Origin of the sequence: Leptolyngbya sp. FACHB-60 (assembly GCF_014695775.1) — a bacterium.
Lineage (GTDB): Bacteria > Cyanobacteriota > Cyanobacteriia > Phormidesmidales > Phormidesmidaceae > Nodosilinea.
Map to the genome: position 1 here is coordinate 1 of NZ_JACJOX010000006.1, position 57,671 is coordinate 57,671.

Here is a 57,671-nt window from a genome sequence, read left to right on the forward strand (position 1 = left end):
TTGTGGCTATGGCCCTGCTGGTAACCTTGCTTCGGGGCAACCTCCCCATTGCCGCGATACTGGTTGTGCCATTCCGTAAGGGTGCTACGGGCAATGCCCAGCAGTTGACTGACAACGACTTTGGATTGGCCTGATTCAATCGCGGCAATCGCTTTCTGGCGCAGGTCAAGGCTGTAGGGAGCTGGCATCACAATACTCCTCTCGATATCCTGTCATTTTGCCTGACCGAACCCTTATACGGATCGCTATACAATTTTACGGGCATCAGAGATTTGAGCTTCTAGCTCGGGCGATCGCTTAATAACCAGATTTAAGGCTTCACCAACGGTGATGAACTGGCGCTCTACAGCAGAGATAATTAGCAAGTTAGTTCGATAGCTATCAAAAGTTTGTCGGTGACAAAGTTTTGAATAAGCTGTTAAGCCTATTGGATGTCGTATAGGTATGTTTGAAGGTCAACGTCCATAGATAGTTAAACGACTTGGGGCAATGGCTTGCAATGAAAATCCTAACCAAATTCCGCTCTACCTTTGCGCTAAGCTACCGTTCTCTTGTTATAGAGGTAGAACGCTGAAAACCACCTCTGAGTGTCTACAAAGAGGTGGTTATAACTTGGCATAGCTGATGACTGTGCTTAAGCAGACGCTGCTGTCTCAGACTCGCGCTCTAGGATTTCGCGGGTTTTGAGAGATAGTCCGATGCGAGAAATGCCGGTAAAGAGAATGCTGGCACCGACTAAAGTGCCCAGCAGCCAGGGAGCATTGAAGGGAAACTGAAACCAGATCATGGCCCCTAAAATTAGGGTGATGATGCCATTGCCTAAAGCCCAGGTCCAGTTTTGCTGAGGCCGCAGTCGAAAGGCCAGAATAAGCTCAAACACGCCCTCGGTGAGCAAAAAGCTACCGAGCAAAAGGGTTAACGTGAGCACCCCAGTGCGCGGATTAACAAACAGCATGACACCTGTGGCAATGTAAAGAATGCCGAGCAGCGCTTTCCAAAGGGTGCCACCTTTATCGCGGGTTTGATAGGCATAAACCAGTTTAGCTGCCCCGGCGGAAGCCAAAATTAGAGCTACCCAGGTCTCAACAAAAAGGGTTGAAACAATGGGTAATGCGATCGCAACCACACCCAAAATTGTTAGAACAACGCCGGTCCACAAAGAGCGATCGCGAACCTGTTTAACACCTACTGAAGTATCACTGACCATAAAATATTCCTCCTGATTTAGCTATGGGCCTCTTCAAGTTAAGAAATCTTTCAGCGATCGAATAGAACCAAAGGGTAGAACGTGTCTGGAAACGCGGCGATTTTGGGTTGAGATGCAACGCAGAAGTGCAAAATCTTTCCCATCTGATTTTGGAGGACTGCTCAGCCCTCTGCTAGGTCACGCAACGCGGGCGATACAGACGATCGCGGCAGCGGCAGACGGTCGAAAGCACCATGATTGACCTTTACCCATCCACTGGCATAGCTTCGTCTATCGCTCTAGCAAGAGGAAGCGGGTTAAATCCTCCGTTAAGTTGCAGGTGGTGGCTTAGAGTACAGGCTTTATCGCTGAATCGTGCTTTCTGGGGCCACCTCTATAAGCTGCAACAAAAGGATTTTTTATGACTGCTTACACAACCGCTAACGACCCTAACCAAGCTCTGAACGTCTTTAAAAGCTTAGATACAGATGCACAACTGGCACTGCTGTGGTTTGTCTATGAGCAGATGGGGGATAGCATCACGACTGCTGCCCCTGGCGCTGCATCCTCAGAGATTGCTGGTGGTCTTTATAACCAGGTCAAAGAGGTAGATCAGCAAGAGCAGCTTGACATCATGCGGGCGATCGCAAAATGTGACGCCTCTAGTCAAATTGGCCGAGAGTATGGTTCTTTGAGCGCCAATACAAAACTCGCTTTTTGGTATTACTTGGCTCAGGGGATGGATAGTGGTGATATTATCCCGATGCCTGAGGGCTATGAGCTTTCTGACCAAGGGCAAGATCTGTTGGCTGCCCTAGAGACGATGGGCTTTGAGGAGCAAATTACCTTTTTGCGCGACGCTGCCCTCGGCATGGGCGCAGAACCCGCAAGCGGCTCTGACATCTAGGTTTAGCGCAGGGGTTTCCTCCCAGCGAATTGTGTAGCGCTGGGAGGAAACAATTTGAAACTGCAGAGCTACTGAGGCAGGCCCACAAGACAGCCCGATGCCTCAAAAGCAGCCGCAGTCTCAGGATAATATTGCCTTAGTTCTTCTGATGAATCGGGCAGCGGTCGAGGATGAGCATATTCATAAAGACTGGGCTGATTTTCATAGACGGATACGTTGCCCAAAAAGTTGTTGTCTAAAAAGAAGACCTGGCTTTGGTCAGTGTATAGTTTGCCGTCTCTCACCTGGCCAGTGTAAAGCTTGCTCTTATCTTGGTATATGTCAACGACGCAGACCCCTCCTCTGGCAGTAGCTGGGTAGATGTAGAGGGATTCTTCGATGGCAATCCATTCGCCCAAAAATGGGGCGATTGCAGGGTCAACGTCAGCCCAAGCTGCTGCGTAAGCCGCTCTTTCCTGCCACTCTTCAAAGGTGCGGCGATCGCTGTAAAAACCGCTGGCTTGGAGGCTTGGAATCTTTCGCCTCAGTTCCTGGGCTAGCTGCTGAAGCTCTGTTGCGGTTGGATATCGCTCAGACTGGGCGATCGCCGGTTGAGTTAGGCTCACCAGCACCAAAACCCAAACACTACCAAGTTGGAGTTGTCTCATCAGACTGCTTGCCCTTGTTGATCACTGCTCTGGAAGACCGTCTCGCAAGGCGGTCCTTACCGTCCTAATCATCAACCCCTAGTAGAATTCCGGGCTGTTGATTGTTTCTTTATCTAAGACGCGACGGATGCGATCGGGGTTGTGTACCTTTTCTTAGCCTGCACCAGCTAAGCCCCTCTCGGTGGCTAGTGTCCGTCGACCTCTGCTGTTTGTTCTATAGAGCTGTTTCACCGATACGGGGCGGCTCTATTCGGCTGGCCAGCCTGAAATTGTGATCTGCATCATCTTGGAGGGAGGCGTTGCTCACGTTCTAGGGCTAGAACTATCACCGATCGACTAATACCGCTATCACTCCTCGAATTGGGAATTCAGGAGACTATGAATTCATTGAGACAAATCAGGCATCACTCAGGAGTCCCCTACCTATGCAACTCACCTATCGCGGTGTTTCCTACGCCCGGTAGACCACCCAACGACTTTCCTCCTAAGCAACAACGACCTACCTACCCCGCTGATGACAGTGGGGTTTTTTGTAGCTAGTAATGCCCTACACAGTTTTCGAGTTATTTAAACATTCTCCCTCGTTGTCGACTCTTTGGGAATGTCCATTTGAGATGGTTATTTCTACCCATCGCAGAGCTTAGAGACTGAGGAAGTACTATAGAAAGTTGAACTTTTCTGTCCTTTTCCTGTGATCCCCAAGGGTTTAGCAATGCGCTTAATCCATGGCCTGAGCGTTTACGCCTGGCTGGAGTGCCTACTAACCCAATCCTTCACAAAAGTTATTTGCGATAGATTTCAATTATGGGTGGGGCAAAAATCGGAAAGCTATAATTAATGAAACAACGAATGTCTTCAAAGGAGCTGATGGGCTTTTTTGTGACAACCTCCAATAAAATCTGGCTCCCTTGAGCCAGCGGTTAAGCAGTTGAAGGCAATCAGAAAATGGAAGCCGCTGCACCAGTTTCAATCAAATGCTGTCAGCAATCGACTAAAACCAAGACTGAAATGATTGATAAGGTGTACGGCACCTAAGTTTTGATTGTCATCTTTAGATCATCAGGTAATAGGCTAAGGGATTAATGCCCTAACACATCAGGCCTGAGCCTTTAGTCATTGCCTCCGCTTCAAGGCCAATAAACCGGTGGTTAACTTACTTGAGGTAGGTTGCCGTCAATTTGTCCATTTTTCTAATTCCTCCGTCGTTTGCTGGCGAAGGAAAACGTTTGGCAGTTGCTCTATCCCCGGTTCAACTACCTAGATCATACAAACGCGAACGGGTCACCGCTTTAGGTCTTATCCCCTCACTTCCCAGCCGCTATGACTACCCCAACTCTCTTCAATCTCGCGCTTCGCGAAGCGTATAGCTTGTGGCATTCCAAAAACGGGAGCCAACTCGAAACAAGTATTCCTACAGGAAGTGCGTGTCCCAGTCCCACTATCCTCCACCGCACCCTGCCGTCTTTGCTCGATGGTGCGGATGGCTTAGCCATTGCAAACGATCGCGCCCTCAACCAATGGCGTAAGGGAAGCTGGCAATCCTTGTCTACTGAAACCTTTCGTCGGGCAGTGGAAGAATTTGCTTTGGGGTTGGAGACCTTTGGGTTGCATCGGGGCGATCGCGTCGCCCTGATGATGCATAGCGATGTGGGGTTTGCGATCGCCGACCTCGGCACCCTGCTAGCCGGGTTTGTTAACGTCCCCATTGACCTCACCCAGACAATCGAAAACATTCTGCTAATTTTGCAAGAGGTCGAAGCGCCGCTGCTAGTGGTCTCTAACCCCGCCCTGCTCGACCAAATTCGCCCCTACCTGTGGGAAGTGCTCACCCTAAAAACCGTGATTGTGGCTGAGGTGCCCGACGGTTGGCAGGCTGAGCAACCCGGAGGCAGTGAGTCAGTCTCGGACGCAGCGCTGCCGACACCAGCCCCTGAAACCTGTTTACAACTTCCCCACCTACTCTGTGAAACCCCTACGCAGCAGCCGTGTCCGTCGGTGCCCCAGGCGCTGCGGGTGTGTGCGTTAGCCGAGGTGCGTGAGTGGGGACGACAGCGGTGGTCAGCTGAGGCCGTTCAGACTTTAGGAGAGGCGATCGCGTCCGCCGATCTGGCCACCATCATTTACATCGCCAGTGAAACCAAGCGCCCCAAAGGGGTGATGCTCAGCCATGAGGCGATCGCGGCCAACGTGCTGGCTTCGTTTTCTAGCTATCCCAACCTCCAGACCGGCCCCAACGAAGTGGCCCTGCTGTTTTTGCCCCTCAACCACATCTTTGCCCGCGTGTTTTTGTATGGCCACTTGGCCTGGGGCCACAGCATTTATTTCTCTGACCCCAACCACCTGATCAAGCACCTGCGTCGAGTCAAGCCCACCTTTTTAATTACCGTGCCTCGGTTATTAGAGAAAGTGCATGAACGCATTCTCGACCAGGTTAACCACCTCAGCCATTTCGACCGGCGGGTGCTGCAATGGGCTATCAAGCTCACGGCTCGGTTCGACCCGGCTCAACCACCCCAAAAGCTCTACCGTCTGCAAATGCAGCTGGCCGAACGGCTCGTGTTTGTCAAATGGCGCGAGGTGTTTGGTGGCCGGCTCAAAGCCTGTATTTGTGGCGGTGCCGCCCTGTCTGGCAATCTCGTTAAATTTTTCTCGGCGGCGGGGGTGCCCGTCTATCAAGGCTACGGCCTCACCGAAACCAGCGGCGTGCTCACCTACACTCGCGCCGGCCATAACCGCGCCGGCACCGTCGGCCTCCCCATTCCCGGCGTTGAAATTGCCCTTGCCGCCGACCAAGAAGTTCTGGTGCGTGCGCCCTTTCTCATGCAGGGCTACTACCACGACTCTGCTGCCACTGCCGCCGCCCTCACCTCTGATGGCTGGCTACACACCGGCGACTTCGGCACCCTCGATGCCGACGGCTTTCTCACCATTACCGGGGTGAAAAAAGCCTTATTCAAACTCTGCACCGGCAAATATGTCTCCCCCCGGCCTCTAGAGCAAGAATTAATGGCCTCCCCCCTGGTGGCTAAGGCCATCACCGTCGGTGCCAACCACAAGTTCTGCGCCATGGTGATCGTTCCTGACCTAGACGCCCTGCGTCACCAAGTCGAGCCTTGGGACCTTGACCTCACCCAACCCGACTGGTGGCACCATCCCCGCATCACCGCCCTCTACCAAAGCCTGATCGACACCGCTAACTGCCATTTCCCCTACTGGTCCACCGTGCGCAAATTTGCCCTAGTGGATCAAAGCGAGGGGCTAGACGAGGTGGTGGAGCGGCTGTATGGGGAGGGAGGTGTTAGGGGGGATGGGGGAGATGAGGGGGATGCGGAAGGCGGGGAGGCTTGTCCGGTGTATGCGCGATCGCTAATGCGCTACTAGGCGGCGATCGAGAGATCAAGTAATGGGCTAACAAGCCATCACTCCCCCACCTTCCTCACCTCCCTCACCTTCCCTAGCCCATCACTCCCCTACTCCACTCCAACTACGCCAAATCAAGGAGCCAGCCATGCAAACACCCTTCCAAACCGCCGCTGTCCTCGGAGCCGGGGTCATGGGTACCCAGATTGCGGCTCACCTGGCCAATACCGGGCTCACAGTTCACCTGTTAGAACTGCCCTCTCAAAAAGGCAGCAAAAACGACCTGGTAGAAGGAGCCTTCAAAAAAGCCTGTAAACAGTCGCCGCCGATTTTCTACAGTCAGCAAGCGGTGAAGCGCGTCATTCTAGGCAACTATGAAGAACATTTCGATCGCCTGTCTACGGTGGACTGGGTGATTGAAGCGGTGGTCGAAAATCTCACCGTCAAGCAGGAGTTGTTTGCACGGGTTGAGCGCACCGTTGGCCCAGACGCGGTGATTTCTACCAACACCAGCGGGCTGCTGATTCACCAGGTGGCCGAGGGGCGATCGAAATCCTTCAGAAAGCGGTTTTTGGGCACCCACTTCTTTAACCCGCCCCGCTATCTGAAACTGCTAGAACTCATCCCCACCACTGACACCGACCCCGCCGTGGTTGAGCGGGTGGCCGCGTTTGGCCGAGACAGGCTAGGCAAAGGCATCGTCGTCGCCAAAGACACCCCCAACTTCATCGCCAACCGCATTGGCGTCTTTGTGTCGATGCTGGGTCTGCGATCGTTCATTCGGGGTGACTACACCATCGAAGAGATCGACACCCTCACCGGCACCCTGGTGGGACGGCCCAAATCGGCCACCTTCCGCACTGCAGATCTGGTGGGGCTCGACACGCTGCTCTACGTCGCCGACAACCTTTATCCCGCCATTCCCCAAGACGAGCGGCGCGAGCTGTTTCAGCCCCCCGAGCTGATGCGCAAGCTGGTGGCCACTGGCACCCTGGGGGCCAAGTCAGGCCAGGGCTTTTACAAGAAAGTAGGGGGCGAGATTCGCTCGCTGAACCCTAAAACCTTTGGCTACGATTCGCCCCGCCCCGTCAACCTGGGGAATTTAGACGGGCTGAAGAAACACGATTTACCCGAACGGCTGCGGCATTTATATAGAGATCATGGGCGGGCCGGAGATTTTTTTCGCCAGACCATGCTCGAAACCCTGGCCTACAGCGCCAACCGCATTCCCGAAATTGCCGACAGCCCGGCAGACATCGATCGCGCCATGGCCTGGGGCTTTGGCTGGGAAATTGGCCCCTTCGCCATCTGGGATGCCCTGGGTTTCGACCGGGTCATTCAAGACATGACCGAGGCTAAGCTGACCCTACCCCCGTGGCTCAAACAAATGCAAGCAGGTGGCGCAACGGGCTTTTACAGTGCCGACCCTGCAATGACCGCCCCCACTGTATATGTGCCCGGCGAGCGCTACGTATCCCTAGAAGTTCCTACCAGTGAACTCCATATAGCTGACCTCAAGGATCGCCTACTTCTTTGGCACAACAGCGAAGCCGCCCTGCTCGATGCCGGAGACGGGGTTGCGCTGTTCGAGTTTCGCTCTAAGGCCAACACCCTCAGCACCAAAGTGGTCGAGGGTCTCGGTGCCGCCCTCGACTGGCTGGCCGCCCACGACAACTACCACGGCATGGTGATTGGCAACGAAGGCCCCAACTTCTGCGTCGGCATTAACTTGGCCGAGGTGGGCAAAATCGCCCAGTGGGAAAACCTCAACCCCCTCAACCGCAACCATCGCACCATTGCCAAGCTGCTCCACGATGTCCAAACGCTGGTGCAGCGCATCTACTACTTCCCCAAACCCGTGGTTGCGGCCATTCAAGGGCGGGCGCTGGGGGGCGGCTGCGAACTCGCCATGGCCTGCCCCTACGTGGTCGCCGACGCCGAAACCTACATCGGCCTGGTGGAACTCGGCGTCGGGCTGATTCCCGCTGGGGGCGGCCTCATGCGTCTTGCCCGCTGGGCCGGTCAGCGCGCCATCTCCGATGAACCCGCCGACATTCTGCCCTGGCTGAAGCAGGTGTTTCGCACCGTCGGCATGGCCCAGGTTTCCAACAGCGCCCACGAAGGCATCGAGCTAGGCTTCTTGCCCGCCACCACGCAGATTGTGATGAACAGCGATCGCCGCCTCTACGCCGCCAAACAAGAAGTGCTCTGCCTGCACCGCATGGGCTATGCGCCCCCACCCCGCCAGCCCATCCCCGTCCTCGGCCAACCCGCCCGCGCCATGCTCGAACACATGGCCTACGTTATGCATGCCGGTAGCTACATCAGCGACTACGATCGCAGCCTCGCCAACCGCCTCGCCTACGTCCTCACCGGCGGGGACCTCACCGTCCCCGCCGCCGTGGATGAGACCTATCTGCTGAACCTTGAACGCGACAATTTCCTGCCGCTAATCGACGAACCCAAGACCAAAGAACGCCTGCTGCACATGTTGAAGACGAAGAAACCCCTGAGAAACTAATAAAAGTTTTGAGTTTTAAGTTTTGAGTTTTGAATTTCCCCCAATTTACAACTCAAAACTCCTCAATCTTCTTCGTTACACTCCCTTGTCCATGGGCTCTAGTGAGCTGTTATCAACCTCATTCCCTGCCCGTCTAACCCTCGCTACATCTTCAATTCGAAACTCAACATTCAAAACTAAAAACTCTCCCCTAACTTCCGCCATGAACACCAACGCCTATATCGTCAGCACCGTCCGCACCGCCGTGGGCAAAGCGCCCCGAGGCACCCTCCGCCACACCCGCCCCGACGATTTGGGGGCTGCGGCTTTAAGGGGTGCGATCGCCCACATCCCCGCCCTTGTCTCTGACCACATCGACGATGTGATCATGGGCTGCGCCATGCCCGAGGCCGAGCAAGGGTATAACCTGGGTCGGCTCATTGCTTTGCGAGCGGGTTTGCCCGACTCGGTTTCCGGTAGCACCGTCAATCGTCTGTGCGCCTCGGGGTTGCAATCTATTGCCATGGCCACCCAAGCTATTGCTTGGGGCCAAGCCAATGTGATTGTGGCGGGCGGGGTCGAGTCCATGAGCATCATCCCCATGGGCGGGCACCAGTTTTCCCCCAGTACTGAGCTGTTTGCCGACATGCCCGCCGCCTACATTCCCATGGGCCTGACGGCTGAGAACGTGGCCGATCGCTTCCAGGTTTCCCGCACCGACCAAGATGCCTTTGGGCTGCGATCGCACCAAAAAGCCCTCGCCGCCCAGGCATCCGGTCGGTTCAAAGCCGAGATCGTCCCCATCACCGTGCGCACCACTGACTACCTCGACGGTCAGCCCCACGCCCAACAGCTAACCTTCGACACCGACGAAGGCCCCCGCGCCGACACCAGCCTAGAGGCTCTCGCCCAGCTCAAACCTGTCTTTAAAGCCAACGGCACCGTCACCGCCGGGACATCCTCCCAAATGTCTGACGGAGCTGCCGCCACCGTCGTTATGGGCGAAAACACTCTCCACGAACTCGGTCTGCAACCCCTGGGCCGCCTGCTCGGCTTCGCCGTCGCCGGGGTGCCCCCCGAGATCATGGGCATTGGCCCCATAGCCGCCATCCCCAAAGTGCTGAAGCAGGTCGGCCTCACCCTCGACGACATCGGCCTGATCGAGCTTAACGAAGCCTTCGCTGCCCAATCCCTCGCCGTCATTCGCGAACTGGGCCTCAACGAAGAGATCGTCAACGTCAACGGTGGCGCGATCGCCCTCGGTCACCCCCTCGGCTGCTCTGGGGCTAAACTCACCGCCACCCTCCTCCACGAAATGCAGCGACGCGGCACTCGCTATGGGCTGGTGACTATGTGCGTCGGGGGGGGAATGGGTGCAGCGGGGGTGTTTGAGAATTTGATGCGTTGAGGAGTGATGGAGATAGGGAAGGTGGGGAGGGTAGGGGAGATGGGGGAGGTTAGAGGAGCCAGGTTTTGAGGTTTTTGATCAGGTGGACTAGGCCGCTGAGGACTTAGTTGTAGGTTGAGTAGAGGTCTTTGGCTTGGTCTCGTTCCAGGTAGTTACATTTGACGGCAAATTTTAGCCAAACCTGGGTTTCAGCGGCCTCTGCTTCACAATCGCTCAGTTTTGCAATAAAGGCAGCTTGATACCGCCGCTTTCGCCAAGCTTCCGCCATGTTGGCACATACCGATCGCGACGACCGCCGCACCTGATCCGTTAGCGAATACCGTTCCTCCACCGGAAAAGCTTCAGTCAGCTGAAAAATCTCCATCGCCGCCCCAAACGCCATCTGATAAATCACCAAATCCTCATGACTTCTGACTAACTTTCTACCTTTCTCCAACTCCCCCAAATCCTTCATCTCCCCACCATCTCATTTCTCCCATTAATAATTCCCCTTCCCAATCTCTCCGCTACCCAAAGGCCCACCATGCTCCACTACCTCTCCACCCTCTCCATCTCCCTTATCTTCCCCATCTCCCTCATTCTCCTCACCTTCCTCATCCCCCCCCTCCGCCGTCGCCTAATTTCCGCTCCCTTTGGCAAAGTCGCTCGCAAACAGCTGCCCAAAATCTCCGACACCGAGCGGGTTGCGATCGAGGCAGGCCAGGTCTGGGTTGAGGGAGAATTCTTCTCCGGGCAACCCGACTGGCAGCGGCTGCTCAACGAGCCCTATCCCCAGGTGCCGCCCGACGTGCAAGCCTTTCTCGATGGGCCGGTGGAACGGGTTTGTCAGCTGGCCACCGACTGGGAAATCTATCAGCGCAAAGACCTGCCCCCGGCGGTGTGGAAGTTTCTCAAGCACGAAAAGTTCTTTGGCATGATGATTCCCCAGGAGTTTGGCGGCCTGGGCTTCTCGAATCTGGCCTACAGCGCTGTGATGGTGAAGCTGGCCTCCCGCTCCTTTACCCATGTGGCCACGGTGGGGGTAACCAACTCCCTCGGCCCGGCCAAACTGCTGCTGCGCTATGGCACCCCCGAGCAAAAAGCCCGCTACCTGCCGCGCCTGGCCATTGGCGAAGAAATTCCCTGCTTTGCTCTAACCGAGCCCCTGGCCGGGTCTGACGCCGCCAGCCTTACCTCTTGTGGTGAAGTATTTAAAGCAGAAGACGGCCAGCTGTATCTGCGGCTGAATTGGAAGAAGCGGTATATCACGCTGGGGGCGATCGCCACGCTGATCGGCCTTGCCTTCCGCCTCTACGACCCTGACAACCTGCTGGGCCTAGGGCATGACGTTGGCATCACCTGCGCCCTGGTGCCAAGGGAAACCCCTGGCGTGGTCATTGACCATCGCCACGACCCCATGGGCGTACCCTTCTTTAATTCTCCAATTGAGGGTCACGATGTGGTGCTGCCCATTGACCAGATCATTGGCGGCGTTGCCCAGGCCGGCCAGGGCTGGAAGATGCTGATGCAGACGCTGGCGGCGGGGCGAGGCATTAGCTTTCCCGCCACTTGCACGGGGGTGGCCAAGCTGGTGGCGCGCGTGGCCAGTGCCCACAGTGTAGTGCGCCAGCAGTTTGGCCTGCCCATTGGTCGATTTGAGGGGGTCGAAGAACCCCTCGCCCGCATTGCTGGATTGACCTATGTGGTCGATGCCGCTCGCCTCTACACCTGTGGCGCGGTGGATAGTGGGGCGCAGCCGGCAGTAGTGAGCGCGATCGCAAAATACCAAAGCACCGAGCTAGCCCGCGCCATCGTCAACGACGGCATGGATATCCTCGGCGGTTCCGGCATCTGTCGGGGGCCGCGCAACCTGCTTGCTAACGTCTACACCGCCATCCCTATTGCCGTCACTGTCGAGGGGGCCAACATTCTCACGCGCACGCTGATGATCTTTGGTCAGGGCGTCATCCGCTGCCACCCCTACCTCTACGACGAAATTCAGGCTCTCTACGACAGCGACTGGGTGGCTTTTGACCGACTGTTGTGGAGTCATGTAGGAGCGTTTATTCGCAACGTGGGTCGATCCAAAATGCTAGGCCTTACTCAAGGACGCCTGGCAACGGCCCCCGTCAACGGCCCCACCGCCCCCTATTACCGCAAACTTTCTTGGGCTTCGGCCACCTTCGCCGTTCTCACCGATATCGCCCTCATCCGCTATGGCGGCAGCCTTAAGCGCCACGAAAATATCACCGGACGCTACGCCGACGCTCTCTCTTGGCTATACCTGACCAGCGCCGTACTGCGCCGGTTTGAAGCTGAGGGCCGACCCGACGCCGACCTGGCGACCGTAGAATGGGCGGCTCAGTATGGCCTGGTTCAAATTCAATCTGCCTTTGAGGGCATTGTTGGCAACCTATCTCTCCCTGTCGTGGGTTCTCTGGTCAAACCGTTGATGGGTTTGGGCTTGCGGCTAAATCCCCTGGCGACACTGCCCAGCGATGCTCTGGGACATCAGGTGGCGAAGGATTTGCAAGCGACTGGGGGCATGCGCGATCGCCTCACCGCTGGCATCTATCTGCCCACTGACCCCACCGAAGCCCTGGGTCGCCTAGAGCAAGCCCATACCCTCAGCCAGCAGGCCGACACGATTCACCGTCGCCTCAAAGATGCCGTCCGCACCGGGCAGCTAGCTACTGATGGCCTAAAACATCCAACAGAATCCCTAGAAACCCTGGCCCACCGGGCGGGTCTGCTTACTCAACCCGAATGGGATTTGCTGATGACAGCAGACGAAGCTCGCAAAGATGCCATCCAGGTAGACGTCTTCACTTTTGAGGAATACGAGGCCGGGAGCAAAGTGGATCTCATTGGTGCACCACAGCCGTTGTTCTCTGATCGAGGATAGAGGTTATTCCTATAGCTGTGGTCATCTAGGTTAGGACGCAGCTTGCTTGAGCACGACTTCAATAGCGGCACGTAAGCCGTCGGCATGGGGGAGGTGTTTGCGAATCCGGCTCTTCAACCAACCCCAGCATTTTTCAATCCGGTTGAGGTCTGGGGAATAGGGTGGAAGGTAAACGACCTGACAGTCTGCGGCCTCAATCAACTGAACAATCCGACCGCCGTGGTGAAAGGTGGCATTATCGAGAATCACACTATCACCAGGACGCAGGGCAGGAATCAAGCAGGTCTCGAGCCAGAGTTCAAAGACTGTCCGGTTACAGGCCCCTTCGACGGTAAACGGGGCAATCAGTTGATGTCCTCGGTAGCCAGCAATCATGTTCACCCGCCCTTGCCGCCGTCCCGATTTCAGGGCGTAGCACCGCTGGCCTGCTGGTGAGTAGCCAAAGCCATAATCGTCACGCTCATCCATCCCAGACTCATCGACGTAAACCCAATGCGGCGCTTGGGGGTCAGCGACTTGGGCTAGAAACGCGCTCCGTTTTCTTTCATCGCGCTGGACGTAACCGTAGGTCTTTTTTTTCGCGTCAAGCCAATCCTCTTCAGCGCGCGTGAGATCGTCCGTCGGCTGACATCGCTGGTCCAAAGCTCGGCCATCTTGGCCTGGGTTTTTGAGCGATGCTGCTCAGCAAAGGCTCGAAATGCCTCCCAGTTCTGGATCTTTCCCTGAGCTGGAGACGCCGCCCTGGCAGTTGGCTCAAGGCAACCCGTCGCCGCTTTACGCTTCAGCCACAAGTCGATGGTGTTGCGGCTGATCTGAAACAGCGCACTGGCTTCACTCTTCTTCAACCCATCGAATTCTATGGCGTGGATGACCTTCTGACGCAAATCAAGGCTGTAGGGTTTGGCCATTGCACTCCTCACCATGAGACTCCCTTACTTAGTCTATGTCCTAACCACCTTGACCATAGCTATAATTCAAGACTCATCAAAATCGAACTGGGACTCCTTTAAATTAAAAAGAGTCCCAGTATAAGACGAGGGGTGGGCCGATGTCTTTGAACTCATTAGCCACCTATTCTCTATATCCCTGACAGCCGCACCTTATAGGGAATTTCTTCAATCGGCACGTCTTCAACATCCCAGTTGTCGTAACGCAGCTGGAGCCGCTTTTCTCCGGCATACCCTACTAGCTTGCCCCCGTAGTGTTTGGCTTCGGTGCCCAGGCTTTGAATGCGCACCATGCCGTTGAAGACCGTAGCGCGGGCTAGATAGATCACCAGGTCATCCCGAGAAGGTCGATTTACTGTCGTGCTGGCGGTCAAGTGGCCCAAGCCGCGCTCATCCATTTCTTGCCCCAGGGCCAGGGCCGTGTTGCGAATGCCGCGAATTGCTACGATCGCCGACGCCACCGCCATGGTGATATCGACCCCTTCATCGGTCAAAATTTCCTGGGTAGATAGAAACTGAAAATTGCGCTCCCCTAAATCGTTGCGAATGCGGCGGTGAATCAAATTCTCTGACTGATAGTTGGTCAATGCCCCCACGATCGCCCCGCAGGCTGCCCGAGGTTCTCGCCAGGGCGATTCGCGGGTTTTGCCGTAGACCTGCTTGCCATCTTCTTGAATGCGCCCCACGTGGGTTTTGAGGTCGATCGCCACCAGCGAAATTGACTCGGCATTGCCCTCATAGACCCGCCGCTTCAGCTTCTCATCCAGCTCGTGGGCCACGGTGACGTGGGCCAAGGTAGCGCCATTGTCGGTGCCGCCCCCAGCGGGGAAAAACGCCTCCAGCTTGAGTTCGCCAATCTCCGACAGGGTCGCAAACCGGGAGGCCACCACGTCGCGGTAGCGCTTCGTCGCCTCGCCCTGGTGAATGCGATCGCCGCAGTTGGTGTAGGCCAGCGTCGTCACCGCGCTGGGCAGGTTCATATCGGCCCCGCAGGCTTGAATATCGGTGGGGCTAGCCCCAGCAAATTGCAGCTCGTCGCGCAGCAGTTGCAAACCCTTGATCAACGCATAGCGATCGCTGACGATCTCGTTTAAGTAGTTGTGGTACGCATTGCGCTCCATGCCAAAGCTGGCGGGAAGCTGCCAAAATCGCTCAATTCGCACCTGACTTGGGGCAGCGTCAAAGGGCAAAGCCATGGCAAGTAGACCCCTTTGGATGAAATAACTGGTTTGAACTCATGCCATGGTAAGCGGTCTAGCTCAAAAATTATCCTCTTGAATAAAGTCGGCCGAGAGGGAACTTTTCCAAGGTGCAATGGTCTCACACCAAGTCTATTGAGAATCTAATTGATACCAGTCAAGAGACGAATGGGTCTCATTGCGAGATCATGTTTTTGAAATGGCTGCTGAAAGGTGCGATCGCACTTCCAGTATTTCGCAATGCCTTACGCAAAGTCTACTCAATATCATCAGAAGACCAACTTAGATTAATTTGGTCTCACAATAAGATCATCTCTTTTGGGATTGTGGCTAGTGAATACTCAATCCCAGCTCACCAAAATTTTTCGCTGACTAAAAGTTTCGGTAGTTAACAACAGCGTGCGCAAAGCTAATACCGGCTTATATTCTGAGTATTTCGTTCTGAATACATTAATCAACCCTTGCCAAGATAAAAACATGTTTAAAACCTCTGGGCTTTATGCCCTAACCGTCAGTGCATTGTTGATCACCTTGGCCGCCTGTCAGCCTACGGCCACCACTCCAGACACCGATGGAGAAACCACCATCGAAGCCCCCGTCATCGAGGCACCGGAGGGTGATGCCGTGGGCGATCGCACCGACTACACCGAAGTGCCCCTACCTGGAGGGGCGGTTGGGGAAGAACCTACCGAAATCGCCCTTGCCGCCTTTGGCAGCACCGAACCCGGCGAAGGCAATTTTGAGGAAGAGGTTGAACTGGTCGATCAAACCGACGACCAGGCCTTGGTTGTGCTCACCCAAACTGGCCTCGCTGATGACTCCGTCAACGGCACGCGCTATCGCCTAGAGTTTGTGCCCGAGGGCGACCAATGGCGACTTGACTGGGCCGGCCAGCAGGTGCGCTGCCAACTCGACCGTGGCTCTCAAGAGTGGTCTACCGACCGGTGTATGTAGAAAACTATTCTGCGTTAAGACTGTTGAAGAGCGGCATTTCCAGAGACTCGATTGGCCTGAGGATTGATGAGATTAGCCTTTCGGATACCGTTCTATGACATCCATTCAGCGCATTGGCATTCTCACCAGCGGCGGCGACTGCCCCGGCCTCAACGCCGTCATTCGAGCGGTGGTCAAGTGCGCCAACCGGCGCGGGTGGGATGTCATTGGCATACCCTACAGCACCGACGGCTTTATGCAGGTGGCCGACGGTCAGTACGACCCTGAGCACCTGCTGCTCACCGACCACGGCTACGACATCCCCGGCATTTTGCAGGGGCTTGACGTGCTGCAATTTCTCAGCGGCACCATCCTGGGCTCGCTCAGCAAGAGCCGCTTCGACGGGCCTGACCAGATCAGCAAAATTTTGGCGGGCTACGAAAAACTCAACCTCGACGCTCTGATTGCCATCGGCGGCGACGGCAGCCTCGATATCATCTATGACCTGGCCCAGCGCGGCGGCTGGAATCTGATCGGCATTCCCAAAACCATCGACAACGACGTGCCCTTTACCGAAAAATCTATCGGCTTTAACACGGCGGTGCAGACGGTGAACAGCGCCCTCTACGACCTCACTTTTACCGCCGCCAGCCACGATCGCGTCATGGTGGTCGAGGTCATGGGTCGCGATGCGGGGCATTTGGCTCTCCACGGCGGCATTGCGGGTGGGGCCGACGTCATTCTCATTCCCGAACTGGTGCCTGACCTCAGCCCCCTCGTGGTCACCCAGATCTGTCAGCACATTGCCGATCTGCGCCAGCGGGGCCGCAAGTTTGCCCTGGTGGTGGTGGCCGAGGGCGTCCACGGCGAAGACGGCAAACCCAAGCACCTAATTGGCGAATCTCTGGCCACGGCGATCGCCGATCGCAGTCGCACCCTTTGCCAAACCGGCGACACCGCCTACTGCGATATGGATCGCGTCGAAACCCGCGCCATGGTGCTAGGCCACATCCAGCGCAGCGGCATCCCCACCGCCAGCGATCGCCTGCTGGCCTCAGCCTTTGGCCGCAAAGCCGTGGATCTGATCGCTGAAGGCCGCTACAACCGTTTAGTGGTCTGGGAAGCGGGCCGCGTTCGCTCTAAAGACCTGAGCGATGTGATTGCCACCGTGCGCAAGTGTCACCTGCGCGGCATCTGCCCCAGCCCGGTCGAAACCGACAGCACCATGGTCAAAGTGGCCCGATCGCTGGGCATCTACGTAGGCGATCCAGATACGCTGCCCGACCCGAAAGCGGTGATGCAGGAGATTCAGGAAGTCTCGGCGTTAGCCTGACACACCCGTAGGGGCAAATGGCATTTGCCCAGCCGTAACCTGTGCCCAGACCTCGATCTCTGGTTACAGTCACAAACGCTGCATGGGGCGCAAGCCTTGCGCCCCATGCAATTGCCATTAGCCAGCCGATCAGTACACCAGGGTCGGATACTCCGCCACATCAAACTCAAAGCAGTGCCGCCCTTCAGGGTGCTGCCATCGCTCGGCATCGGGGTTTGACTCCTGAGCGGTGAGGCGGTGAGTGCTGCTGTCGGTATCGAAGGTGGCACAGAGGTTAAATTCGCGATCGCTCAGCCGCTCATATTCGTAGGGCTGGTTGGTCAATGGGTCGTTGCGCAGTTCGCTCGCCTCTAGGGTGGCGGGCAGCTCAAAGCTGTCGTTGTCGGTGAGGTAGCGCTCGTGGAGCCGCTGGGCAATGGTGCCCACGTCTTGCAAGCGCTGGCGATCGGCGGCGATTTCACGCTGCCGCCCTGGGGTGCCTAGCACCCAAAAGCCCGCTGCGATCGCTAACCCCACCGCCACGGTTGCCACCACCGCAAACGCTCGATCAAAAGTCTGATTGTCAAACGTCTTATTCATGGGCCAAATTTGGAACCTTAGGGGCAGGCTTGCGCCGAATCCAGTCGAAGTAGTACCACAGCACGCCGCCGTCGAGCACCAGCACTACCAGCACCTTGAGCAAAAAGCGCGGCGTCAGCTCACCCCGCAAAAACGAGGTCAAAAACGCAATCACCGCACTAATGGCAATGATGGTCGCGATCAGCAGAGTCAGGTAGGTGAGCACCTTGCGCACCTCTGAGAAATGCTTTTCGCGGTGGGCCGCCAGGTCGCGGTTGATCTGCCGCATCAACCCCAGATATACGGGGTAGGCCACCAGCAACCGCGCCAGGGCAAAGGCCACCCGCCAGGAGGGGTCGCCGTAGTAGTTGTTCAAACTGTCAGGAATCAGGTGGTTGATGAAGATAAAGGCCATCTCACCGAGCGCCTGAATCCAGATGCCCAAGGTGACAAAGGCTAATAAATAAAAGAAGGCATCGCGCGCCAGCTCGCCCGAGCCGCCGCGCGGCGTGGGCAATGGGCGGCCCACAAGCCCTTCGTAAACCTCAAAGAAGGCGCGCTCTACTTCGCGGGTAGGCCAGCCGTAGTCGCGCAGCAGCTTGCTAATGAACTCGTCGGATGAGCCGCGATCGCGCGCCAGCAGAATGAACTGCACTAGCTCGCTGCGACTGTCGGGGGTAGGGGGAAGATCTGTACTCATGGGCCTACGGTAATCCGCCATAGATATTCTAAAAAGAATGAGTGATCCACCTGTTTAACTGTCCTTTAAAGCCGGAACCGGAGGGAGGCTCAGTGGCGTATCCATTTGGTGAGAATGCGCATGGGTTGGCCGGTGGCGGGGTCGAGCTGGGGTTTGTGACCGGCGCAGGGTTCGGCAAAGCCGATGCTGTGGAATACCATTGCGAACCTATGTGCAATGCGAGATGGGAAAGGCTGCGCCAAGGTCGACAACTTCGTAGGCGAAGATGCTATGTCGGAGATTAGGAATTTCAATCGAAGGATTCTCTAATGAATTCGACCCTAAAACGTAGTCGCTGCCAACAATTTTATTCTCTTTCAATCAATATTTCTATAATAAATAAATCTCTATTTTGACTTTATGCGTTTACAGTCGTCTTCCCCACGGCTTTAACCCAAAAAGCGCAAAGATCTTTTCTTTCGTGATTTTACCAGTAGGACAATGCTGTTCATCTGATTCTTCATTATTTAACTCTCTGTAAAAATCCTTCCCGGTTGCAAAATCATATATAGTATATTCAATCATACTGCTCATGAATTTTCTCTCCTTTTCAATCCCTGAATCAAACCTTCTCTTTGCTATGTCAGATGCGCTGCTCATGACAATTTCCTGGATGATATGAAAATCCATAAGCGCCTTCCACATTTTCTCTTCACTAATATAAGACGGACATTGTTCTAATTTTAGATAAATCGCTACTTCATCAAATTCATGCCTTAAAATCCATCTGCATCTATAAATAAACCTACCAGAAAAGCCTAGATTAGAAGCCCCATATCTAAGAGTCCATCGTATTCTGAGTTTAGGGTATTCAAAACCATTCTGATCTTCTAATTCGTCCTCATCTATGTTTTTATAATTATTCATATATGGGTCTGATCCATTTTGATAATTTCGGCAATTACTTTATACTTGATTTTCCTAAATTGAAAAGCAGTCGGAAGCGATCCAAAGCTTTATTCCCGCATCATCTATTATCTTTTTAAGGCTAACTGAGGAGATATAGGCAGTTAGTATAACCAGCCCTTTTTCTCTCTTGATGCAATTTTTAAATGATTTAATTGCCCTATTGCTTCATATGTATTCTTTCTGTTAAGCGACAGCTTTCACTTGATTATGTGTTTGTCTGTTAGGATATCTATCCTTTCTTCTTAGCTGCCAACAGAGAATTCTGTTTGACACTTTATTCCTTTCCTTTCTAGTTTGTTGGCAGCATAGGTCTGAAGCTCTTTTTCGGTTGAGAATTTCATTCTTTAAACTTGTGCGGTCAAGCTAATCAAAGCAAAGAAATCTTTTGAAAAGGAGTTTTATTGAGAAATATTTTTCGAAGGTGTTCTTTAAGTACGCTGAATTATATAAGTGGGTGATTGTAGTTTTCCCATGAATCGCTTTTGCATCACAACATTCCGGACAATTTTTGACGGCAATGGTAGAATGCGTGTTCCAGACTACTTCAGCAGCGGCTTGGTCAACCGGAAGTCAAGGGTTTCAGCGCTTGCTCGGAAAAGTATTCGGACTATTGACATAACGTATGACCATGCAATGAGTAGCGATGTTGCATGGTCTACGGCAGTAATTAGTAGAGTGCATCTGCGCAGCAGTGCACCATTATAAACATCTTTACCACAAACTCTCACTTGTGCATTTGTTAGAGTGCAGGCTGAGTGAAACGAAGTGTAACTCAACACCAAAGCGGAGAACATTGGATTCTGCGATCGCGCTATCCAACATACAACAGCCCTGCGCTTAGCCCGCTGGGTAGTCGCCCCGGTTTTGGCTGGGCTTGCAGATGGACTAGGACCTAGATGTCGCCGAAGATGAGATGGGCGATCGCCTCAAGCAGGAGGTTGTTGCGCTCGCCAACCAATCCTAATCACAGACTGTATCCCCAACCTCTCTCGCTATGATGGTCAATAGCACGTTGCTAAACCTATGACCCTTGCCAGCAGCCCTTCCCCCATTCGCGTTGAAACCGGCCACGGCGACATTCGCACCATTCAGCCGGGGCGCACCTGGGAGCAGTTTAAGCACCTGCAAAAAGGCTTTGAAAACACCCGTGGGCTCAGACTCTTCTATTACAACGGCACCATCGAAATCCTTATGCCTGGCGAAGCGCACGAACTCTTCAAAAGCGTGATTGGCTTTTTGATCGAGACTTTTCTGTTCAGTCGCGGCATTGAGTTTAAGCCCACCGGCTCCATGACCCAAGAGAAAGAAGGCATCGCCGCCGCCGAGGCCGACGAGTCGTATCAAATAGATGGCTACAGGCTCTCGGTCGAAGTTAATTTCACCAGCGGTGATGCCGCCAAGCTAGAGCGCTATCAAGCCCTAGGGGTCAATGAAGTCTGGATGTGGGAAGACGGCTCCCTAGTGGTTTACCACCGTCAGATTAGCCCCAGTGCCAGGGGTCACTACGAAGCTGTTGATCGAAGCGGCATCCCAGCCCTAGCCGAAATCGATCTCAACCTGCTATCAGCCTGCATTCTAATCGGAGAAACCTCCAGAATCCAGGTCGCTCAACGGTTGTTAGCGGCCCACCCGGCTAGGCAGTAGAGGAGGTACCAGGTATTGGGTGTCAGGTGTCAGGTACCCGACACCTGACACCCAATACCCGACACCCCTACCCCATCCCCAAATTCGCCGCCAAAAACGCCCACTTATCCGACACCTCTTCGATCACCTTCGCCGTCGGCTTGCCCGCCCCGTGGCCCGCCTTCGTCTCAATGCGAATCAGCACCGGAGCCTCCCCTCCGTGGGCTGCTTGCAGCGCCGCCGCAAACTTAAAGCTGTGGGCCGGCACCACGCGATCGTCGTGGTCGGCAGTAGAAATCAGCGTCGCCGGGTAGGCTGTCCCCGACTCCAAATTGTGCAGCGGCGAATAAGCATAGAGCACCCTAAACTCCTCCTCATTCTGAGGCGAGCCATAGTCCGACTCCCAGGCCCAGCCAATGGTGAACTGGTTAAACCGCAACATATCCATCACCCCCACCGCCGGTAGCGCCGCCGCAAAGAGATCTGGGCGCTGGGTCATGCAGGCCCCTACCAGCAGACCGCCGTTGCTGCCCCCCGCGATCGCCAGCTTTTCCGCCGACGTATAACCCTCAGCAATCAACCACTCCGCCGCCGCAATAAAGTCGTCGAACACATTCTGCTTATTCAGCTTCGTGCCGGCCAAGTGCCACTCTTCGCCGTACTCGCCGCCGCCGCGCAGGTTTGGCATCGCATAGACGCCGCCCATCTCCATCCACACCAGGTTGCTCACCGAAAACGACGGCGTCAGCGAAATGCTAAAGCCCCCGTAGCCATAGAGCAGCGTCGGGTTTTGCCCGTTCAGCTCAATCCCGGTTTTGTGGGTGATGAACATCGGCACGCGGGTGCCGTCTTTGCTGGTGTAAAACGCCTGGGTCGTGGTGTAAGCACTGGGGTCAAAATCGACCTTGGGCTGTCGGTAGAGGGTGCTTTCCCCCGTTACCATGTCGTAGCGATAGATCGTGGGTGGCACCGTAAAGCTGGTGAAGCTGTAGAAGGTTTCGCTATCTTCCCGCTTGCCGTCAAAGCCTCCCGCCGAGCCAATTCCCGGCAGCTCTACCTGCCGCACCAGCTCCCCAGAGAGCGAGAAAATACGAATCGTGGTGTAGGCATCCTTTAAATAATCCGCCACGAACTGGTGGTTGAGAATGCCGGCCCCCTCCAATGTGTTGTCGCTTTCGGGAATGATCTCTTGCCAGTGCGCCTTCTCTGGCTGGGCAATGTCGATCGCAATCAGCCGCCCCTTGGGTGCCTCCAGATCGGTCGTAAACCAGAACAGTGACCCCTCGTTATCCACAAAGCTGTAGTTGGCCTCAAACTCAGAGATTAGTTCTACTACAGGGCTTTCTGGATTGCTCAGGTCTTTGTAAAACAACAGGTTGTTGGGGTCAGACCCCTTCCACACCGAGATGATCAAATAGCGCCCGTCTTCGGTGACGCCGCCGCCAAAGCCCCACTCTTTTTGATCAGGGCGATCGTAGACCAACACATCCTCATTTTGGGGTGTGCCGATGCGATGGTAGTAAAGCTTTTGGTAGTAGTTGACAGCCTCTAGCTTGTTCGCCTCATCTGGCTCGTCGTAGCGGCTGTAAAAAAAGCCCTGGTGGTCGTGGCTCCACGATGCGCCGGAGAATTTCACCCACTTCAGCAGGTCGTCGGTGTCTTCGCCAGTCTCAATGTCGCGCACGCGCCACTCGACCCAGTCTGACCCCGCGCTCGACAGGCCGTAGGCCATGTATGCCCCGTTTTCACTCACCTCCATGCCGCTGAGCGAAACCGTGCCATCCTCCGACAGGGTGTTGGGGTCGAGCAGCATGCGGGGCTCGGCCTCCAGGCTGGGCAGGGTGTAGAGCACGCTCTGGTTTTGCAGGCCGTCATTCTTGAAGTAAAAATATCGCCCGCCCCGTTTGAAAGGGGTGCTGTAGCGCTCGTAGTTCCAGATCTGGGTGAGGCGATCGTTAATTTCCCCTCGGTTCGATAGCGTTTGCAGATAGCCATCGGTAACCGCATTTTGAGCCTCAATCCACTCCTGGCTGGCGGGCGATTGCGGGTCTTCGAGCCAGCGGTAGGGGTCGGGCACCGCCACGCCGTGGTAAGTATCGACCTGGTCGTGCTGGGGGCTGGGGGGGTAAGTGAGGGAGTTGGCAATCATAGGAGCTTGAGATAGACCAAGGGCTAGTAGTAACCCTAACAAGAAGCGTAGAAAATCGCGCACGCAATCATGCCTTCGTTAATTCAGGAATCCATTCTCTAGTCTTGGCTATCGACCCAATTTTCTAGAGCAATATTTGGATAGCTGCGAAAATCTTCTAGGTTATTGGTAACTAGGGTGAGATTGAGCCCAATAGCATGGCTGGCAATCAGCTTATCGAGGGCATCACTGCGGCGATCGCGGGTGGCAGCACGTACATCGGCATAGGCCGCCGCCGCCGCAGTGTCAAAGGCCACCACTGGAATCAACTCAACTAGAGCATTGAGTGCCTGCCGATTCTGCGATCGCGTCGCTTCTTGGCTAACGTGAACCCCGTATTCCAGTTCAGCCAGCGTAATCGATGAGATCACCACATCACCCTGACGACATTCTGCAAAACGTTTCGCTACAGAAGGCGGCTGGTGCTTCATCAAATAGATGCAGATATTGGTATCAAGCATATATTTCATAGCGTGTCTCGATCTTGATCGGCTTGCGCGGGGCGTCCCTCAGCCATAAAGTCTTCAGAAAAAGCGGCAAATTGTTCTAAAACATTAGTCAATGGTGCCCCCACCGGACGAATAATTAGAGTATCGCCTTGGCGTTCAATGTCGTATTCCACATCTAGTTGCTCAAACTGAAGTTCTTTGGGAATTCGCACCGCCTGGGAATTGCCGCTTTGAAAAACACGTGTGCGCATAGGTAAATCCCCGCCGCAGAGATGATGTATCTACAAGTGTATACACCTCTGTGCAGAGAGATAGGCGGTGAATGGTACCGCATTGAGTCCGTGGCAACGCTACACTAGCCACCGGGCGATTTTAGGAAACCGAGCTATGGGCGACAACGGCACCGACGAAACCACAGCGGCCAGGGTGCAGACGCTGCGATCGCAGCTGCAAGCCGCTAGCTACGCCTACTACGTGCTCGATGCCCCCGACCTGCCCGATGAGGTCTACGATCGCCTCTACCGCGAGCTGCAAGACCTCGAAGCCGCCCATCCTGAACTGGTCACCCCCGACAGCCCTACTCAGCGTGTGGGCGAACGGCCCGCCAGCCAGTTCACCTCCGTTCGCCACAACATCCCCCTCTACAGCCTAGAGAACGCCTTTGATTTGGCCGAGTTTCGCGCCTGGGAAGACCGCTGGCGCAGGCAGGCCCCCGACGCTGGCGAGGTTGAATATGTGGCTGAACTGAAAATTGACGGCAATGCCCTCGCTCTCACCTACGAAAATGGTCTACTGGTGCGCGGCGTCACCCGAGGCGACGGCACCGCTGGCGAAGACATCACCCCCAACGTGCGCACCATCCGCTCAGTTCCCCTGCGGCTGGCCATCGAGAACCCACCGCCGGTGGTCGAAGTGCGCGGCGAAGCCTTTCTACCGCTGGATGTGTTTGAGCAGATCAACGCCGACCGGGCCGAGCGCAGCGAAGCCCTCTTCGCCAACCCCCGCAACGCTGCCGCTGGCACCCTGCGCCAGCTCGACTCCCGCATTGTCGCCGCCCGCAAGCTCGACTTCTTTGCCTACACAGTTTATTTAGATCAATTTGATTCGGCGCAGATACAATCTGCGCCGAATCAAATCACAACCCAATGGGCCGCCCTCGAACTCCTCCAAGCCCTCGGCTTTCGCGTCAACCCCAACCGCCAGCTTTGCCAATCGGCTGACGATGTGCAGGCCTACTACGACGACTGGGCCACCCGACGCCTTCAGCTCTCGTACCTCACCGATGGCGTGGTGGTAAAGCTCAACGACTTTGCTCTACAACAGCGGCTAGGCTTTACCCAAAAGTTTCCTCGCTGGGCGGTGGCGCTGAAATATCCGGCTGAAGAAGCACCCACCATTCTCGAAGCCGTCAGCTTTCAGGTGGGGCGCACCGGGGCAGTGACTCCCGTGGCTGAGCTGCGCCCGGTGCAGCTGGCGGGCACCACCGTCGCCCGCGCCACCCTGCACAACGCCGATCGCCTCACCGAACTCGACATTCACCAGGGCGACACCGTGGTCGTGCGCAAAGCTGGAGAGATCATTCCCGAAGTGGTGCGGGTGCTGGCCGAGCTGCGAGCGGCGGGGGCGATCGCGAGCGCCATGCCCACCCACTGCCCCCAGTGCAGTAGCGCCCTGGTCAAGCCCGACGACGGGGCCGTGACCCGCTGCATCAATATCTCCTGCCCCGCGATCGTGCAGGGGGCGATCATCCACTGGGCCAGGCGTGATGCCCTCGATATTGAGGGGCTGGGCGAAAAGTGGGTAAAGCAGCTGGTAGAGCAGGGCCTCGTCCACTCTGTCGCCGACCTCTACGGCCTGACGGAAGCGGCGCTAGAACCCCTCGATCGCATGGGTAAGCGGCTAGCCGAAAAACTGGTAGGGGCGATCGCCGCCTCTAAAACTCGCCCTTGGGCCTCGGTGCTCTACGCCCTGGGCATTCGCCATGTGGGGGCCGTCAACGCCAAAACCCTGGCTCAGCATTTTTCTAGTGCCGCCGCCCTCGCCGCCGCTAGCCCCGAAAAAATCGAAACCGTCCACAGCATCGGCCCCGAAATTGCCCAGGCCGTCTACCAGTGGTTTCAGGTGCCCGCCAACCAAACCCTAATCGATCGCCTGCAACAAGCTGGCCTGCAACTGGCGGCTACTGAATTTGCAGAGGCGGCTGCGGCTGGCCCGCTAGCGGGCAAAACCTTCGTGCTCACTGGCACCCTGCCCACCCTGACCCGTCAGCAGGCCACCGACATCATCGAAGCTGCTAGCGGCAAAGTCACTAGCAGCGTCAGCAAAGCCACCGACTACCTGGTGGCGGGTGAAAAAGCCGGGTCAAAGCTGGCTAAAGCGGAGGGGCTAGGCGTTACCATTCTCAGCGAAGCCGACTTGTTAGCCCTAGGGGAAGCTTAGGTCGGTAGCCTGATTGCCATCGTCCGGGCCGTCAAACGCTCAGCGCCGGTGAAATATCTTTCCCTTTGTAGAAATCTAGGTGCCCCGATTGGCCGATAATACTGTCATCCTGATACAAAATAAGAAAACCCTTGACTTGCGGCTGTGGAATGGGGTTCTCGCTAGGGTTTAGGGCAAGCGTAGCGGCGATGCCCACCCCGGGGCTGGGCTTGACCGAACACTGATGCCTCTGGTCTGGCTGACCTGTTGGGTGATGCCTAGAACTATTTGAATCCGAAAATCGTCTGAAATACTTGAAATACAGCTGCGGATTGCTGTTTGGAGTGCCGCTCAATGCCTGGACAACCGAATCCGGATCCGGTAACTAACAAGTTATCGCTGATACCCTATGTCTTTTTGTCAGCGTCTAGTTCTGGAGAAGAATCGATCGATGAGGTCGTGCTCGATACCCTCTCCGCCATTCGCCTCTACCTCAATATGGAAGTGGCGTTTGTGGCTGAATTTGCGGGCGGTAGACGCCGATTTCGCTATGTGGATTCGTCGTTAGAGCACCCACCGATCGCCGTGGGTGACTCAGACCCGCTCGAAGAGAGCTACTGCCAGCGCGTTGTCGATGGTCGGCTGCCAGAGCTCATTCAAGATGCCTCGGCAATTCCGGCGGCGCTGGACCTGCCGGTCACCATGGACTTGCCTGTGGGAGCCCACCTCAGCGTGCCCATTCGCTTAGGGAACGGGCAAATCTACGGAACATTCTGCTGCTTTAGCACCCGGCCCGATTTTACGCTGGGCGATCGCGACCTGTCGATCATGCACCTGTTCGCCAATTTTGCCTCCCGCCAAATTTGTCGAGAGCTAACTACCCAGCGCACCAGCCAAGAGATGCTCCAGCGCCTGACCTCAGTGCTACAGGCTGAATCGTTTACCGTTGTCTACCAGCCAATTGTCGAACTCAGCGAAGACAAAATTGTCGGCTTTGAGGCGCTGACGCGGTTTTGGTCGATGCCTATTCGCAGCCCCGATGTGTGGTTTAACGAGGCCGCTGAGGTGGGCCTGAGCGAAGATCTGGAGATGGCGGCGATCGCCAAGGCCCTCAGGGGCTTTGACCACCTGCCCGACAATATTTATCTGTCTATCAACGTCTCGCCCAAAAACATCTTGAACGGCGCTATCCACCGCGCCCTTCAGGGGGCACCGCTCCGGCGCATTGTGCTAGAGGTGACTGAGCATGTGCCCATCCCCGACTATGCTCAGTTTGGCCAATCCCTAGCGCCCCTGCGCGATCGCGGCATTCGCCTCGCCATTGACGATGCCGGCTCTGGCTACGCGAGTTTCCTGCATATTCTCAAGCTCAAGCCAGAAATCATCAAGCTCGACATCGGCCTCATTCGCGGTATTGATACCGACCTTAATCGCCGAGCCCTAACCGCCGCCCTAGTCGGATTCGCCCAAGAAAGCAGCAGCAAACTCGTCGCCGAAGGGGTAGAGACAGCCCCCGAACTCGCCGCCCTCAAAGAGCTGCACGTCTCCATAGCGCAGGGGTACTTGCTCGGGCATCCCCTACCGATTAGCGAAACCGCCGCCCTGTTTTAGTGAGCCGACCCGCCGTTGAAGGTTAGGGCTGGGGCTAAGAGGTTTGAAATTGGGTGTTGCTTAACGCAAGCATGATCTGGCCCCCAGCCCCCCATCTTGGGGGAGCTAGAGTCTCAAAGTTCCCCAGATTTAGAGGATTTAAGGGGGCTAGACAGCTCTGAGCAGGCCACCCTGCCCCCTAATTTTTGAGGGTTCTGAAATGCCCTACCGATCTCACCCGCCGAGACAGCGTGTATTCTAGAGTGTCAAGTCTGACCCAAAACACCCGCCCGTAACCCAGGCAGTTAACCCCCGGCAGTTACCCAAGGAGACAACGCTATGTGTGGCATCGTGGGATACATTGGCACCCGGCCCGCCGCCGACATCTTAATGGATGGCCTGCGTAAACTTGAATATCGCGGCTACGACTCCGCCGGGCTCGCCACCGTGCTCGAAGGCGAGCTGCACTGCGTGCGCGCCAAGGGCAAACTGCAAAACCTGCAAGACAAGATCGACGGCGAAGAGAACCCTGCCCGCCTGGGCATTGGCCACACCCGCTGGGCCACCCACGGCAAACCTGAAGAATACAACGCCCACCCCCACCGCGACGGCAGCGGTCGTCTGGCCGTGGTGCAAAACGGCATCGTTGAAAACTACCGCGAGCTGCGCGAAACCCTCAAGGCTCTGGGCCACCAGTTTGTCTCAGACACCGACACCGAGGTGGTGCCCCACCTGATCGAGTCGCACCTGAGCCAGCTCAGCCCTGACGATACCCAGGGCCGATCGCTTCTGCTAGAAGCTGCCCGCCGCGCCTGTCAGCAGCTGCACGGGGCCTTTGCCCTGGCAATTATTTCCGCCGACTATCCCGATGAGCTGGTGGTGGTGCGTCAGCAGGCCCCGCTGGTGATTGGCTTTGGCCAGGGCGAGTTTTTCTGCGCCAGTGACACCCCGGCGATCGTGCCCTACACCCGCGCCGTGCTGCCCATGGAAAACGGGGAGTTGGCCAGTCTCACTCCCCTGGGGGTAGAGGTGTATAACTTTGCGGGCGATCGCCAGCGCAAGCACCCCATCACCCTGAACTGGAACCCCATCATGGTGGAGAAGCAGGGGTTCAAGCACTTCATGCTCAAGGAGATCTACGAGCAGCCCGGCGTGGTGCGCACTGCCCTCGAAACTTACATCAACAGCGCCTGGACGGTAGACAGCGCCAACAGGCCCCTGTCGCCCATTAATCTGGGCCTGCCCGACGCCCTGCTCGACGGCCTAGAGCACCTGCAAGTTGTGGCCTGCGGCACCAGCTGGCACGCCGCCTTGGTGGGCAAATACTTGATTGAAAACCTGGCCAACCTGCCGGTGATGGTGCAGTATGCCTCCGAGTTTCGCTACTCGCCGACGCCGCTGATTCCTAACACGCTGACCATTGGCGTCACCCAGTCGGGCGAAACCGCCGACACCCTGGCTGCCCTGGAGATGGAGCAAGAGCGGCGCGCTGTCCACCCCGACCCGCGCTTTGCCCCCCGCATGGTCGGCATCACCAACCGGCCCGAAAGCTCGCTGTCACGGTTGGTGCCCCACATCATCGACACCCACGCGGGCATTGAGATTGGGGTGGCGGCGACCAAAACCTTCACCGCCCAGGTGATGGCCTTTTACTTCTTGGCGATCGAGCTGGCCTACCGCCGTGAAACTCTGACGGGCGATCGCATCGAGGCCATTCTCAACGGTCTACACCAGCTGCCTGCATTCATTGAGCAGGTGCTCGAAAGCCAGGAGCGCTATATCGAAGAGCTGGCCCACGAGTTTAACGAAACCCAAGACTTTATCTTTTTGGGTCGGGGCATCAACTTCCCCATTGCCCTTGAGGGGGCGCTGAAGCTCAAAGAAATCAGCTACATCCACGCTGAGGGCTACCCGGCAGGCGAAATGAAGCACGGCCCGATCGCCCTGCTCGATGCCAAGGTGCCAGTGGTGGCGATCGCCATGCCCGGCAGCGTTTACGACAAGGTGCTCTCTAACGCTCAAGAGGCCAAGGCCCGCGACGCCCAGCTGATTGGCGTGGTGCCCATGAATGACACCGATGCCCAGGAAACCTTCGATCGCCTGCTGCCGGTGCCCGTGGTCGATGAGCTGCTGTCGCCGATTGTGGCGGTGATACCGCTGCAACTGCTGGCCTACCACATCGCCGCCCGGCGCGGTCTGGACGTCGATCAACCCCGCAATCTGGCCAAGAGTGTAACGGTGGAGTAGGGAAAGATCTAGCTGTAAAAGTTGTTGTGAAAAACGCAAATAAAGTTGTATACCGCCTTGAGGCTGGGGCGTTGTAGCTCTCGGGCACCAGGCTAGTATAGGACTTTATTTTTTTCGCCTTTGGGGGAGGGGACGAGATTACAAGGCTTTCAGCCGTTTTGAGTCTACGACTTTATTTGCGTTTTTCATGTAGTGTAAAACTTGCACCTACCACTTCATAGAATGATGGCGCAAAACCTTCTACTCATGGAATGCAGAACTCTATCGCAGAAATTGATGCGCTAACCTACTACGCAAAGAAATTTCAGCGGTTGCGGGTAGATCGTGCCCACGGAGTAGCCCCTCACAAGCCTATCTTGCTGTTAGCGGTGATGGAGCTATTCGAGCGCAATGCCATTGTAGAGAACCGTATTAACCTGTCGTCCCAACTAAACCACACTTTTCTTAAGTATTGGAGCTACCTAGGCTCAGCTAGTCATAACCCGGATATTGCGCGCCCCTACTTTCACATGAAAAGTGGTAAGTTTTGGCACTTGGTACCTAAATCGGGCTTTGAGGGAGTACTGGCGGCAAAAATTAAGCTCAAGACGCTGGCGGAGGTGCGGGAGGCGATCGCCTACGCCTATGTGGATGAAGACCTATTTGATTTTTGGCAAACGGCAACTTACCGAGAGAGCTTATTAGCCGTTTTGGTGGGCCGCTGGTTTTCGGGCCGACTAGCCGAGATTAAGGAAATTTCACTAACCGATGAATTTCAAGATCCACCAGGGTACTTTAAGGATGCCTATGCCAGGTATATAGACAGGCTAGAAGAAGCCTGACGCGAAGGATTACAGATTTTGGTTAAAGATTTAACCTACTATGCCAAAAAGTTTGCCAATCTACGGGTAGACCGGGCCAGGGGCACCGCTCCCCACAAGCCGATCTTGCTGCTAACGGTGCTTGACCTGTTTGAGAAGGGCTACATTGGTCGCAACGAGATTTACCTGTCGCCGGAACTGACGGCAAATTTCCTCAAGTTTTGGCATCAGTTTGTCGCTAGCGACCACCACTCGAATATCGCGCTGCCGTTTTTTCACCTGACGGGGGACAAGTTTTGGCACCTGATGCCGAACCCTGGTTTTGAAGCGGCGATACAAGCGAAGGTGAAGATTCGGACGCTGCCAGCGCTGCGATCGGCAGTGAAGTATGCCTACTTGGATGCAGAACTGTTTGCCCTGCTACAAGCGCCCCAGAGTCGCACGGAACTGACTACAATCCTGATTCAGGCGTGGTTTCCGGATAAGGGAGGTGAGATTGCCGAGTCATTTAAGTACGACGAGTTTGAAGCTATACAGCAATCCCTGTTTGATTCTGGTGGCGCTGTTTACAGCGTTGAAGAGCTAAAAGATGAAGATCGAATATTTGCTCGAAATGGTGCTTTCCGTAGAACGATAGTCAAAATTTATAATCACCGCTGTGCTTTTTGTAGAGTGAGAGTAATTGGCCAAGGCAATCTTGACTTGGTTGATGGGGCACACATAAAGCCTTTCTCGACCTTCAGAAATGATTTATTTGTTAACGGATTATCATTATGCAAAAATCACCACTGGGCATTTGACAGAGGTTGGTTTGGAGTCAATGAGAATTATCACATCCTAATTCCAGGTGGTCGCTTTACCGAGGAAGAAGCAATAAAGAGTCGGGGAATGAAAGATTTTGATAAAGAAACTATTGCCTTGCCAAATAATACAGACTACTACCCAGACAAAGAAGCATTAAAGTGGCATATGGAATATTGGAAAATCTCTTGATTGCTAGAAGACAAAAGTACAAACACTCATACTTCATCACCCAAGTAAAGTGTAGAAAATGCTTTTGAGGCTTCAGGGTTAAGAGTCTTTAGTGCTCTAACAATTTCTACCACTGTTTCAGCCGTTGGGTCGCGCTTCTCATTCACCCAGCGGTAAACATTGTTGCGCTCCACATCCATAGCCACCGCCAAGGCAAACTGGCTGATGCTGTAATCCTCTAAAACCTGCTTGAGCGCTTTGCCTGCTTTTCCCATGCGTTCATGGTTTCAGAGTTTTACCCATTCAGACACATCCTAGTGGTTGACAGTCAACCACTAGGCAGGGTAGATTGCTTTCTAACGTCCTAGTGGTTGACAAGATTATGCAAGACCAACCCCCCACCGCCCGCTACAGTGCCCGCATCCTCAACCCCGATGCCAACGGCCCAGTCCACCTCGAACTCACCCTCAAACTCCACAGCTACCCCCACCCCGATCGCGAACCCGTCAAGATCCTCGTCATCGGCAGCAAAGAGTCTGTAAGCTCCATCGTCGTTGCCCTCCACCAGCTCGGCTTTGCCGAAATCTTCGAGTGGACAGACTTCCTCAGCGCCCCCAACGCCGATCGCCCGCTTCAGTTTCAACCCCATGAGGTGATGAAAGCGTTGGTAAAGTATTTGCCGAGGGAGTAAAGGGTGAAGGGTGGGGGGTGAAGGGTGGGAATGGGAGGGTAGGTAGGCCCGTTACAATGGGTACATCGCAAGGGCAACTTTGAGCATGGATCGAACTGACACAGCACCGCTGCCCGGTCTAGCAGGCTTGCCCGCCAGTAGCGCAATTATGGCCAAGCAGTCCGAAATCGCTGCCCTCTGTCGCCTCAACCAAGTCGCTCGGCTTGACCTCTTTGGTTCGGCCACGCAAACCACCTTTGACCCCGCCACCAGCGACTTTGATTTTGCAGTAGAGTTTGCCGTTGAAACCGCCGAGGGAGCAGCCGATCGCTTCTTTGGCCTCAAACAGGGCTTGAGCAATACCCTAGGCCGCACCGTCGATCTAGTGGACATCAAAGCCATTAAGAATCCATACTTTCTGCAAGCCATTGCTCCAAATCGTCTGACCATCTATGGATCTTGAAGTCCAAAAATATTTGTACGATATCCAGCAAGCTTGCCAGCTCATCAACCAGTTTGTGGCCGACCAGAGCTTTCAAAGCTACCGCGCCAACGATATCGTTCGTTCCGCCGTAGAGCGCCAGTTCATCACCGTTGGAGAAGCGTTGAATCAGACAATTAAGCGATCGCCTGACCTTGAACAGCACATTGCTGATGCCCGCAAAATCGTAGACTTTCGTAACCTCTTGACCCACAGCTACGGAGTGGTTTCAGACGCTGTCGTTTGGGATATCATCCAGACCAGTCTCCCCCAACTTATTAGAGACGTAGATAAGCTGATGGGGTCAGCCCTGTGATCTTTCAAACTCTGACGCTGCAAAACTTTGGCCCTTACGGTGGGCAGCACCGGCTCAACCTACGGCCCGACACCGTAGGCAACACCAACCGCCCTATCGTCCTCATCGGCGGCCTCAACGGCGGCGGCAAAACCACTCTGATGGATGCCCTGCGCCTAGTACTCTACGGCCAGCGAGCCCAATGCTCTACCCGTGGCAACCTCGCCTATGCCGACTTTCTCAACCAGTGCCGCAACCGCCACGCCGAGGCTGAGCCCACCCTGCTAGAGCTGGTGCTAGAGCACACCCTCAACAACGCCCCCCTGCCCACAGAATTTCGCATTCGGCGGCAGTGGGGACCGCTGCAAAAAAATGGCCGCGACACCCTAGAGGTCTACCAAGATGGCCAGCTCGCCGAAGACCTGATCAAAGGCTGGGACGAGCGCATTGAGGCCCTGCTGCCCCTAGGCATCTCTAACCTATTTTTGTTTGACGGCGAACAGGTAGCCGAGCTGGCCGAGCAGGATGAGCTGCCCCCTGGTGTAGTGCAAGCTATGCGATCGCTACTCGGCCTAGAGCTACCCGAACGCCTCGACGCCGACCTCGACGTGCTAATGACCCGCAAGCGCAAGCAGCTGGCCCAAGAAAAAGATCTGCAAAAAATTGAAGCGATCGAGGCCCAGCTCAACCAGCTCACCGAGCAAAAAGGCAGCGCCAAACAAGTGCTTGCATCCCTCACCAATAAAAAAGAATGGGCCGAGCACGAACTTCAGCAGGCCCAAGACAAGTTTTTGGCCGAGGGGGGCAAAATTGCTGCTGAACAAGCCCAGCTTGAAGCCAAACGCGCCCACTTGGCAACCGACCTTGACCACCAGCAGAGCCAACTTCGCGATTTGGCAGCGGGGGCGCTGCCCCTAGCCCTAATTGAGCCATTGCTGGCGACAGCCCAAACCCAAGCCCATGACGAAGTACGCCACCGGTAGTACGAGCTGGCCCACGACTTACTCACCGAGCAAAACCAGGCCCTGCTGGAGTTTGCCCAAACCTCACTGGGCCAAAAGTCGACCAAGCAGATTCAAACCTTTTTAGAAACCCGCCAGGCAAGCCTAGCCCAGCCTGAAACCGGCTTATACCTAGACGCTGAAAGCGCCCACCTGCACCAGCTAGAGCAAACCCTGGGCCAGACCCTACCCAATCAGCAGCGCCAGGCTAAAGCACACCTCAAAGCTTCTCAGCAGCGCCAGGCCGAGATTGAAGCTCTCGATCGCTACCTGGCCAGCTCTGCTACCGAAGAAATTTACGAAAAGCTATCTCAGCAGGTTAAGGCCGCCCAAACTAAGCTGGCCCAGCTCGCCACAGACTACGCCAAGGCCGAGCAGCAGCTGAACCAGGTAAACCAGGCCCTCGATCGCACCAAAAAAGATCTGCAAACCTATAGCCAGCTAGCTATCGACTTCAAGAACACTGACCACCTGCTCAAATCCGCCGCTAAGGTGAAGCAAACCCTAGCCCTGTTTAAGCAAAAGCTCAAGCTCCACAAGCTCAACCACCTAGAAGACTTGGTCACCAAGCACTTTCTCTATCTGCTGCGCAAACCCGACTTCGTCCACCGAGTGCAGATTGACACCGAAACCTTTCGCCTCGCCCTCTACGACCACGACGGCGAACGTTTACCCAAGCACCGGCTATCGGCGGGGGAAAAGCAGATTTTGGCGATCGCATTACTCTGGGGCCTGGCCAACGCCTCCGGTCGGCAGCTTCCCGTGGCGATCGACACGCCCCTGGGCAGGCTCGACTCTGAGCACCGCAACCACCTGGTCGATCGCTACTTTCCCCAGGCCAGCCACCAGGTCATTCTGCTTTCTACCGATACCGAAATTCGCGCCGAAGAGGTCGAGCGATTGCGCGGGGCCGGGGCAATTTCCCGTGAATACCGTTTGGAGTACGATCCAAAGCAGCGACAGACAGCGGTGGTATCAGGTTACTTTTGGTAGATAGTCATGCAAATTCAACTTCCCCAGGCCGCGCTTAGACAGTTCTGCCAACGCCACCACATTAAAAAGCTATCGGTGTTTGGATCTGTGCTGAGAGCAGACTTTAGCGCTGAGAGCGATGTCGACTTCCTGGTTGAATTTGAGCCCGATCATATTCCCGGCCTTATCCGTTTGGCGGGCCTAGAGCTAGAACTATCCAACCTGATTCATCGCGAGGCCGACCTGAGGACTTCCAAGGATCTAAGCCGATATTTTCGAGACAACGTTCTAAGCACTGCGGTAGTTCAGTATGACAGCGCTCAATGACGATATTCGCACATGCTAGATGCCGCTAACCAGGCGATCGCCTTCATGAAAGGCAGAAGCAAACTCTCCCTCGATGCCGATGCCATGCTGTTGCTTGCCGTGGTCAAAGCCATTGAAATTGTTGGTGAAGCTGCTGCCAAAATCACCAAAGAACGCCAAGCTGACATTCCTCAAATTCCCTGGCCCCAGATCATCAGCATGCGTAACCGCTTAACCCACGCCTATTTCGATATAGATACCGATGTTGTCTGGCAAACCGTAGTCGAAGACCTACCCGAGCTTATCCGAGAGCTTGAAACAGTAATACACAATTAGCTATGCAACCACCGACCGATCGTATCAAACTCTCCCAATCTGCCAAAGACCAGCTGATCAAGCTCAAGCGCGTCACCAAAATCCCCACCTGGAATGTGCTCTGTCGCTGGGCGCTGTGCCGCTCTCTAGCAGAACCGTCGATACCCTCACCCGTACCTATCCCCGCCGACAGCAACCTGGAGATGACCTGGCAGGTGTTTGGTGGCCCCATCGCCGACCAGCTGCTCATTGCCCTCAAGCAGCGCTGCCACCAAGATGGGCTAGGCACAGATTCAGAAACCCTAACAACACAGCTCCGACTGCACCTGCACCGAGGTATCGGCTACCTGGCAGGCGATCTAAATCTAAAATCGATTGAAGATTTTTGCCAACTTGCGTTGTCTAAGGACTGAAAAGTAACGGCTGTACGCTACCGTCTGACAAAATTTCTGGCAACCACTCATCGCCCCGGTGCTCGGTGCCGTCCCACTTTTCGGGCCAGGTCTCAGCGGTAATCAGCTCGTGAATGCGGGCCAGTTCTTCAGCGTTAATCAAACAAATATCCGGCTGTCCCATCAGCGCGGCTCCTGCATTAACCTCGGCTTCAATCCGCAGAATTTCCCCCAGCATCCATTCCCGTGTTTCTAAGGTCAGTGGCCCCAGGCGGCCCTGCTTCTTCGCCAAAGAGCCATCCTTCTTCACTTCCCCATGCTTGCGCAGCCGGTACTGGGGCTTTTTCACCTGCCAATACAGCGGGCGCAGCTGCCGCAGCGGGGCCAGGTAAGTCCACTTAGAGTTCGCCAACACCCGCTCCAGAGCGGCATCCTCCTGCACCAGCGGGCAGCCAATACAGCCTGTGCGGGCATTGATCGACTCTGTCTCACCCAGGTCATCTTGCGGGTCGTGGCCGTAGACCTCGGCAATATCAAAGGTGGGGTAGCCCAGCTCCACATCGGCTTGTACCAGCCAATCCCACACGTGGCAGATCCGCCAGTGCAGCAGCGGGGCTAACGTATCGGCCACGGCGTTAGAGGTGGTCTGCTGAAACCAGCCCTGGCCACACTCGCCCCCATCGCGGCTACAACTCATGGCAATGCGCTGGTCGCGGGCGGCAGATTCGCCTACGCGCACCCCCGTCAGCATCAAAAACTTTTCACCCCGCTCCTGACGCAGGGTTTCTAGCTCTCGCTCCATGCTCATCACCTTGAGCTTGGGCGTACACCAGCGGAAGGTATTCGACGGCGGCGGCACACCCCGCCCCAAAATATAGACAAAGTAGCGGTGATCGAGCTTGGGAAGCACCACGCGAGTATCAAAGCCCCGCTCTTTAAGTTTGTCTAGCAGCGCCATAGCAGCATTGTGCAGCGGCGGCAGCTCCTGGCGGGTATCGGCATAAAGTACAGTGACGCTCTCGGGTTGAGGCACTAGCCCCCGCTCGATTAAATCGGCAACTAATGTAACGGTGGCTGAAGAATCTTTACCGCCCGAGAACGCGATCGCCCAATGCTTATACAAAGAACCATAGTGGCGCAACGATTCTGCCGATAGCTCAATGCTGCGGTCGAGGGAGAGGCGATCGCTTTCAAATAAGCTGAGCGTTCTCATGTAGGCAAGTCGTCACAGTGGTGATGAGGTCTGGTAGCGTCATTCTAACGGCAAAGGAGTAGCCGACCGCTAGATATAGGATTTTTTTTTCAATCAGGTGGTCTGGGTCTAGGAAATGCCTGTTAGGGATGCCATACAAGTGTACTGAATATGACTCAAAGTGTTGATGTCACGCTGCAACTAACCACTAGCCTGCCCCACGCCGAGCTGGTGAAGCGTTGCCAGGGCAGCGCCATCGGCAAGTGTCTTCCCAATGCGTTTTACATCCACCAATCCGCTCTGCCATCCCTAGACAACGCCCTGCGGCACCAGGAGCTGTGCGCCCGCAACCTGCTGAAAAAGGAGATGCCCTTCACTTTAGTCAAGTTTCACTTCGATCATCCTAAACTTTCCTACCTCTACTACCCCGAGTTTGACACCGAACCCCACCCCCTGCTCCGCACCAGCACCATTGTCGATTGGGCCACGGGCACCGTCGAAACCCGCGACTACAGTGATGCTCCCAACCCGCCGCTGCTCCACCGCAAAGAAACCTTCATTACCGCTGACCATCTCCACTACAGCCGCTTCGCCCATTTGACCCAGCAGCAGGTCGCCATGGGCCTGCTAGACAACTCCCGCGAGATTGGCACCCAGCTCAACTGGGAACGCCGCCTCACCCAGCAGGGCATCGAAATTCACAACCATGCCCTCGCTTGTCCAATCAAGTCTGCTCAGCAGGCCAAGCCGAAGATTCAGCGGCATAAGGCTGCGATCGCTCGCGTCACCGCCTCCAAACCCGTCCGCCTCGCTGCTGAAGCTGGCCTTTTCCCCGCCGACACCACCTACTTCGACTACGGCTGCGGCCACGGGGCCGATATCGAATACATCCATCGCCTGGGTCTCACCAGTTCTGGCTGGGATCCCCACTTTCGCCCCAATATCCCTCACGCCTCCGCCGATGTGGTCAACTTGGGCTATGTGATCAACGTCATCGAAGACACCGCCGAGCGGCGCGAAGCCCTGATCAACGCCTGGGGCCTGGCCCAGAAAGTGCTGATCGTCGCTGCCCAGGTGCTGATTGACGATCGCACCCGAGGCGTCATCGCCTACGGCGACGGCATCATCACCAGCCGCAACACGTTCCAGAAGTACTACGAGCAAGAAGAACTCAAAGCCTACATCGACCAGGTGCTCGGGGTAGACGCTATCCCCATTGCCCTGGGCATCTACTTCGTCTTCCGCGACGAAGCCCAGGCAGAGGCCTTTCGCGCCTCCCGGTTCCGTTCCCGTGCCACCGCTCCCCGCATTTGCCTCAGGGTCAGCAAGTTTGAGGAATATCGCGATCAACTGCAACCGCTGATGGACTTCTACACCGATCGCGGTCGCCTGCCTTCGGTCGAGGAACTGGGCAGCGATACCCTTGAGCCCTTGCAAGATACCTTTGGCAGCATTCGACGGGCCTTCACTGTTGTCTTGCAAGCGACAGATGCGGGGGAATGGGATGCGATCGCCGACAAGCGCCGCAACGATCTGTTGGTCTATCTAGCCCTCAGCCACTTCGGCCACCGTTCGAAGTTTAAAGACCTCTCGCCCTCGGTGCAGGCCGATATCAAAGCCCTCTTCGGCAGCTATCAGCAAGCCTGCACAGCCGCCGACCTGATGCTCATGACCCTGGGTCGTACGGAGATGATTGAGCAGCGCTGTCGGCAGAGTCCCCTAGGACAGCAGCGCCCCAACTCTCTCTGGGTGCATGTCTCTGCTCTAGACCAGCTCGATCCGCTGCTGCGCCTCTACGAAGGCTGCGCTTCCCGCACCATCGGACGCCCCGAAGAAGCCACGGTGGTGAAGTTTCACGTCCAGAAACCGCAGATTACCTACCTGGCGTTTCCCAACTTCGACAAAGAGCCGCACCCAGCGTTGAAGGCCAGCATGGCGATCGCCCTTCAGGATCTCTATGTTCGCTACCGCGACTACGATCCCGACAACCCACCCTTACTCCACCAAAAAGACCAAACCCTTGCATCCGAATATCCCAGCTACGCCAAGTTCGCAAAGCTTAGCCAGCAAGAGCAAAAGTGGGGCCTGCTGGACGATGTGAAGGCGATTTTTGACCGCCGGGGCTGGGAGAAATGCTTGCTAGAGAACGGGGCAGAGCTGCGGGGACACCGGGTGGTGCGGCGAAAGGAGGTAAATTAAGCTCTAAATTTGGTAGGCGTCCCCTTTGAAGTAAATGCCCAGATATGCTGCTTATGCTGTGGGCCATAGCTGATGTGGATAGGTCGATTTGCTCCATAAAAATAGAGCGAGTCAAAGGGTAGTCCCTGGAACACAATCCAATCAACTAGGTCGTTGCTAGGCAGGTCGAGAATTCTGAAATCGCAGGCGGCACCCAGGCGATCGCAGTAATACCGCCCATTCCGATTCACCTCGTGGGCCATATGCCAATACCGTGCTTTTGACCTGTCACTGGGTCTTTCTTCGCCAGCCACCGCTTCAAATCCGACGAGCAAAAGCCGTATGTGAGCTGAAAGCGTTGGCACAGCCTCTCCGAAGGAGAATCGCGCCCAAACTCATCAATCACCGGGTCGACAATGTATTGACACAGCGCCTCTAAAGCTGGCGCCGTCTCATTCAGATTCTTGGGAAACGGGTCAATTTGCTCTGCGTACCGCTGATAGGTCTGGGTACAGGTGCAGAACTCCACTAGTGTCAAATATCTCCCTAGAGTGGCGTTGGCATGTCAAACCCACCCTTCCTACCAAGCAGAGGTTAGCAGCTTATCTTGCCGACTTTCAGGCGGTTCGCTTATAGAGCCCATTTGAGATCTTTTGGTGTTTACGCGAGAATTAGGAGAGCGTCTACTCTAGTGACCATGGCCTATTCAAACAGTCTGAGCGATGCTTCGTGGGAAATCCTTGAGGCTCTGTTGCCTGAGGTCTTTCCCACGAAGCAAAAGACTCGACCCCTGAAGTGGTGATATCGGGGCATTATCGGTGGGATCCTCTATCGCCTCAAGAACGGCTGTAATTGGGAAGACTTGACCCAAGACCTGCCGCCTTATTCAACTGTTTACTGGCACTACAAGCAGTGGCGGGAGGGGCACTGGTCAGTTAAAGTAGGAGGGCTTGAAAGCCTCTGAGATTGAGCAATTCGGACATCGCAATGGGGCGAGTCGTGAAGCCCATTGCCATCGCCAGTGCCCTGGTCACGCCAACTCCCGCTCGGTTCTTGGCCATCAGCTTTCAGGAGAAGGCGCGCATGATTAATCGTGGAGGCCGCTTGTTTACCCGTCGTCACCAATTGCTCAAGGTACTGTCGCTCGTCTGCGCTTAAACTCACATTGTACTTCTTGACCCCTCAAGAAAACTGACTTGATACTACCCTTTCTACCCGGCATTATTTCTTTGACTGAACACTAGCATGTTTGTCGGAAAGACAATTTAGAAAACGACCTGGTTTACCCAAGCCACTTTCCGTACTTTTAACCCATCGTCTGGAACAAATCGCTAGTGAGTGTATCAACATTGACATTGGTTAAAGCAGCCAGCGTTTCTCCCGTCCCTGCAAACTGAATAAGCGCACTGTTGGCCACAGTACCTACACCTTGAACTAGGGTGAGCTGACTAAAGGTGAGGCCACCAATCAGGCCAATGCGGTCATCAGCAACATTAAAATCGAGAATAAAATCGATGCCTCGCTTCACGCCAATGATAAAGGTATCTTGCCCCGATCCGCCCGTGACGGTATCTTGCCCAAAGCCGCCATCCAAAAGGTCATCCCCATCATCGCCGTACAGGTGGTCATTACCTGCTTGGCCTAGCAAAGTGTCGGCCCCATGACCGCCGTAAAGGGTATCGTGACTGCTGCCACCATCTATATAGTCGCGCCCCCCCGAGATAAAATCGTCGCCATCACCACCATAAAGAGTATCGTTGCCATCTTCGCCTTCCAGCCGATCGTTGCCCGCCTGGCCGTAGAGCCTATCGGCATTTGCCCCGCCATAGAGGGCGTCATCTCCAGAACCGCCGTCGAGGAAATCTTCGCCGCGACCGCCCCTCAGAATATCGTTGCCGCCTCCACCCCAGAGCGTATCGTTGCCATCGCCCCCAAAGAGGCGATCGCGCCCCCCATTGCCCAACAGCACGTCATTGCCCTGGTTGCCGTAGAGGAGATCATGCCCCTCCAATCCAACTAAAATGTTGTTGTACTGGTCGCCGTGCAGCTCATCACTAAAGGCTGAGCCAATTACGTTTTCAATGTTGATCAGTGTATCCCATCGGCCAAGGCCATCGTTAGCTCCCCCTAAGCCGAGGTAAACTTTCGCGGTCTTCGGATCCCACTGGTAGCTGACGGTGTCTTGACCAGCGCCTTCGTTTAAGGTGTGATGGCCGTCGCCACCCTGCATGACATCGTCGCTGCCCGCCCAGATTTGGTCGTTTTCGTCGCTGCCATCGAGATAATCGCTGCCCTCGTCGCCTGTGAGTATGTCACTGCCGCTACCGCCAGCGGCCACGTCGTCGTTGTTGCCAAAAATAACGTCATCCCCATAGATCAGGTCATCGCCTTCATTGCCCAACTCTCCGTCGATCACAGTATCATCGCTATTTCCATCTCCTACCAACTTATCGAGTATCAACTTATCAGGGTGCTCATTACTATTGTTAATACGTGTTTCATCACTCAGGATGTAGTCTTCTTTAACTGAGCTAAAGAAACCCTTTTGGCCTGAGGGATCGTTTAGATGTTGGTAATTCTCTGTCCTATCAATCTGACCAATCTCAATCCCTCCGTAGAGGAGATAATCGCTTAATTTATGAAGTAATGCGTTGTTGTCAGAATTGCCTACCAATGGGTCTCCTAAACCCATATTAAACAGGTTTTGGGCTTTGCTTAAACTGTTTAGGCGGTCGCCACAGCCAAGTTTGCTAAGACAATCAATATCGGCTGATCCTGCATCCCTAAGACTTCGAGGCTGAGCATTGCTAGACCCTAAGCTTTTTGAGCTTTGCTCTGAATCCCCATGCCCTCCATCATCATTAGGTCGAGGTTTTTTTCGAAGCAAAGGTTGGGACCCTTCATCGGGACTGTCTCCATCATTTCTATTATCAGCGATGGCGGGAATACCTTTTCCCCCACTGCCGCCATTCGAATAGCTGGTACTGTAAACCTTACATTCCGAAAAGATTGAAAACTCCTCTTCCAGAAAATATTCTAAAGAAATTTTTTCAAGCAAAGAAGCGACAATATTTTTATTGGTCACATAATAATATTTTGCCGAATGATAATGCTTTGCATTTGATTCCAAAGAACCAAACCTTGCAATACCCGATATCTCGTTATCATCCAGAAATTCGATGAAGTCAAATATTGAATCCTCATCATCTGCTTCATCTCTTACATCGTTATCCTTGCTTAATAGATGTACAAGTTCAGCCTGAGTTGAACTAGGTGCACAGAGAAAATACGATGGAGCTTGGCCCCTTTGAGCAAGGGATACTACATCATTTACCCGCGATCGTAAAATACTTCGCAGCTTAGGCTGATCAAGTATGGAGATCTTTGTGAAGTCTAAGTCAAGAATAATACGAGTGGGTAAATCGTTTTCAACTCCCAACTCCTCGTTCCGCTGCCCTATAAGAACACCCCGCTCGACCTAGAAAGTCAGCTGCAAAACCGATGATTTAAAGGCCTACCAGGACTTACGTGGTCTCAAGGACGAAATCACAACCCAGATCGTCGCCTCCGAATAATTTCAGATATAGGAGGTTTCTTTTCCCGAACTGCCTGCTCAGTATACACTAGGATCTCCGTAATATTACAGTCTAAAATATCACATAGTCGAATTAAGCGTTCTATCCAGTCAAGGCCACTGCGACCTTTCTCCCAGTTAGCTATTGTCACTTCTGTAGCCCCTATAGCCCGTGCTAGCTCCCGCTGGCTTAAATTTCGTTGTTTGCGGAGCTCGGCAATTCTAGGGATAAGCGCCTCTTCAGAAGTAGCATCGACTACATCCTCTATTCTGCACTGCAAAGCTTCACAGAGTCGGGCAAATCGTCGGATTGTTTCCGTGCCGCTATTTCCTTGCTCCCACTTTGAGATGGTGGTTACGGTGACACCCACGCCTTCCGCAAGTTCCTGCTGTGTAAGTTTTTGGCGCTTTCGCAGAACATCGATTTGCGGGGTATAAGCAGGTTGAGGCTTCAGATGCATTGCATCGTCGTCATCTTCGGAGCTAAGGCAATGGCCCTCTGTATTAGCCTCTGTTTGCCTTTGGCCTGTAGATAGAGGACTCTTCTTCTCCTTGCATGAAACCGAATCGGATAGGGAACCCATTAGATGTTTAGGTTTGTATATTGAGGGTTAACTAGGCTTTGCACACTATGACGACCTATAGACCACAAGCATGTTGTGCCGAAGAGCAGTTAAGCATAGATAGCAATAATCTACCTGACAAGTAGGCTGCACACCCATTACACAACGGAAATAGGCCCATTTGCTGTCTAAAAGACAGACAGGCAATACTCTCGATGCTGATCTTAGTGGTCTTGGCAAACCGGCCGACTGCTTCTATCTACTGTAGAAGCTTGTAGGCCTACTATAACAGACTGACATAGAGAAGTCACTATAAAGAAAATTAAAGCATTTAACGCTATAAGCCTACCTGTGCCGAGATCCTTAGGGCACTAAAGATCTTTATTCGACAGAGCTTCTGGCGTATTATGGAGAGCCTGTGGATAGGGCTGTGTTAACCCTAAAAAACCTTATACAAAAAAGTATTGACAAAATTGCGTGAAGTTCGTTAGAGTCTTGAGCATTGAGACGGATGCGAGTTAGGATTCCCCTTCCACAGCGTTGGAGCGGATGGAGTTCCTGCCAGCAGTCCGAATCTCTTGCCCCTGTAGACAAATACGCTGTCCTATCGCTCTAGGTGCCAATTTTATTTCAGCTGGTTTTAGCAGCAATATTGAACTATAGCGGTGTTCATGTCGATCAAGTACAAATCCAACCAGCAAACAGGAGGCTTAAGCTCCTTACCTGTACCGGGTCATCTTGCATACCGCTGTAACTTTTCGAGATTCAGCAGACCAGAAAAAATCTAGTCTCTCTAAGGGCTGAATCAATAAAGCTTTTAGGGAAGTACGAGATGTTTGACAAACTAAATCTGCTAGAGCTGTTTGGCGAAGTCCTAAATTGACTTTGCCTGGATAGCACTCGCCAGTTAACAGTCAAGACCTATGCCAACAAACTTTTTTCACCAAGGGAATTGAAGATGAAATCAAAAAAGCATCCTTTCCACATTCACAAGCCTGTCCTACAGAACGATCGACTCCCGCCTTATATCTGGCAGACGCGATCGCCCTATAGCAGCAACCTGCAACTAGCATTTACTTCAATTAAGTGGTTGTTTTTGTTAACTATTGGCTTTGTAATTGCCTGTTTGGTAGCTGCTGTATTGCAGGCAGTGCAGATTGTTTACCTTCTGCTTCAACTTGCTTTAACTTGTTTAACCCCTTTAGCTGTCATAACGCTCTGCATAGCGTCAATCGCAGTTATTTTGGAATCTATTAAATAGCTAGATTACATTTGGCTCGTCAAAAGATAGCACTCTTATTCCTTGATATGAGTCTAACTTCTGCTTCTCTTTGGCCCTGTGAGTTTTTGGACTGCATCTTTGAGCGTTAATTTGACCGTCTCATCCAGCATCTGCAAGGCTTATTTCAACAGCCCGTACAGTTTTAGCAACGAAGCCACAAAGCTTACAGAGCAATCACTCTAGCGATCGCTTATTTGAATCCAAGTTGGGTTGCAGGCTGACATTGCGTTAAATACTTTGAGCAACGTGGGCTCTGGCTTACAGGTCATATGGATGGCAATTTTCTGTCCGGAGTATTGTTATTTACAGTCGACACCTCAAGCTTATCTCAGGGCGGCTGTTGGTACTCTATTTTGGAGCGAGTCCCTTACCAGGAAAATCCTCTTTCGTTTTATCTTTTCCAACCTTGCACTGTTCCTTGGGAATACTGCTAAATAGAGGCTTACAGGGTTGCTTTCCATGAATCATCAGCTAGAAATTTTGATTGACATTGCCAATGAAGCTTTTGTAGTGACCCACGGCACCTCTTTTACCACAATCGAACAAGGTCTGATCAAGGGCGCTGTGACAGGTCTCAGCTACAAGGAAATCTATAAAGCCTTACCAGGGGCTGAAAAAGAGGCGAATGATTTAACCCTCAATGCGTTTCAGAGATCGCTCGCCTTTCAATTTTGGAACCAACTGACGGTAGCCTTGCAAAATGCTGGGTTACTGGCTCCAGAGGAAAAGATTGGCTTAAAAAATGCCCGTGAGATTTTGGAGCGATCGCATTCAGCTCCGCAGTCCGTAGTGGTCGAAGTGATGGGCGATCGCATTCTTTGGGTAGGCCGTCAGGCTTTGATGCAGCAAATTGTAGATGAATTACTTGGGGATGCTCGGATCGTCTCGTTGGTCGGCATTTCAGGGATCGGTAAGACTTCTCTAGCCGCTCGCTTGACCTATTTTCCTCAGTTAAACCAGCGGTTTCCCTCGTTTAACATTATTCGCTTTGCTGAAAAAAGCCCTGCCGAAAAAAAACCTGCTGATTTTGCCATGATCGCTCAGGCGATTCTTAGCGATGCAGCGACGAGCAACGAGCGGGATATTAATGCAGCCATTTCTCACGTTGTTCAAACGCTGCAAGATCAGGCACATTTGCTGATTTTAGATATGGCAGAGGTCGCGATTCAGACAAATACTTTAGGGCAGGCTCAGTTTCGAGATCGCACCCTACAACAATTTGTAGAAGCCTTTGTGGCAGCAGACTCCCTGGCCAGTGCCCTCATTTTTACCTCCCAACTTAAGCTACCCACGCTGCTCGAAGGCCGTTATCCGACTCGGATGGTAGAGCATCGTCTAAGGGGCTTGTCATCGGAGGAAGTCTCTCAGTTGTTTACAGCTTGGGAAATTCCCATCGGGCCTGATCATCGAGATATCCTTCAGGAATATAGTGACGTGTATGAAGGTCATCCCCTAGCGCTCAAGGTCATTGCTGGAGAGGTGCGATGCGAACCTTATAACGGTAGCCTCAGCACCTATTGGCAGGATTATGGTTCTGAATTAGAGCAGTTTCGGCAATGGATGGCAGATGAACAGACGCAGGCTTTGCCAAGACTAGAGAGTTACAACTGTGAGTTAACCGATTTGGTTCGAGCGCGTCTAGCGCGTACCCTTGATCACTTGGAGCAGACTGATCCGCTGGCGCATCATCTACTATGCATGGGCGCTACCTATCGACCAGCAGTTGAACGCGAGGACTGGTTGGCGCTGATGATGCCGGAGATGCAGCGAGGAGCTTTAATCGATGCTTTCCAGTCTCTACAGCGACGCTTTCTATTGGAACCGGAATGTCTGCATACTAACCAGGTACTGTATCGCCTCCATAATTTAGTGCGATGTACGGCTCTCGATCGCTTAGATCAGTTAGAACCATGGAGCTAAACCCGCGGTCGCCCAAATCAGACCCCATTACACCACTCTGGTGGCACGATTTAACGGAAATCTGGGGCATCTACAACGTTGCGCCAGAGCACTTGTCGCCGCTCTGTCTGGGAGAGCGATTACAGACCCGTTCTTTGGCTACAGGACTATCCTGGCGCAGGAAAGCTCATTTACGGGCGGCCAGTCGTTGGTTTTGCCATTTTCTCCCTGAGGCAGACCTTCGGAAGGTGGCTCAGCGTTATCGAGAAGCGTACTACCATCTGGTGGAACTTCAGGATTGGCCAATTGCTCAGCAACTGCTCTGGATGCCCCTGGGGAATTATCCCATTCATCGACAGCTATGGTTTTGGGGCCACTACAGCGAAGCCCTGGAATTCCTGTCTCCGCTGCTCCCTCGGTCAAGTGAGCAATGGCAATGCTTCCTACTCTATGAAGTTGGTCAAGTGCAAGCCATCTTGGGCAATCATGGGGCGGCCCTGCAAGCCTTTGAACAGCAGCTATCGTTAGCCCAAACCCTGAAACTGCCTCGGGCCGTGATTAAAGGCTATGGCGGGTTGGGACGTTTATACAGCTACCATCAAGCCGATACCGAAACCGCCCTTCATTATTATCAGCAGCAGTTACGATGGGCTCGTCGTTACCGGGATGTTTTAGAGGAAGCCCTTGCTTTAGACGGGCTGGGGCGAGTGTGTTTTTTGCAGGGACAGTGGCGGCGATCTACCTATCTTTATCAGCAGGCATGGGAGCGAATCCAAGGGGTTACCGATCCAGAAGCCCACAGAATTCAATTACTGCGGCTAGAAGGGAGTTATTTACGTTGGTCACCTGTAAAGGACAAACGCACGATTCTACAGCATCAGCTCCAAGTAGCCCAGTCGGCTCAAAATCAACAACAAATATGGGAAGCGGCCCATTACCTGGGGATTGCTGAGGCTGACACTAGTCATTGGCAAGCGGCCCACGCTGCTTTTGAAGCGGCGATCGCGGCTGCGAAAGCAGCTCAAGATATCCGTAACTTTAGTGTCAGCACGGCAGCGCAGGGTGGACTTTATGCCAGGAGGAAGGAGTGGCGAAAAGCGATCGCCTGTACGGAGGCGGTTATTCCAACCATTCAACAGGCCAGCGACCCAGTGGCAGAAGCCGTCTTCTGGTTTAATCTCAGCTACTGCTACAGCGAACTGAATCAACCCTTTCGCGCCTTACGCCATGCCACCCACATTCGCCGTTTGGCTAAGCTTACAAAAAGTGCCTATGTGCGGGGAATGCTGTATCTGGCTGTCGCTAATGCTAATTGGCATAGTCGTCGTTGGTTAGCTGGTCTTTGGCTCGCAGGGTTAGGCGTATTTCATCTGGGCTGGTGGCGCAGTGCGGATGGGCGATTGGCTTTGGCCAAGGTATTCTCCGTACTACGGATGGAGATAGGTCAATAATAGTACCTGAACTTTACGCTAATTTAACAGTCTTCCGTGAAACGCGCATCATCTCAAACCCTCTGTAGGGAAGGATTATCGCCCATCTGACTTTTTTGCTGACTTTTTTGCCGACGAAAATGTAAGCATTCCATGAAGACGATGCTAGTGTTAATGCGTACATCGCTTCCGGTCCTGGGGGCCGAGTCGAGATCCGCTCTAGCACCACTAATACGAAACGATCGCTAGCTCGGCGATCGACTTGACTTGGCCTGTTGTCCTGACTATCTGTCTTTTATCGCATTTCACAGAGGCTGGTGCTCACTAGCAAACAAGAGCTTTGAGCCTCAAAAATATTTACTTTTATTCACTGCCTTTCAAAATTATCGAGTTTGGTCTTCAACGCTATGAAGATTCTATTTCTGCATCCCAATTTTCCCGCCCAGTTTCGCCACTTGGCAACGGCACTGGCTAAAAACCCCAACCATGAGGTGGTCTTTGGCACGATGCGCCAAGACGGTAGCTTGCCCGGAGTGAGAAAGGCGTATTACCAACCCACTCGTCAAGCTGGGGCGGATGCTCACCGTTATGTGCGCTCCCTGGAAAGTGCCGTTTTGCAGGGTCAAGCGGTTTACCGCATGGCTCAAGAACTCAAGGCCGATGGATTTTATCCCCATGTGGTGTATGCCCATTCGGGATGGGGTCCGGGATTGTTCATCAAAGATATTTTTCCCAAAGCGAAGTATGTCGGGTATTTCGAATGGTTTTACCACGCCCATGGCAGTGATGCCGATTTTGATCCAGCCGATTCCTTGACAGCGGATGATGAAGCGAGGATTCGGATTAAGAATGCCCCCATTTTGCTAGACTTGGCGGCTTGTGATGCTGGCGTTACGCCGACCCAATGGCAGTATCAGCAGTTTCCGCCGGAATTGCAGTCCAAGCTGACGGTGATTCATGACGGTATCGACACGGAATACTTTCGGCTCAAACCGGGAGCCAAACTGGTGCTGCCCACCCTGGGGTTAGATCTATCCCATGTTAATGAGGTGATTACTTATGTGGCCCGAGGAATGGAACCCTACCGTGGGTTTCCTCAATTCATGGAAACGGTAGCGCGGTTGCAGCAGCGAAGACCCCACTGTCATACAGTCATCGTTGGGGAAGACCGGGTGGCCTACGGTAAGTCGCTGCCCGATGGTCGCACTTATAAGCAAAAGGCCCTGGAGGAACTGGATTTAGACCTTTCCCGCATCCACTTCACTGGGTTGTTGCCCTATGCCCAATACCGTCAGGTATTGCAGGCATCGTCGGTACACGTTTATCTCACCCGCCCGTTTGTGCTGTCCTGGTCGCTGCTGGAGGTGATGGCAACGGGATGTGCTGTTGTGGCCTCTCGCACCGCTCCCGCTGAGGAGGTCATCACCGATGGCACCCAAGGGTTACTTGCAGATTTCTTTTCTCCGGAAGACATCGCTGCTCAGGTCGAGACGATTCTAGATTGTCCTGACCGGGCGGAATCGATGCGCGCTCAAGCCAGAGAAACCGTTCTGGCCCGATTTGATTTGGCTCATTGCTTGTCTGAGCAACTCGCGCACCTCAGCGCTTAACGATTAGTTCAACAATTTTGTCTTGTTTGTTCATTTTCTAATTTCAATTAGGGAGATTTACCATGTCTGTATTCAACAACCAAGCTCAAGTTTTTGTCTTTGAAGAATTGCTAAACAACGAATCTTTTCAGGGTTTGCTAGAGGCTTTCAGAAATTTTTTTGGCGATGTGGGTATTGCTGAGGCCATCCTGGAAGATGTGGTAAGCAGTTTGCAGAGTTTTGCTGCTGACCCAGAGTTTAGTAGCAAGATGGCGTCTGTATTTGGGGAAAGTAATGACTATAGTGGTTGGCAAACGGCATTTTCGACAGGAAATTTTGTAGACTTCCCGAAGATTGAGATTTTGGATGGTGAGACTTTGCAAGGAGCCAATGCTGCCTATGCCGGGTCTGTGAATACGATCTATTTTTCGAGTGCTTTTTTACAGGCGTACCAGGAGCAGCCAGAAGTAGTTGCAAGTGTCTTCTTGGAGGAGTTAGGGCATCACATCGACTGGCAAGTAAATGATGGTGTAGACACTCTTGGTGATGAGGGGTACATATTTTCAATAGTAACTCAAGGCATACCTGTAGACTCAAAAATACAGCAGTCTTTAAATGAGGATGACAGGATTATTGTAGATGTGGGGAGCAATCAAACCATGCTTGGAAAAGAATATGACTTAGATGATGCAAGAATCGATGGCGAAACTTCTGGCATTTACAACTGGTTGAGTAATCCCTTAGTTGACTTCACAAAGCTTTTTGTTTTTGGAACAACCGATCCAAACAGCCCAGACTACAATCCACATATTCGTCATCAAGAGATCACGCTAGAAGACAATCTTAATCCAGTCATTGATCTCAGCACATCAAACTATATGACTGAAGGAGCTGGACGTTATGCTTATCCTTCCCTATTTCCTGCTGTCAGTGAATTTTTCACAGATGAAAAATATAAAAACTTGGCAGATGGTGAGTACTCTTACAGCGATCTGGGATTCATTGAAGATGATTTCAAGATTAGCATATCTCAGTATAAGACAGGAGTGGGTAGTTCTGATTATCTTAGGAGATCATATATTTTTGGGAACACCCGTTTCCACTTAGATTGGAATAGTTTAAAGTTCAACGTTGAAAATGGAGTCAGATTCATTTCTGGAATGAAAGTTGTCGCCCAAGATGATGATTTCAATTTAGATTCAGCTCCTGGATCTTTCTCTCAGAAATTTAATGACTATATCCTTCAGCCGATATTTGATCCATACAGTCTTAGCCGTACAATCGAAATTGAATATGATGGACTGAATAAGCCATACGCCACATACACTCTTTTGGATTATCAGATTAATGATAAAGAATCTGATAACGACACTTTTGAGTTCAATACATTTGAGGAATATTTCGATATTCTCTTGCCTGACCTTTTGTCAATTGCTTTGTCTCCATCTTTAGATCCATTTCTCTCTTATTCTCAAAATAATCTTAGAGTAATCTATGGAAGCTCTGAAAATGACGATCTTGATATCTTTGATCATAAAGACAGAATTATGACCGCAATCACCAAGTCAATAGCTGCAGGGCTTGGTGGTACGGTGGTTGATTTCTTAATATCTTCTCTTGATGAACAAATTTCGCAACTAGATCTTCCGGCGAACCTTGCGTCTGAAATATTGGATTTTCTCGCTGAAAAATCTATTGATGCTGTAGAAAGCCTATTATCTCCGCTATTTGGTTACTTAATAGTAGGTGGCAGAGGTGACGATAGTCTTTATGGTGGTCCACAAGGCGATGAGCTTCAAGGTGGTCTTGGAAACGACTATGGTGAAGGTGGTTTGGGCGGCGACAGATTTTTTGGTGGTGAAGGTAACGATACCTACGATGATGATGGCGTCAACGGTTTACTTTCATCTGGCAATGATTACTTTGATGGTGGCTCTGGCAATGACACCTTCTATGGTGCTGATGGTAACGATACTGCTTTTGGTGGTGATAATGATGACAAGCTCTATGGCGAAAACGGCGACGACTACTTAGTCGGTGAAGGTGATTGGGATTATTTTGAAGGTGGCTCTGGCGATGATAAAGCCTGGGGTGGTGAAGGTAACGACACCTACGATGATGATGGCGTCAACGGTTTACTTTCATCTGGCAATGATTACTTTGATGGTGGCTCTGGCAATGACACCTTCTATGGTGCTGATGGTAACGATACCGCTTTTGGTGGTGATAATGATGACAAGCTCTATGGCGAAAATGGCAATGAATACTTAATTGGTGAAGGCGGTTGGGATTATTTTGAAGGTGGCTCTGGCGATGATAAAGCCTGGGGTGGTGAAGGTAACGACACCTACGATGATGATGGGGCCAATGGTTTAACGTGGTCAGGTAACGATTACTTTGAAGGCGGCTCCGGCAATGATACGTTTTACGGCGCAGATGGTGACGACACTGCCTTCGGTGGGACGGATAATGATGAACTATACGGTGAAAATGGTAATGACACCTTATATGGTGGCAGTGGGGGAGATATTATCTACGGAGGCTTTCAAGATTCTGGAAATAAGGTCTTCGATTTTTTCAAGGGATGGGTTGATGCTCGGTTAGATGACAGCGACATTAAAGAACAAGATGGGAATGACACAGGCTATGAGAGTCAACCTGGTAAGCAGGAGCAACCTAGTAAGCCATCTATCCCAACTAAACTTATTCAGGAGCAAATTTTCTCGAAGTATGTCTTTGGCGAAGATAGTTTTGGAGAGGGTAGTTTTGAGATAGCTGGTTACTCTAGCAGTCTCAATAATTTAAGCCCTCAAATTGTTACTGAATTCAGTAATATTTCCCTGACTGAACTTGCGGTATTGAGCAGTGAGTCTACTGAACTTCTCAATAACAATGACCAAGAGGACGTTATATATGCGGGCACTGGTAGTGATGCAGTTAGTGGCGGCAGCGGTAGCGACTTTATCTTTGGTGAAGACGGTAAAGACCTCATTCTTGGGGATGCTGGTGCGGACACTATCAGGGGCGAGAACGACGAAGATCTGATCAGTGGGGGTAGTGGCAACGACAACATCTCTGGCGGAAATGATAACGATGTCATTGAAGGAAATGAAGGCGATGACCTCATCCACGGGGACGATGGTAACGATGCCATCGCCGGAAACGAAGACAATGACGAAGTCTATGGTGGTGAAGGCGATGACTTAATCACAGGTGATGGCGGCCAGGATTACATCGAGGGCAACACGGGCAACGACAATCTCTCTGGTGGAGATGACGACGACTTCATCGAAGGGAATGAAGGAGATGACCTCATCTACGGGGATGATGGTGATGATATTGCTATCGGGGGTACGGGCAACGACATTCTGAACGGGGATGACGGTGACGACGAACTCTATGGCGAAACTGGAAATGATGCCCTCAATGGCGGGGCTGGCGATGACATCCTCGATGGTGCCGATGGCAACGATACGCTGCTAGGGGGCACTGGCGACGATGAACTGTTCGGCGGTGACGGCAAGGACTCCCTTGATGGGGGTGACGGCAACGACCTTATTGACGGTGGTGATGGCATTGACGAAGTTAGCTTTGAGACCTCCTCCGTTGGCGTTCGCCTTAACTTGGATGATCATCAGTCCTTTGAATATCATCCTGATGAAGCGTGTGATGACTGTGGTAAGGCGATCGCTTATCTCACCCCAGAGTTCTTCCTCGCACCGGGGGAAGCTTACGACGAGTTAGACAATAGCGACACCCTGCTCAACATTGAGCACCTCATCGGCTCCAATCATAACGACGTCGTCATGGGCAGCCAGGCCAACAACTGGATTCGCACCTTAGCTGGCGATGACCTGATTGCCGGACATGCCGGGAACGACACCCTAGACGGTGGTGATGGCAACGATACCGTGAGCTACTGGTGGGATCCGGGTAAAGTTTGGGCCGATCTCGAACGTGGGGAAGCCTCTGGCGGGCACCACGACTATGACCTGCTAGTCAGCATCGAAAATCTCATCGGCTCTCAGTACAACGATGCGCTGCAAGGGAGCGATCGCGCCAACATCCTCATCGGCAATGGCGGCAACGACTACCTCGAAGGTCGAGACGGTGATGACCAAATCGCAGGCGGCGCAGGCAACGATACCCTTGATGGGGGCAGCGACAACGATCAGCTCTCGGGTGGCGAAGGACACGATATCGTCAACGGCGGCGAGGGGGCCGATACCCTCTGCGGCGGCGACGATAACGACCTACTCTACGGGGGCGACGACGACGATACGGTACAGGGCGACGATGGCGACGACTCGCTACACGCAGACGATGGTGACGATCTTGCCGATGGCGGTCTCGGCAATGACAGCCTCTATGGCGGCTATGGCAGCGATACCCTTCAGGGCGGTTACGGCAATGATTCTCTCAGAGGAGAAGCGGACGAAGACGTCCTCTATGGCGATGCGGGCAATGACTCGCTCTATGGCGGCACTGGCGACGATTGGCTCGATGGTGGACACCATGACGATTCCTTGCGTGGGGAAGACGGCGACGATCGCCTCTACGGAGGCTCGGGCAACGACTACCTGAGCGGCAGCTACGGCTACGACTATCTCGACGGTGGCGCGGGCAATGATTCCCTCGAAGGCGACAGCGGCCAAGATACCCTGCTGGGGGGCGCGGGTAACGATACCCTCGATGGCGGTTTCAGCAATGACTATCTCGACGGCGGTGCCGGGGATGACTCCCTGCGCGGCGGCAGCGGCAGCGACGAGTTAGATGGGGGTTCAGGCAATGATGTGTTGAAGGCTGGCTCCGGCAGCGATATCTTGCTGGGTGGCTCTGGCGACGATGTGCTGGAAGGTGGCTCGGAAGCCGATTACCTAGAGGGCGGATCTGGGAACGATCGCCTGCTGGGTGGTACCGAAGAAGATACCCTGATCGGCGGCATGGGCCATGACAGCCTCTATGGCGAGGATGGCTATGACTCGCTGGAAGGCGGCAGGGGCGATGACAGCCTGGATGGCGGCACCGGCAACGACAGCCTCTACGGTGAAGCGGGCAACGACACCCTTAAGGGCGATCGCGGCAACGACACCCTTGACGGCGGTTCGGGCGACGATACCCTGTTTGGCGGGCTGAATGACGATGTCTTGTCAGGCTACTCGGGTCGCGATGTGCTCAACGGTGACGATGGCGACGATGACCTTCAGGGGGGAGACGGGGATGATGTGCTTCTGGGCGGGCGCGATCGCGATACCCTCGATGGTGGCAGCGGCAATGATGAACTTTTCGGCGGCGACCATGCCGACATTCTCTTAGGAGGCGCAGGCAACGACACGCTGGAAGGAGGTCATGACGATGATCTGCTCAATGGCGGTTCTGGCCAAGACTGGCTCACCGGCGGCAGCGGTCGCGATACTTTCGTACTGGCCGTAAACCAAGGAGCCGATATCATCCGAGATTTCAACCTCCATGAAGATCGCTTGGGCCTCTCCGGCCTCAGCTTTGACCAGCTATTCATTGCTCAAGGTATCGGAGATTCGGCGGATGATGCCCTCATCCAATTCCAGCCAACTGGCGAAATCCTTGCCTCGTTAATAAATGTCCAGGCCGATCTCCTGACGATCGATGTCTTCCATAACGTATAGTCAGCTCATTTAATCGAGTTAACTCGTGGCAACGTCTGAGGCTAAGACTTGGTCCCAGACGTTGCCCGAAAGGCATTGAGTTTGATGATTTGTGGAAAGCCTATGATGTACTGCGGGATATTGATCTAGACCTACGCATTGACCTGATGAGGTTTCAGCCGGAATGGCTTACGGCTGATCAGCTTTGGCAAGTTGAACGACATTTGGTTGAATTATGACTAATCAGGACGGTACCGCGTCGGTGTTCTCCGTTCGGTAAAAGCCCAGATATTGCGCTTGTGCTGGGGCCATAGCTGATGTGGATAGGGCGGTTTGGGCCATAGAAATACAGCGAGTCAAAGGGCAGTCTCTGGGCAATGATCCAATCCACAGGGCATCGCTGGGCAGGTCGAGAATGCGGAAATTGCAGGCTGCCCCGAGGCGATCGCAGTAGTACCGCCCATTCCGATTCACCCCATGGGCCATGTGCTGGTCGAGGCTGGGGGTAGCGATACCGTGCTTCTTCCCCGTCAGTGGGTCTTTCTTCGCTAGCCACCGCTTCAGATCTACCGAGTAAAAGCCGTAGGTGAGCAGAAAGCGAGCGCGCCCAAACCCATCAATCACCGGGTCGATGATGTATTGACACAGCGATTCTAGGACTGGCAACGTCTCATCTAAGTTCTTGGGAAATGGGTCAATCTGATCCGCGTGCCGATGGTAGAGCTGGGTGCAACCGATCTGCGATTGCCGATCGCATCTCAACACCAGCACCTCAATCGCCCTAGTCATGTCCACATAGAGCAACCGGTCCTCATCGGCCACTTCCCAATATTGGTGCCCACCCCAGGGAGAAATACAACCGAGAACTTTAGCCCCTTACTGGCGTGCATGGTCATCAGCTTGAGCACTTGCGGGATAGCGGTCTGTAGAAAAGACCGTCAAGCTTCTGGCAAATGATAACCCCCCGGAGTCCTAGTCACCGAGGGGGCACAGCTACCTTAGGGCCAAGTTGATGACATCGTTAAGCGAAAAAGATGTCGGAGAGGAAGGCGAACCCTAAACCGGCAAAGGCAAACCCGGCAAACCGAAGGTTGAGGGCTCCGCCTTCAGATTGGGGCGAGAGGCGCTGCGCGAGGGTGTAGGCTACGATGCCGATGACCATTTGAATGCTGGCAAAGCCGAGTAGATAGGCAAAGAGCGGTCCCATATTGGCACCGACGATCGCCTCTCCATAGGCATAGCCATGAAACAGCCCAGCGATAGCGGCTAAGGCGACTACTATTGGGGTGGCGGGCGGTTGCTTGAGGGCCAGCAAAATACCAAATAACAATACCGACGCCGAGATCATCATCTCAGGCAGCGGTAAGTTGAGCCCCATTAAATGCAGTCCGGTACCCGCCAGCGCCGCCAGCGTAAAGGTGATGGGCATCATCAAACCTTGCCCTATTGCCGCCGCGAGTAAGCCGATGACGACCACAAACGCCAAATGGTCCAGCCCAATGACAGGATGCCCTAGTCCCGACAAAAAGCCTTGGATGGCATTGGTCGGTGTACTCCCACCAAACGGGTGATGCGCGAGGGCGGGCGCGGCGAGGGCGAGGCTACTCACACTCACGAATCCACCCATGACCAACTTACGAGTCCAGGAAAAATGAGGGGTCGATTTCATCGGTTATGTTCTCGAATGATTAAAGTTTAGAAGGTTTGCAGTGCAGTAATTGCGCCAGTTGCGTTTCTAACTCACCCGCGGCAATGACACCCGATTTAATGAGCAGCGTTTCCAGGGCAGTTAACCAGCACTGGTAATAGTCCCAGTTGGGGTCGTTGAGGTCGTGGGTAGTCTCCCACTCCTTGATCGTGGCCATCAGGGTTTGGCGAAAGTCTTCCCACTCGTAATACCCCTGCTTGGAGAGGGCGATCGCGACTCCAAAAGCCATTTTTTCCCAATCGCGATCGAAATGCAGATGTCCGTCTTTGCGAGGCGGTGCTTCTGTGGGATTCCCCATTAAGCTGGTCGCCGCAAAATGCTCGAATTTAGTAAACATAGCGCGTGTGTCTCTCTATCTGCGAGCGGAGTCCGGGCTATGCTCAGTCCCCTAAACTCCGCCTTT

At 53.8% G+C, this 57,671-nt stretch carries 43 protein-coding genes and 3 pseudogenes; 26 read left to right on the top strand and 20 right to left on the bottom strand.

Annotated features, from left to right (window positions below):
- Together H6F57_RS00720 and H6F57_RS00725 are read right to left on the bottom strand one after the other, a co-directional pair.
- On the bottom strand, window positions 1-188 hold a 188-nt coding region (locus tag H6F57_RS00720; RefSeq protein WP_190625414.1), incomplete at its 3' end, for an IS630 transposase-related protein.
- A gap of 446 nt (window positions 189-634) precedes the next feature.
- Complete coding sequence (locus tag H6F57_RS00725) at window positions 635-1,207, bottom strand: DUF308 domain-containing protein (protein ID WP_190625415.1); 573 nt, start codon at window positions 1,205-1,207, stop codon at window positions 635-637.
- 400 nt (window positions 1,208-1,607) lie between these two features.
- Between H6F57_RS00725 and H6F57_RS00730 the strand changes: the two genes are divergently transcribed.
- Window positions 1,608-2,093 carry an orange carotenoid protein N-terminal domain-containing protein gene (locus tag H6F57_RS00730; RefSeq protein ID WP_190625416.1) on the top strand — a complete coding sequence of 162 codons (486 nt, stop codon included), beginning with the start codon at window positions 1,608-1,610 and terminating at the stop codon, window positions 2,091-2,093.
- 68 nt (window positions 2,094-2,161) lie between these two features.
- Here H6F57_RS00730 and H6F57_RS00735 read toward each other — a convergent pair whose 3' ends face one another.
- Complete coding sequence (locus H6F57_RS00735; RefSeq protein WP_190625417.1) at window positions 2,162-2,740, bottom strand: hypothetical protein; 579 nt, start codon at window positions 2,738-2,740, stop codon at window positions 2,162-2,164.
- Between the two features lie 1,320 nt (window positions 2,741-4,060).
- Between H6F57_RS00735 and H6F57_RS00740 the strand changes: the two genes are divergently transcribed.
- From H6F57_RS00740 to H6F57_RS00750, 3 genes are all read left to right on the top strand, one after another.
- Window positions 4,061-6,121: an AMP-binding protein gene (locus H6F57_RS00740; protein WP_199289560.1), complete on the top strand. Its 2,061-nt coding sequence runs from the start codon at window positions 4,061-4,063 to the stop codon at window positions 6,119-6,121.
- Window positions 6,122-6,248: 127 nt separating this feature from the next.
- Window positions 6,249-8,621: a 3-hydroxyacyl-CoA dehydrogenase/enoyl-CoA hydratase family protein gene (locus H6F57_RS00745; RefSeq protein ID WP_190625418.1), complete on the top strand. Its 2,373-nt coding sequence runs from the start codon at window positions 6,249-6,251 to the stop codon at window positions 8,619-8,621.
- A gap of 202 nt (window positions 8,622-8,823) precedes the next feature.
- Window positions 8,824-10,008 (top strand): acetyl-CoA C-acyltransferase, encoded by a 1,185-nt coding sequence (locus H6F57_RS00750; RefSeq protein ID WP_190625419.1) that lies wholly within the window; start codon window positions 8,824-8,826, stop codon window positions 10,006-10,008.
- A gap of 103 nt (window positions 10,009-10,111) precedes the next feature.
- Here the strand turns inward: H6F57_RS00750 and H6F57_RS00755 are convergent, their stop codons facing one another.
- Window positions 10,112-10,462, bottom strand: a complete 351-nt coding sequence (locus H6F57_RS00755) for a four helix bundle protein (protein WP_190625420.1) — start codon at window positions 10,460-10,462, stop codon at window positions 10,112-10,114.
- Between the two features lie 69 nt (window positions 10,463-10,531).
- On the opposite strand from H6F57_RS00755, the gene H6F57_RS00760 reads away from it, so the two are divergent.
- Complete coding sequence (locus H6F57_RS00760) at window positions 10,532-12,892, top strand: acyl-CoA dehydrogenase (protein ID WP_190625421.1); 2,361 nt, start codon at window positions 10,532-10,534, stop codon at window positions 12,890-12,892.
- 30 nt (window positions 12,893-12,922) lie between these two features.
- Here the strand turns inward: H6F57_RS00760 and H6F57_RS00765 are convergent.
- Window positions 12,923-13,800, bottom strand: a protein-coding gene (locus H6F57_RS00765; protein ID WP_199294659.1) for an IS630 family transposase whose coding sequence is annotated in 2 segments (ribosomal slippage) — window positions 12,923-13,468 and window positions 13,471-13,800 — 876 coding nt in all. Because the reading frame shifts where the segments join, the coding sequence is not laid out codon by codon here.
- 170 nt (window positions 13,801-13,970) lie between these two features.
- On the bottom strand, window positions 13,971-15,035 hold the full coding sequence (locus H6F57_RS00770) for a hypothetical protein (RefSeq protein WP_190625422.1): 1,065 nt from the start codon (window positions 15,033-15,035) through the stop codon (window positions 13,971-13,973).
- Between the two features lie 480 nt (window positions 15,036-15,515).
- On the opposite strand from H6F57_RS00770, the gene H6F57_RS00775 reads away from it, so the two are divergent.
- Together H6F57_RS00775 and H6F57_RS00780 are read left to right on the top strand one after the other, a co-directional pair.
- On the top strand, window positions 15,516-15,992 hold the full coding sequence (locus H6F57_RS00775) for a hypothetical protein (RefSeq protein WP_190625423.1): 477 nt from the start codon (window positions 15,516-15,518) through the stop codon (window positions 15,990-15,992).
- 94 nt (window positions 15,993-16,086) lie between these two features.
- Complete coding sequence (locus tag H6F57_RS00780; protein WP_190625424.1) at window positions 16,087-17,304, top strand: ATP-dependent 6-phosphofructokinase; 1,218 nt, start codon at window positions 16,087-16,089, stop codon at window positions 17,302-17,304.
- 129 nt (window positions 17,305-17,433) lie between these two features.
- Here the strand turns inward: H6F57_RS00780 and H6F57_RS00785 are convergent, their stop codons facing one another.
- The 3 genes from H6F57_RS00785 to H6F57_RS00795 all read right to left on the bottom strand — a co-directional run bounded on the left by H6F57_RS00785 (window position 17,434) and on the right by H6F57_RS00795 (window position 19,468).
- Window positions 17,434-17,883 carry a hypothetical protein gene (locus H6F57_RS00785; protein ID WP_190625425.1) on the bottom strand — a complete coding sequence of 150 codons (450 nt, stop codon included), beginning with the start codon at window positions 17,881-17,883 and terminating at the stop codon, window positions 17,434-17,436.
- Window positions 17,876-18,562, bottom strand: a complete 687-nt coding sequence (locus H6F57_RS00790; RefSeq protein ID WP_190625426.1) for a DUF5671 domain-containing protein — start codon at window positions 18,560-18,562, stop codon at window positions 17,876-17,878. Before H6F57_RS00790 ends, H6F57_RS00785 begins: the two co-directional genes overlap by 8 nt.
- A 405-nt stretch (window positions 18,563-18,967) precedes the next feature.
- Complete coding sequence (locus H6F57_RS00795) at window positions 18,968-19,468, bottom strand: hypothetical protein (RefSeq protein ID WP_190625427.1); 501 nt, start codon at window positions 19,466-19,468, stop codon at window positions 18,968-18,970.
- A 1,065-nt stretch (window positions 19,469-20,533) separates the two neighbouring features.
- Here H6F57_RS00795 and H6F57_RS00800 point away from each other — a divergent pair.
- Window positions 20,534-21,154, top strand: a complete 621-nt coding sequence (locus H6F57_RS00800; RefSeq protein WP_199289561.1) for a Uma2 family endonuclease — start codon at window positions 20,534-20,536, stop codon at window positions 21,152-21,154.
- Between the two features lie 67 nt (window positions 21,155-21,221).
- Here the strand turns inward: H6F57_RS00800 and H6F57_RS00805 are convergent, their stop codons facing one another.
- The 3 genes from H6F57_RS00805 to vapB all read right to left on the bottom strand — a co-directional run bounded on the left by H6F57_RS00805 (window position 21,222) and on the right by vapB (window position 24,021).
- Entirely contained in the window at window positions 21,222-23,282 is a 2,061-nt protein-coding gene (locus H6F57_RS00805) for a prolyl oligopeptidase family serine peptidase (RefSeq protein WP_190625428.1), read from the bottom strand.
- A 98-nt stretch (window positions 23,283-23,380) separates the two neighbouring features.
- The gene (locus tag H6F57_RS00810; protein ID WP_190625429.1) at window positions 23,381-23,791 is read right to left on the bottom strand and encodes a type II toxin-antitoxin system VapC family toxin; all 411 of its coding nucleotides are present in this window, start codon (window positions 23,789-23,791) and stop codon (window positions 23,381-23,383) included.
- On the bottom strand, window positions 23,788-24,021 hold the full coding sequence (gene vapB / locus H6F57_RS00815; RefSeq protein ID WP_190625430.1) for a type II toxin-antitoxin system VapB family antitoxin: 234 nt from the start codon (window positions 24,019-24,021) through the stop codon (window positions 23,788-23,790). Before vapB ends, H6F57_RS00810 begins: the two co-directional genes overlap by 4 nt.
- Before the next feature lie 136 nt (window positions 24,022-24,157).
- On the opposite strand from vapB, the gene ligA reads away from it, so the two are divergent.
- From ligA to H6F57_RS00840, 5 genes are all read left to right on the top strand, one after another.
- Entirely contained in the window at window positions 24,158-26,209 is a 2,052-nt protein-coding gene (gene ligA, locus H6F57_RS00820; RefSeq protein ID WP_190625470.1) for an NAD-dependent DNA ligase LigA, read from the top strand.
- A 333-nt stretch (window positions 26,210-26,542) separates the two neighbouring features.
- On the top strand, window positions 26,543-27,799 hold the full coding sequence (locus H6F57_RS00825) for an EAL domain-containing protein (RefSeq protein ID WP_190625431.1): 1,257 nt from the start codon (window positions 26,543-26,545) through the stop codon (window positions 27,797-27,799).
- A gap of 318 nt (window positions 27,800-28,117) precedes the next feature.
- Complete coding sequence (glmS, locus tag H6F57_RS00830; protein ID WP_190625432.1) at window positions 28,118-30,025, top strand: glutamine--fructose-6-phosphate transaminase (isomerizing); 1,908 nt, start codon at window positions 28,118-28,120, stop codon at window positions 30,023-30,025.
- Window positions 30,026-30,276: 251 nt separating this feature from the next.
- Window positions 30,277-30,846, top strand: a complete 570-nt coding sequence (locus H6F57_RS00835; RefSeq protein WP_190625433.1) for a hypothetical protein — start codon at window positions 30,277-30,279, stop codon at window positions 30,844-30,846.
- Between the two features lie 18 nt (window positions 30,847-30,864).
- Window positions 30,865-31,818: an HNH endonuclease gene (locus H6F57_RS00840; protein ID WP_190625434.1), complete on the top strand. Its 954-nt coding sequence runs from the start codon at window positions 30,865-30,867 to the stop codon at window positions 31,816-31,818.
- A 26-nt stretch (window positions 31,819-31,844) separates the two neighbouring features.
- On the opposite strand, the gene H6F57_RS00845 is transcribed toward H6F57_RS00840, so the two are convergent.
- Complete coding sequence (locus H6F57_RS00845) at window positions 31,845-32,072, bottom strand: helix-turn-helix transcriptional regulator (protein WP_190625435.1); 228 nt, start codon at window positions 32,070-32,072, stop codon at window positions 31,845-31,847.
- A 107-nt stretch (window positions 32,073-32,179) separates the two neighbouring features.
- Here H6F57_RS00845 and H6F57_RS00850 point away from each other — a divergent pair, with 107 nt between their 5' ends.
- From H6F57_RS00850 to dndE, 7 genes and pseudogenes are all read left to right on the top strand, one after another.
- Window positions 32,180-32,488, top strand: a complete 309-nt coding sequence (locus H6F57_RS00850; RefSeq protein ID WP_190625436.1) for a hypothetical protein — start codon at window positions 32,180-32,182, stop codon at window positions 32,486-32,488.
- An 85-nt stretch (window positions 32,489-32,573) separates the two neighbouring features.
- Window positions 32,574-32,930 (top strand): nucleotidyltransferase domain-containing protein, encoded by a 357-nt coding sequence (locus H6F57_RS00855; protein WP_199289562.1) that lies wholly within the window; start codon window positions 32,574-32,576, stop codon window positions 32,928-32,930.
- On the top strand, window positions 32,920-33,264 hold the full coding sequence (locus tag H6F57_RS00860; RefSeq protein ID WP_190625437.1) for a HepT-like ribonuclease domain-containing protein: 345 nt from the start codon (window positions 32,920-32,922) through the stop codon (window positions 33,262-33,264). The genes H6F57_RS00855 and H6F57_RS00860 overlap by 11 nt, the downstream gene beginning before the upstream one ends.
- A pseudogene (gene dndD / locus H6F57_RS27345) lies at window positions 33,261-35,237 on the top strand (DNA sulfur modification protein DndD). Before H6F57_RS00860 ends, dndD begins: the two are co-directional and overlap by 4 nt.
- 6 nt (window positions 35,238-35,243) lie before the next feature.
- Window positions 35,244-35,543 (top strand): nucleotidyltransferase domain-containing protein, encoded by a 300-nt coding sequence (locus tag H6F57_RS00870; RefSeq protein WP_190625438.1) that lies wholly within the window; start codon window positions 35,244-35,246, stop codon window positions 35,541-35,543.
- Between the two features lie 12 nt (window positions 35,544-35,555).
- Window positions 35,556-35,858: a HepT-like ribonuclease domain-containing protein gene (locus tag H6F57_RS00875; protein WP_190625439.1), complete on the top strand. Its 303-nt coding sequence runs from the start codon at window positions 35,556-35,558 to the stop codon at window positions 35,856-35,858.
- Window positions 35,859-35,860: 2 nt separating this feature from the next.
- A complete protein-coding gene (dndE, locus tag H6F57_RS00880; protein ID WP_190625440.1) occupies window positions 35,861-36,250 on the top strand; it encodes a DNA sulfur modification protein DndE in 390 nt (129 codons plus the stop codon).
- Here the strand turns inward: dndE and H6F57_RS00885 are convergent.
- The gene (locus H6F57_RS00885) at window positions 36,240-37,442 is read right to left on the bottom strand and encodes a phosphoadenosine phosphosulfate reductase family protein (RefSeq protein ID WP_190625441.1); all 1,203 of its coding nucleotides are present in this window, start codon (window positions 37,440-37,442) and stop codon (window positions 36,240-36,242) included. The two genes, dndE and H6F57_RS00885, sit on opposite strands and share 11 nt — an antisense overlap.
- Before the next feature lie 150 nt (window positions 37,443-37,592).
- Here H6F57_RS00885 and H6F57_RS00890 point away from each other — a divergent pair, with 150 nt between their 5' ends.
- Window positions 37,593-39,620: a DNA phosphorothioation-associated putative methyltransferase gene (locus H6F57_RS00890; protein WP_190625442.1), complete on the top strand. Its 2,028-nt coding sequence runs from the start codon at window positions 37,593-37,595 to the stop codon at window positions 39,618-39,620.
- On the opposite strand, the pseudogene H6F57_RS28200 reads toward H6F57_RS00890, so the two are convergent.
- Window positions 39,617-40,137 (bottom strand): annotated as a pseudogene (locus H6F57_RS28200) (hypothetical protein). The gene H6F57_RS00890 and the pseudogene H6F57_RS28200 overlap by 4 nt on opposite strands.
- Window positions 40,138-40,586: 449 nt before the next feature.
- Here H6F57_RS28200 and H6F57_RS00900 point away from each other — a divergent pair.
- Complete coding sequence (locus H6F57_RS00900) at window positions 40,587-40,757, top strand: hypothetical protein (protein WP_190625443.1); 171 nt, start codon at window positions 40,587-40,589, stop codon at window positions 40,755-40,757.
- Between the two features lie 148 nt (window positions 40,758-40,905).
- Here the strand turns inward: H6F57_RS00900 and H6F57_RS00905 are convergent, their stop codons facing one another.
- Window positions 40,906-43,038, bottom strand: coding sequence for a calcium-binding protein (locus H6F57_RS00905; protein WP_190625444.1), 2,133 nt, complete (start codon window positions 43,036-43,038; stop codon window positions 40,906-40,908).
- Window positions 43,039-43,145: 107 nt separating this feature from the next.
- Entirely contained in the window at window positions 43,146-43,757 is a 612-nt protein-coding gene (locus tag H6F57_RS28205; protein ID WP_347279957.1) for a helix-turn-helix transcriptional regulator, read from the bottom strand.
- A gap of 1,720 nt (window positions 43,758-45,477) precedes the next feature.
- On the opposite strand from H6F57_RS28205, the gene H6F57_RS00920 reads away from it, so the two are divergent.
- The 4 genes from H6F57_RS00920 (at window position 45,478) to H6F57_RS27855 (ending at window position 55,581) form a co-directional block, all read left to right on the top strand.
- Window positions 45,478-46,938, top strand: coding sequence for an NB-ARC domain-containing protein (locus H6F57_RS00920; RefSeq protein ID WP_190625445.1), 1,461 nt, complete (start codon window positions 45,478-45,480; stop codon window positions 46,936-46,938).
- Window positions 46,939-47,165: 227 nt separating this feature from the next.
- Entirely contained in the window at window positions 47,166-48,368 is a 1,203-nt protein-coding gene (locus H6F57_RS00925; protein ID WP_190625446.1) for a tetratricopeptide repeat protein, read from the top strand.
- Between the two features lie 386 nt (window positions 48,369-48,754).
- The gene (locus H6F57_RS00930; RefSeq protein WP_190625447.1) at window positions 48,755-49,957 is read left to right on the top strand and encodes a glycosyltransferase family 4 protein; all 1,203 of its coding nucleotides are present in this window, start codon (window positions 48,755-48,757) and stop codon (window positions 49,955-49,957) included.
- Window positions 49,958-50,019: 62 nt separating this feature from the next.
- Entirely contained in the window at window positions 50,020-55,581 is a 5,562-nt protein-coding gene (locus H6F57_RS27855) for a hypothetical protein (RefSeq protein WP_190625448.1), read from the top strand.
- Between the two features lie 218 nt (window positions 55,582-55,799).
- On the opposite strand, the pseudogene H6F57_RS00940 reads toward H6F57_RS27855, so the two are convergent.
- The 3 genes and pseudogenes from H6F57_RS00940 to H6F57_RS00950 form a co-directional block, all read right to left on the bottom strand.
- Window positions 55,800-56,349: pseudogene (locus H6F57_RS00940) on the bottom strand (hypothetical protein).
- Between the two features lie 232 nt (window positions 56,350-56,581).
- Window positions 56,582-57,169 (bottom strand): HupE/UreJ family protein, encoded by a 588-nt coding sequence (locus H6F57_RS00945; RefSeq protein WP_313933557.1) that lies wholly within the window; start codon window positions 57,167-57,169, stop codon window positions 56,582-56,584.
- A 79-nt stretch (window positions 57,170-57,248) separates the two neighbouring features.
- Window positions 57,249-57,605 carry a nitrile hydratase accessory protein gene (locus tag H6F57_RS00950; protein ID WP_190625450.1) on the bottom strand — a complete coding sequence of 119 codons (357 nt, stop codon included), beginning with the start codon at window positions 57,603-57,605 and terminating at the stop codon, window positions 57,249-57,251.
- Between the last annotated feature and the right edge of the window lie 66 nt (window positions 57,606-57,671).

Bases quoted from the DNA above. Each gene is read 5' to 3' on its own strand.
- H6F57_RS00725 (WP_190625415.1), bottom strand. From the start codon at position 1,207: ATGGTCAGTGATACTTCAGTAGGTGTTAAACAGGTTCGCGATCGCTCT.
- H6F57_RS00730 (WP_190625416.1), top strand. From the start codon at position 1,608: ATGACTGCTTACACAACCGCTAACGACCCTAACCAAGCTCTGAACGTC.
- H6F57_RS00735 (WP_190625417.1), bottom strand. From the start codon at position 2,740: ATGAGACAACTCCAACTTGGTAGTGTTTGGGTTTTGGTGCTGGTGAGC.
- H6F57_RS00740 (WP_199289560.1), top strand. From the start codon at position 4,061: ATGACTACCCCAACTCTCTTCAATCTCGCGCTTCGCGAAGCGTATAGC.
- H6F57_RS00745 (WP_190625418.1), top strand. From the start codon at position 6,249: ATGCAAACACCCTTCCAAACCGCCGCTGTCCTCGGAGCCGGGGTCATG.
- H6F57_RS00750 (WP_190625419.1), top strand. From the start codon at position 8,824: ATGAACACCAACGCCTATATCGTCAGCACCGTCCGCACCGCCGTGGGC.
- H6F57_RS00755 (WP_190625420.1), bottom strand. From the start codon at position 10,462: ATGAAGGATTTGGGGGAGTTGGAGAAAGGTAGAAAGTTAGTCAGAAGT.
- H6F57_RS00760 (WP_190625421.1), top strand. From the start codon at position 10,532: ATGCTCCACTACCTCTCCACCCTCTCCATCTCCCTTATCTTCCCCATC.
- H6F57_RS00770 (WP_190625422.1), bottom strand. From the start codon at position 15,035: ATGGCTTTGCCCTTTGACGCTGCCCCAAGTCAGGTGCGAATTGAGCGA.
- H6F57_RS00775 (WP_190625423.1), top strand. From the start codon at position 15,516: ATGTTTAAAACCTCTGGGCTTTATGCCCTAACCGTCAGTGCATTGTTG.
- H6F57_RS00780 (WP_190625424.1), top strand. From the start codon at position 16,087: ATGACATCCATTCAGCGCATTGGCATTCTCACCAGCGGCGGCGACTGC.
- H6F57_RS00785 (WP_190625425.1), bottom strand. From the start codon at position 17,883: ATGAATAAGACGTTTGACAATCAGACTTTTGATCGAGCGTTTGCGGTG.
- H6F57_RS00790 (WP_190625426.1), bottom strand. From the start codon at position 18,562: ATGAGTACAGATCTTCCCCCTACCCCCGACAGTCGCAGCGAGCTAGTG.
- H6F57_RS00795 (WP_190625427.1), bottom strand. From the start codon at position 19,468: ATGAATAATTATAAAAACATAGATGAGGACGAATTAGAAGATCAGAAT.
- H6F57_RS00800 (WP_199289561.1), top strand. From the start codon at position 20,534: ATGACCCTTGCCAGCAGCCCTTCCCCCATTCGCGTTGAAACCGGCCAC.
- H6F57_RS00805 (WP_190625428.1), bottom strand. From the start codon at position 23,282: ATGATTGCCAACTCCCTCACTTACCCCCCCAGCCCCCAGCACGACCAG.
- H6F57_RS00810 (WP_190625429.1), bottom strand. From the start codon at position 23,791: ATGAAATATATGCTTGATACCAATATCTGCATCTATTTGATGAAGCAC.
- vapB (WP_190625430.1), bottom strand. From the start codon at position 24,021: ATGCGCACACGTGTTTTTCAAAGCGGCAATTCCCAGGCGGTGCGAATT.
- ligA (WP_190625470.1), top strand. From the start codon at position 24,158: ATGGGCGACAACGGCACCGACGAAACCACAGCGGCCAGGGTGCAGACG.
- H6F57_RS00825 (WP_190625431.1), top strand. From the start codon at position 26,543: ATGCCTGGACAACCGAATCCGGATCCGGTAACTAACAAGTTATCGCTG.
- glmS (WP_190625432.1), top strand. From the start codon at position 28,118: ATGTGTGGCATCGTGGGATACATTGGCACCCGGCCCGCCGCCGACATC.
- H6F57_RS00835 (WP_190625433.1), top strand. From the start codon at position 30,277: ATGCAGAACTCTATCGCAGAAATTGATGCGCTAACCTACTACGCAAAG.
- H6F57_RS00845 (WP_190625435.1), bottom strand. From the start codon at position 32,072: ATGGGAAAAGCAGGCAAAGCGCTCAAGCAGGTTTTAGAGGATTACAGC.
- H6F57_RS00850 (WP_190625436.1), top strand. From the start codon at position 32,180: ATGCAAGACCAACCCCCCACCGCCCGCTACAGTGCCCGCATCCTCAAC.
- H6F57_RS00855 (WP_199289562.1), top strand. From the start codon at position 32,574: ATGGATCGAACTGACACAGCACCGCTGCCCGGTCTAGCAGGCTTGCCC.
- H6F57_RS00860 (WP_190625437.1), top strand. From the start codon at position 32,920: ATGGATCTTGAAGTCCAAAAATATTTGTACGATATCCAGCAAGCTTGC.
- H6F57_RS00870 (WP_190625438.1), top strand. From the start codon at position 35,244: ATGCAAATTCAACTTCCCCAGGCCGCGCTTAGACAGTTCTGCCAACGC.
- H6F57_RS00875 (WP_190625439.1), top strand. From the start codon at position 35,556: ATGCTAGATGCCGCTAACCAGGCGATCGCCTTCATGAAAGGCAGAAGC.
- dndE (WP_190625440.1), top strand. From the start codon at position 35,861: ATGCAACCACCGACCGATCGTATCAAACTCTCCCAATCTGCCAAAGAC.
- H6F57_RS00885 (WP_190625441.1), bottom strand. From the start codon at position 37,442: ATGAGAACGCTCAGCTTATTTGAAAGCGATCGCCTCTCCCTCGACCGC.
- H6F57_RS00890 (WP_190625442.1), top strand. From the start codon at position 37,593: ATGACTCAAAGTGTTGATGTCACGCTGCAACTAACCACTAGCCTGCCC.
- H6F57_RS00900 (WP_190625443.1), top strand. From the start codon at position 40,587: ATGGGGCGAGTCGTGAAGCCCATTGCCATCGCCAGTGCCCTGGTCACG.
- H6F57_RS28205 (WP_347279957.1), bottom strand. From the start codon at position 43,757: ATGGGTTCCCTATCCGATTCGGTTTCATGCAAGGAGAAGAAGAGTCCT.
- H6F57_RS00920 (WP_190625445.1), top strand. From the start codon at position 45,478: ATGAATCATCAGCTAGAAATTTTGATTGACATTGCCAATGAAGCTTTT.
- H6F57_RS00930 (WP_190625447.1), top strand. From the start codon at position 48,755: ATGAAGATTCTATTTCTGCATCCCAATTTTCCCGCCCAGTTTCGCCAC.
- H6F57_RS27855 (WP_190625448.1), top strand. From the start codon at position 50,020: ATGTCTGTATTCAACAACCAAGCTCAAGTTTTTGTCTTTGAAGAATTG.
- H6F57_RS00950 (WP_190625450.1), bottom strand. From the start codon at position 57,605: ATGTTTACTAAATTCGAGCATTTTGCGGCGACCAGCTTAATGGGGAAT.